Genomic DNA, 57,671 nt, shown 5'->3' with positions numbered 1-57,671 from the left:
AATCGACTGAAGCAATGATGCATTGTTCGGTCAAGAATGGATTCAGGTCAGGATCGTGTTCTTTAATAGATGCCGTACGGGTTAAATCAAACAAAGAGAATTGCAGATTGAAACGGCGACGCATTTCAATCATCCACTGATATTGCAGCGAATCAGGTACCAAAATCAGGATACGTTCCGCACGTCCTGTTTTGAGTTGCTGATGGATGATCAAACCTGCTTCAATGGTTTTACCTAAACCAACTTCATCTGCCAATAAGACACGTGGCGCAAAACGCTTACCGACTTCATGTGCAATATAAAGTTGATGTGGAATCAAACCTACACGCGAACCCACCAAGCCGCGCAGTGGGCTACTTTGCATATTGGCTTGCATCAACAAGGCTTCAATACGCAAGTCGTACCATTCTTTATAGTCAATTTGGCTAGCAAGCAAGCGGTCTAATGGTTTTGAAAGTTGGATACTTGCACCAATACGGGTTTCATTCAGTGATTTCTTTTCTTCACTCCCATCTTGCAAACGACGCACTACGTTATAACGCAATACGCCATGACGGTCTTCGACCGATTCAACCGTCCACACATTGCCTTCTTGGTCTTGAACTTCATCATTTACATTAAAAATGATACGCGATAAAGGTGCGTTATTGCGTGCATAGACACGGGTTTCATCACTTTTAGGGAATAAAATGCTGACCGATCGCTCATCTACATCAATCAGAACACCAAGTCCTAATTCCGTTTCTGTGTCTGATAACCAACGTTGACCAATAGCAAACTGCTGCAATTTTTCCACCTTTATTTAGAAGTTAGGACGTATAAATTTTTGCGCAAAACCAGCTGAGTATTTGAGCAAAAATTCAGGGCGTATAGCAATATATTTTGACATAAAGCGCACTAAAAAGAGAGCCTAAAGCACAGGCTTTGCGTAATCTTTTTCGCTTAAAATGGGACTGGGCAAGTAAACTGTACACGTTGCTCAGTTTGTGGATGCAGAAAACTTAATTCTGCTGCATGTAAACACAAACGAGGCATGAGTTGTTGCTGTTCGGGCGTGGCATACAAAGTATCACCAATAATTGGATGACCTAAATATTGCATGTGTACTCGCAGTTGATGCGAACGACCTGTAATCGGCGTCAGTTGCACACGAGTCACAATTTGCCCCTGCAATTCAAATTGCTCCAATGCACGCCAATGCGTTAACGCAGGTTTGTTATGGGTTGCATCGGCAATGTGTAATGGAGGATGTGCAGGATCATAGACCACAGGCACATCTACAGTGCCTTCACCTTGCAGTTGCCCTGCCACCAATGCCTGATAGGTTTTATCGGTTTGGCGTTCTTGAAACTGACGCGAAATTTGTTTTTGCGCCCATTTCGTGAGTGCAAATACCAAAATACCCGAAGTATCACGATCTAAGCGATGAATCAGCAAAGTGCGCGGCTCAATTTTAACTAGACGACTCATCACACAATCTTGCAAATCTGCTGTTTTACCTGGAACGGTGAGTATGCCAGCGGGTTTATGTATCACCATAAACTCATCGTCACGATGAATCAGGTGTTCGCTTAGAAAATTACTCAATTTCAATTCCGGGCCGATCGTGAAAACAAGGCGGCAATAATAAAAAGCCTGACACAGAATTACAATGCAAAATACATCAATTCCCGATGAATTTTCCGATTTACATTCCTGAATCAGACAATCTGCTGAATTTTAAATCAGCCTGCTTTTAGAAATGTGGGTTTTATAGCATGCAGGAGGCTTTGTTGCATAAATATTTTTTAAGATACTGTTTTAAAGGTTTTTAAAATTTGGATAGAAAAATACAATGAAATCATAGTGCAAGATAGTTGCACAACAAAGCCGTTCTGAAGCTATATCTTTGATGGCGGGAGCAAATGAAGTAATAGGATTCATATTTAGTTTGACCAGGCTATTTTAGTGTTTAACAAGACGCTGATCTAAGCCTTTGATATTAAATTGAAGAGTATGTCTTCAATTTAACCTAAAGCATAGATATTTTGGAGATATCTATGCCTTTTAGGACAGTGTTAAGCAGAGGTCAAATTACGCCTTCATTTCCGCAAATGTTTCTTTTGCAGCTTGAATGGTGTAGGCAATATCTTCATCACTATGCGCAGATGAAATAAAGCCTGCTTCAAAAGCAGATGGCGCCAAGTTCACACCACGTTGCAACATTCCGTGGAAGAATTTACGGAAAGCATCGACATCGCAATTCAGCATAGAATCAAAACTGGTGATGTCATCTTGGTCAGTAAAATACAAACCAAACATAGCACCGACTTGTTGCGTCTTGAACGGGATACCTGCTTCATCTGCCGCAGCTTGTAAGCCTGCCAACAATTTTTCCAGTTGCGCAGTTAAATTTTCATAAAAACCTTCGGCACGTAAATGTTTAAACATTTCAATGCCCGCACGCATCGCCAACGGGTTACCAGACAAAGTACCTGCTTGATACACCTTACCTAATGGCGCAATACATTCCATGATTTCGCGTTTACCACCAAATGCACCTACTGGTAAGCCAGCACCAATAATTTTACCGAGTGTGGTCAAGTCTGGTTTAACATTATAATGCGCCTGAGCACCGCCTAAGCCAACACGGAAACCTGTCATTACTTCATCAATAATAAAGACTGAGCCGCGTTCATCGCAGACATCACGAATTGCTTGCAGGAAACCATCAATTGGTTTAACCAAGTTCATGTTGCCCGCAACTGGCTCAACAATCACCCCTGCAATTTCAGCACCAAACTTTGTAAAACATTCTTTTAAGGTGGCGATATCGTTATACGGTAAAGTCAGCGTATGTTTAGCAAAATCGGCAGGAACACCCGCAGAAGTCGCTTCACCTTCACCACTGGTTAAAAGTCCAGAGCCTGCTTTGACCAACAGCGAATCTGAGTGTCCATGATAGCAACCTTCAAATTTGACGATTTTGTCACGACCTGTATAACCACGCGCCAAACGAATTGCGGTCATGGTGGCTTCTGTACCTGAGTTGGTCATGCGAACCAACTCAATTGAAGGCATAATTTCGCAAATAATATCGGCCAAAGTCGTTTCATGCACCGTTGGCGCACCAAAACTCAAACCATCTTCAGCTGCAGCTTGCACCGCCTGAATAATAGCAGGATGGGCATGACCTAAAATCATTGGTCCCCAAGAACCTACATAGTCGACATAGCGTTTGCCATCCACATCGTACAAATAAGCACCTTTGGCTTTTTCAATAAATACAGGGGTTCCGCCTACCCCGTTAAATGCGCGTACAGGTGAATTGACCCCACCTGGAATATGCTTATTGGCTTGTTTAAACAATTGTTCTTGCTTTGGAGATAAGCTCATGGAGGCACTCAACTCAAAAAATAAAATAAAAAATTAGCTGTCTGCTTTAAGTGTCTGCTTTGAAAAGTGCAGACCAATCATAAACACGCTGTGCAACAGTATGCATCGGACGTCTTAATATATCACTAATCACTGCACATAAATCGGCACCTGCTTCAATGACAGGCTGACTGTTTTCAACAGTTAAACCACCAATCGCGCAAATTGGCACATTGAGTTGTTGCTTCGCCAGTGTGAGCGTGTCTAATGTAAGTGTACTTGCCTCAGGTTTAGTTTCAGTTGCATAGACTGCACCAAAAGCCACGTAGTTTGCACCATCGGCAATGGCTTGCTCTGCCAATTCAATCGAGTTATTACAACTGCGACCAATCAATACATCTTGTGGTAAACGTGCAACCGCTTCAACAATAGAGCCATCTTCTTGACCCAAATGTACGCCAACACCATATTTCACTGCAGTTTCAAGATCATCATTAATCACAAATGGCACTTTGTATTGATCACACATCGATTTCATATATTCAATTTCGTATGCCTGCTGAGCTTGAGGCACATTTTTACGGCGATATTGCAACACCGCGACTTCATAAGTTGCCATCGCCCCTTCTAATTTTGCCAAAAGCAGTTCGATAGGATCATCATTGGTAATCAAATATAAACCGCGCATAATCTCAGCCACAAATAATACAAGGTCTGTATTATTACACATTCAGGCGGCATGCGTCAGAACCTCAGGCTCAACAAGTTTTTTTATATAGGCTCTATAAGCTTCTATTTTGTTTGGGTTTTATTGAGTCAAAAACTTAAAAATACCAAATTCTAGTGATAGCGCTAAAAGATAGATTTAGCTTTAATTGAACTGCGCAAAACAAGAACTGCAACCAGTTCAATAAGATATGGATTTTAAAATCCATACGGGTGACTACAGCGAATAACGACATATTTAGGTCGCCCATTTAGACACATGATCATTTGTGCCAGAGCGCATGTGGGGATGCGACAAATGATCATGTGTCTATATTTTTTCATGCCGCTCTATCAGTAACCTGCTTGCTCTATATCCTTGCTTAAAGATGAATGATTTCTGATTTAACACCATTCTGAATATAATTTTTCACATAAAAAAAGCCTAGAGAAAGGTCACTCTAGGCTTGGAAAGTCACAAACTTTTATCAATAAATTTGATGACACATTATTAGAATATTCACTCTATCATTTCAACAAAAAATTAATTTTATTTGTACATTTTTTATGAAAATAATCACATATCGTCTAGTTTTTGCCTAAACGGTATAACTAAGCGCTCAATTCAACTTGGAATTTTATCTTTAGCACGATCTTGCAAACTTAAATGACCACGCAAAACATCGGCAAACATCCGCCAGTCTGAAATAAAACTATACACAGGCTGTTTAAAACTGGCAGGTTTATTTTTTTCAAAAACAAAGTGCCCGACCCATGCACAAGCATAGCCTGCCAGCAAACCATAGAGTACATATTTGGCTTTTTTATGGCGTATGGCTTTACTCACACAATATAAACCGATACTACTGCCAACAACGTGCAAACGACGGCTCATAATGTTGCGGTGTTCAGTTAAATAAAAGCGATAAAATGTTGAATAATCCTGAATTGGCAATTCAAACTTGGGATCTGGTGTCGGCTCAAATTCGGGGTTTAATGCTGCGTTCATGTTCATCATCCTGATGTTTATAGGTTTGAATTATTTTTGCTACGCTCAACGACACTTTAAACTAAGCCAAAAAAAAACCAAACTCAAGGGTCTGTTGACACTTCGTCTATGTTTGCGACAACGCATATTTTTCAGCTGATATAAGGCATGAGACAGGAAATTTAGTCGTTCTAAATAACTGACTCATAACGCAATAGCAGCAAAAAATATGCTTGTCCTGAAAGGCTGTGGCTAAAACTTTCTCAGATTGCGTTATGAAACTTGGCAATAGTCTCGCTATACCCTACGTTTCATGCCTGATCTGCTCAGTTTTAGCCTACAGCGCAAGCCATTTAGGAAATGCCAACAGACCCTAAAAAAGCCAAGGTCAAGCCTTACTTCTTGGCATATTTTAGTTACAATCAAACGCACTTTTGCAAAACCTTAGTTCTGCAATTTTCACAAATTTATAATACCAATTTGTTTGCCGCTGCTTTGGCGCAACATGCTTTACGTTCAGGATATTTTTCATGGTCGAAGTTGAATTAAAATTTCAAATTCCAGTCGCACGTCGTACTGCACTACTCAAAACTTTAGACCCGAAAAAATCGACTCAAATTCCATTAAAAGCACGCTATTTTGATACATCTACGCACAGCTTGGCGCATCATGGCATGGCGTTAAGACTGCGTTTAGAAGGTGAGCAATGGGTACAAACTTTAAAAGCGGCAGGTCAAAGTCATTTTCATAGTTTTGAACATAACCATCCACTTGCGCCAACTGAAAATCCAGATACTCCACCACAACTTGATCTGCAAATTTATCAAAGTATTCCCGAAGCACAACAATTGCTAAATCAAGCTTTGGGACAAAATTGGGATCAGTTGCAACTACAATTTGAAACCGATATTCAACGTACCTCACGACTAATGACCGTTGAAGATACTGACATTGAAATCAGTTTAGATGTTGGTCACATTCGTTGTGCAGATGCTGAAGTTGAAGTACATGAAGTTGAGTTTGAACTGAAACAAGGTTCAATTCAGCAATTGCTGGCTTTTAGTTTTGAATGGGTGAAAAAATTTCATTTATGGCTGGATGTGCGCAATAAAGCAGAAATTGGACATTTGCTTTCTGTGCAGCAAAAAGTCAGCCCTGCGGCTCAGAGCAAAGAATTTCAATTCAGTAAAAAAGACCATGCCGACCAAAATTTACGCCTGTTAATTGCACAACAATTACAGCATTTATTGCCCAATATTGCCGCAATTTCTGCTCTAGTTGCCGAACAAAGTCATATTGATCAGGCGCAGTTCGCTTTGCAACATTTACAACTAACACTATCCTTATTTAAAGATTGGTCGAAGCATTTAGGCGATAAATGGGCAATGCAAATTGCAGCATTTAAACAACATTTTGATCACCTGCAGCATTTGGAACACATGCAAGCCACACTCGGCGCATTTTTACAGAACCCGACGACTGCAGAGAACCTAAAAAAAGATACCTTGTACGCCCAAGAAAAATTGGTCAATTTAGTCCGTTCAACGCAAAATGTGCATCACTATTTAGAATTATTGATGTTTAGTTTAGCCGCGAGCGATCACTCAGGTTTAGACTTAAAAACTGCCGCACAAAACACGTTGCAACAGCAATATAAGCAGTTGCATGAACAATTACAGCACAGTGATATTCACGATTTTGAAAGTTTAGATCAACTGGCTTTGCGTATTCAGGAACTAAAATTTAGCTTCCCCATTTTGACGCATATTTATGATGTCAAAAATTTGCAGAAATATAGTAAAGCTTTGAATGATGCACAGCTTGCAGCACAGGAATATCAAGTGTTGGCATCTTCTGCAGCATACATTCAACAAACTGAATTGGAAGCGAGCGACTGGTTTGTTTTAGGTTGGCTCACTGCAAAACAGGAAGTGTATGCACAGCGTTTATTGGAAGCGACAGAACAATTTATGGTGAGCCGTAAATTCTTAAAATAAGTATCCTTAACATCCTCAAAGCACACGCTAAAAATACTGCAATACAACGGCAGCCTTGTGAATATTCATTCGGCTGCTTTGTGTTAAAAACTGAATACAAATTATTTTATTTTTCAAGCTTTTGTTCACAGTTCTCCCCTTGTTCATTTATAGATTTACACTATAGTAAAGAGAACTTATCTTGTTTCATCAAGGGCATTCCCGATGTGTGAAATAGAATTAAAATTTCAAATTCCACACAACTATCGTGCGGCATTTGAAAAAGCATTTAAAAAGAACAAACTGGTTCAACAACAACGCTTATGGGCTAAATATTATGATAGTCCTGAACAGCACTTAGCCAAGCAACGCATTGCCCTGCGTCAGCGTTTAGAGGGCGATATTTGGAAACAAACTTTAAAAGCGCCTAGTCCACAACATTATGAACGCTTTGAGCTTGAACATGAATTAGGACATGATGCGCCTGAATTGTGTGATTTGGCATGTTATGAAAATCATAAACAAGCACGAAAGATTTTAAAAAAAGCCTTAGACGGTTCAGAGGTAGATTTAACCCTGCAGTTTGAAACCGATGTTTTACGCTACAGCCAATTGGCACATTATAAAAACAGCCAAATTGAAGTTGCTTTTGATTTAGGTGAAATCCGCCAAGGCAAAAATTCGGTTGAAATTTACGAAGTTGAGTTTGAACTGAAACAAGGTGAAATTGCAGACTTAATTGCCTATATTCAGCCGTGGATTAAAAAATATCATTTATGGCTCGACACACGCAGTAAATCGCAGCGTGGCAATATGCTGTATAACAATGAAACCATGATTCCTGTACAGCAGCAAAGTACCTTGCAATTGCAACACCCCGAAAATATGCATGAGTTGTTGGCGCAAATTACCCAGAATTGTTTGGCACACTTGCTGCCAAATGCAACTGCGATTGCCAGTCAAGATTATGCCAGTGGGCATGTGCATCAAGCGCGTGTTGCCATTCGACGTTTACGCAGTGCCTTAAAAATTTTTGCTGAATATGATGCGTTGGCAAATAACAATTGGGAAAGTCAATTGGCGACACTTTTTCAGCAGTTAGGTTCGACCCGCGATCAAGATGCTTTGCGCGAAAGTCTGATTCCGCAACTTGAAAATGCAGGCTCACCTATTACCGAACTACCACCTGCAGCATCTGAAAACATTGCGATTGATGCAATTTTCCGCTCACCGACCACAACCTTATTACTGTTACAACTTATGAGTTTTGCACATTCGGCTGCGATTGCAGATGCAGAATCAAAACCATTCAAAAAAGTATTACGTAAACGCTTGCAGAAAATGCATCAACAAATTTGTGATGATACAGGTCATTTCCAAACCTTGGATGTGGAATCTAAACACCGCACGCGTAAGCGTGTAAAACGTTTACGCTATACCGTGGAGTTTGTGAGTAGTTTATTTGCAGAAGATGACGTCAAAACGTATTTAAAAACCCTAAAACCATTACAGGAAACTTTAGGGCATTTTAATGATTTAATGGTGGCACAAGGTCTATATGAAAGCCATGCTCAAACTGAACCGAAAACATGGTTTGTATTGGGTTGGATTGCGTCGGAAGAACGTCATATTTCCATACAGATTGAACAGGATTTACAGCAGTTTGCTGAAAGTCAGCCTTTTTGGTCGTAGTTGAAGTTTGATCATCAATCAATGATCACATTTAAGCTCAACAGGGATTCATTTCATGTTGAGCTTATTTTTTATATCTTAGATTAGTATTTAATCTGCAAATTCCAAACTTTCTAAAAGATTAACGATATTTACCAAATACTTTCCATGTTTGGTTATCTGCCAAAGGGTCTTGATAACTGTCACTACGCTGCTTACGTGGCTTATCTCGGGCATCGACCAGTTCAAAATATGGTTCGACACTTAATACAATACCATTCACATAAAAACGGGTGCGCGTGTAGTCACTTTGCCCATGCTGAAACACATAAGTACGCAAATCAATAAACTCACGATGTGCCACCAGTGCTGCATTGTCATCACTGTCTAACCAACGCTGCATGAGCTGAATTTCCTGCGGTTCAAATTGCCCACATTTTTCGATCAGGCTGGCAATCCCCCGAAAAGTTTTCGATTCTTTGGCGCGGGTTTTATTCACTCGAATCCGATCGACATGAAAATAAAATAAGGGCAAGTTCAAATGACTGGGTAAATGCACCGCATCAATGACTGCATCTTGCATAAAAGGCTGAAATAAATCCTGTGCACGTTCAATCAACCCTGTCCATTGTTTATAGTATTCTGCTACTTCTGCGCGTGTTCCATAATAAATCGGCAAGCCTTCAACATGGGCAAGTTGCACGGGTGGCCAAATATTTTGACGTAATAAAGCAATGTCGCTTTTTAAACTTTGTACCGCAATCGCATCTTGCATCAACCACTCCAATTTTGCTTAGGCTATTTTTAGCTTAAGGCAAAGGTTTTGTTTCTGCAAGGCTTTGCCTATAATGAAACATTCAGATTTTTAGCTTAGGAAAAATTCATGGTTCAAAAGATTGAAGCAACCGATGTAACCGAAGAAGAAGCATTAAATGCGGCTTTTTTTGAACGTGCCGATGAATTTATTAAACAGGCCAATGGCTTCTGTCATTTTGAAAAAGGCTCGACAGTAAAACCTGCCGAAATTCGTGGTCAGGTGAGTGCTGCCATGTTATTTGCTACTGCGCGTTTTAATACTTGGGTGGCAGCCAATAATTTTAAAGATGGCAATGAAATGCGCGATGCCAAAGACCAAGTTATGTCATATATCTTGCAACAATTTCAAATGATGCTTGAAGATAACTATGACGAATATTGCGAACAGTTTGAAAACTATTTGCGCTTCCGCCACAACGAAGAATTTCATACCCATAAACATGATCACGACCACTCGCACGATCATTAATTTTGCATATAAACAAAGCCCTACGGGGCTTTTTTATTGCGGCTAATTTTCAAACTTGTAGATTTCGATAAATAACCCTTCCCTTTTGCAACATGATGGCTTTGAATAGTGAAAGACTAGCGTCATAAAAACAGGATGATTATGCAGAATCTAGGATTTGCACTCATTGATGCACATCTTCATCAGTGGGATCCGTACAACACGCCGCACAGCGCACGGCTTGCTGTTAAGCTTTTGGGCAAGCATCCCAATTTGCTGGATAAAACCATTCGCCTGATAAAACCAAAAACACTCATTGAAACTTTAGGACGCACCGAGCACGTCACATCGCGCTATTTACCTGAGCATTATGCCCGTGACTTAGGTTTTTATACGGCTGAAAAAGTCGTGCATATTGAAGCCAATTGGCACGACCATAAAGGCAAAGGTGTAGTTGGTGAAACCGAATTTATAGAAAGTCTGGATTTTAAAAATAATGGTTTGGCTTTGGGCGCGATTGTCGCCACTGCAGACCCGCGCGATTCTCATTTTAAGAAAATTCTCAAATTACATCACAAAGCCTCTCCACATTTTCGTGGAATTCGTAAAATGGCAGCCGTGCATGAAGATCACGGGATTTTTGCTTGGGCAGACGAACCACACTTATATCGGAACAAAAAGTTTCTAAAAGGTTTTGAAGCTTTGGCGCAATATAATTTAAGTTTTGATGCATGGACGTATTCGACCCAATTGGGTGATGTCTTGGCATTGGCCAAACAATTTCCAGAAACTTCTATTGTGCTTGACCATTTGGGCACACCAGCAGGACTGTTCGGGCAAGTTGGCACACATACAGGCGTGACCAAAACAGCACGAGAAAATATTCTATTTCGTTGGCAAGAAGATATTGCCGAGTTGGCACACTGCCCAAATGTTTACAGTAAAATTTCAGGGTTATTTATGCCTGTTTTAGGTCATCAATTTCACTTGCAAAAACGTGAAGCCTCAAAACAGGAAATTATAGATTTAACTGCACCACTGATTCAGCATGCCTTACAAAGCTTTGGAATATATCGGTTGATGTTTGCCTCAAATTTCCCAATGGATCGGGTGAGCACGTCTTTGGTCAATTTAATTGATGCAACCAGTGATATTGTTGCGGCTTATCATCCAAATGCTTTGCAGCAAGTGTTTCATCATAATGCCAAACAGTTTTATCGTTTATAAAGCTTTAGCCAATTGAGCATGTAGACAAAGCTTACATACAACAAAAACGAATCAAAATAGATGCGTTTTTCTATCTACTCAAAATTAAATTGAATCTTTATTTAGACTGCGGCTTTAACGGCAGCACCTCAACATTGGCTTGACCATATTGATCTGCTGCTACTTCAAGCAGATGCTCCAAACGTAAATATTTCTGAATCACAGCATCTACATCGGCTTTAGTGAGTTTTGCTAATGCTTGATCACGTCGTTCACGATAGCGTAAATCACGACCTTGTTCTAATTGTGGCACCAACATACGGTGGATACTGCGTTCATCTTCCAATGCAGTCACACGCTTTTTCAAAATATCGGCTTTTGCAGCTTCCACTTCTTGCAAACTAACACCATCACGGCGCAAATCCTGCAACACTTTATGCACTGCCTGTGACACTTGAGCCGACTTGCCTGCACTGTATTGCGCAGAAATACTGAGCGCACCCGATGGTTCAAATTCACTTAAACTCAAACCACTACTAAAACCATAAACCAATGCATTTTTTTCACGTAATTCTTGCGCCAAACGTGAAGACAACTGCGATTCGCCCAAAATATAACTCAGCACCATCATGGCAGGTGTGTCAGGATGATTTACGCCCAAAGGCAAGGTCAATAAACTTTGATAACTACCAAATTCGCGCTGTTCTGCTAATACATGCAACTTTTTCGCAGGATATGCCGTATAGGCTGAATCTAAGCGTTGATACACTTCCGTATTACGCGATTGTCCTAAACGCTGAACTAAAGTTTTTTTGATTTGTTTCGGATCAAACTCACCTGTAATGGCAATATGCGCATGATTCATAGCAAAAAATTGACGATATAACTGCTGCACCTGCGCTTGGGTTGCAGCTTGTAGTTGTTGCTTCGCAAATTCAGGCTCGAAGTGATAACGTAAATCGCCCTGCGGGTAAATTTCAATTAAACGCGCCATAGTCAAAGCTGCCACAGTTTCAGGCTCGGTATAAGGTCGCTCTAAACTGGATAAACTTTGAGAACGAATTAAATCAAACTGACTTTGCTCAAAACTTGGGTTTTGCATGACATCTAAAACAAAATTAAAAAATGCATTAAACTTTTCTTTTTTTGCCACAATTTGAATATGAATCGCATTAGCATCGGCTTGGGCAAACGCTGAACCGCCTGCAGCAATTGACTGATCGGCAATGTCTTGCAAGCTATGCTCTTGAGATGCACGCAGCAACAAATATGCGGTTAAATCTAAAATTTCGCCCTGCTTAAATAAAGATTGTGCCGTACCAAAATTTACCGAAATAGTGGCATAGGTTTTATCATCACGAGTTGCAGTTGGAAATAATGCATACTTGGCACCATTTTTTAAGCTGCCACGCTGAATCTTTTTTTCATTTTGAATCAAAGCTTGTTTAGATTTTTGCACATAGTCTGTCACTTCTTGCTGATAACTTTGCACATCTTTCAAAGGTGCAACAGGTGCATCTTGCTGATCTAAAGTTTTTGCTACATTTAGATTATTTTTTGCTGTGAGTGCCTGTTTTTGATCTTCAGGTGTGGGCTGAATATCGCCAATGACCCGATGCTGTGCAGTGAAGAACTGTTTTAAACGCTGATTTAGTTCATCTGCATTTAACTGTTGAATATTGTTTAAATCACGCCAATATTGTGTCCAATCACCCTGATAAGCCACAGCATAATCACTCAAGCGACCACCCAAAGCCACCGCATCATTCATTACACTGTCTGCCTGATTTTGAATCAAGTTTTTGACGCGTTGTAACTCGGCATCATTAAAATTCTTTGCCTGTTCGATGCTTTGGTTCAAGCCAGTTTGTACTTGCTTAGCGTCGTGATTGGGCGCATACAACGCCCCCATCAGCACCAAATTAAAATCTTGATCTAACCAAGTGCTGGACTGCACCATCGTACTTTTACCTGTTTCTACCAGTGCTTGATATAAATGCCCACTCGGTTGCAACGTATGTAAATAAGGTGAGAGCACCAAAGCGGTTTTGATCTTTTCGTCATTGCCATTTAAATACAGATTAAATTTGGCCAGTTGACTGCCCTTTTGTACCACGAAATTTCGTTGCTGAATTTTGTTGCTGTCTAATCGTGGCACTTGTACTTGTTTGGGAATTTGTCGTGCTGCAATTGGACTAAAATGTTGATCAATTTGTTTTAACACCGCTGCCTGATCAAACTTGCCTGTCATCACTAAAATGGCATTATTCGGCGCGTACCATGTGCGATAAAATTGATTTAACTCCTGCATTTTAATGGATTGCAGTTCATTTAAATCGCCAATAGGTAAGCGTCCGAAATACTGATTGCCATAGGCCGATTTCCACACCTGATCTAACAAGACTGAAAACGGTTGATCCATACGCACTTCGCGTTCACGCTTTACAATCGCAATTTCGGCAGGCACATATTTTTCCTGCATGACCAATTTATCCATGCGTTCCGCTTCAAGATAAATCATCTCATTGACGGCGCGAGTTTCAGGACGAATGATGTTGGTGTATTTAGTCGAATAATAGTCGGTGCTGGCATTGTGCATTAAACTATATTGATCTAAACGGCGCTGAAATTCCTCGGCAGGTACATTTTCTGTACCTTTAAATGCCAAATGTTCCAACAAATGTGCCAAACCACCTTTGCCTTGGGGATCATTCAATGAGCCCGTTAAATACACCATATTCATAAAGACTTTATTTTCTTTTTGATTGGGTGCCAAAATGACTTTTAAGCCATTATCAAGTTGATATTCTTGTATTTCTTGCTGAGATTTTACTAAAACTGGCTGGGCGAAAACCACGCCATTGAATGCCAGTACACATAAAGATAAAGTGAGGGTTTTAAAACGTAGCAACTTCTTTTTCCCGATTGATTTCATTCTATTTTTGATTTGCCATCGAAAATGGCAATTTTCAACTTGAGCTTAACAGCATACCAAGCTGCGATTAAATCAACCGTAAAAATTTGCAAAATATATGATTTAAACCAAGCAAAACTTGCAAACTACTCTCATCTCAGCTTTTTTCCAATAAAGAAAGATGAAAACTTAATATGACAAAAATAAAGCAATGATCAATCGTAAATTTGACTATGCATTTGATCATTTTTAAAGGATGAAAGAAATCTAATGCAGGACATAGTTTAAATCATGATTTCGCCCTGCAAATATAGCTGTGCATAACCTGAAATTTCGATACGACCATTAGGCAACATCTTGCAATACAGTATGCCACCTCGGGCTGAAGCCTGATAAGCCACAAGTTCAGTTTGCTGCAATTTTTCTGCCCAAAGTGGTGCAATTGCAGTATGAATTGAGCCTGTAACAGGGTCTTCTGCAATGCCCATAGCGGGTGCGAAATAACGCGACACACAGTCATACTGTGCATTTTTAGAAGCAGTAATCGCAACATCATCACTCGACTGTGCCGTAATGGCTGTGCGCAACTGTCCCAATTGTTTTAATAATTCAAGGTTAGGCTGTTCATCTAACACATCTTGTACCGATTCATATTCCACAATATAGGCTTGCGCATTGATATAGACGTTTTTAAATGGTTTAGTCAAAGCTTGGCGTAAAATATCGGGATAATCTTCAACTTGTTGGGCAGCACGAATTGGGAAATTCATGCAAATTTTGCCGTCTTGCTGTTGTTGAACTGTAAAAATCCCCAATTTTTTCACATGAAATTGAATTGTCTTTGTCTCGGTATAATCCTTAAATAAAACAAAGCCGCTGGCAAGTGTCGCATGTCCACAAAAATCGACTTCTGTTGTGGGTGTAAACCAGCGAATTTCAAAGTTTTCCGCATCTATCATTTTGACAAAAGCGGTTTCAGACAGATTATTTTCCAATGCGATATTTTGCATTAAATCATCGGCTAACCATGTTTTACTAACAAGTACGGCAGCAGGATTGCCTTTAAATAATTCATGGCTAAAAGCATCGACTTGGTAAATTTTCATTAATGAACTCATGATCCTAAAAATATATACACTTATTTCATCTTAAGTTCTTTTCACTATAAGTGCCTAGCCAATTTCTGTACTTTCAATCTGCCAAGCGGGTTGATTTTGGACTAATTCGGCATAAAGCGAGCAGTAGTATCAGGGAAGTATGTTATTGGCTGTGATGCCAAGTTTGTAAAAGCTGTCTTCTTTAGCCCAACATTGGGCTTTTATAGCGCTTAGCTTTCTAGTTTTTAATCGTTGTGATACTGCTGCTCATTTTGGCAAGCACACCAAAAAAATATTTATCAATAAGCAATACTTTCCCCCATTCTTATCGCATAATAGAGCCATCTCAAACGCACTGTATTTGCGATTTAATTGGAAATCGCCCGTTTTTCCTTTTAAATACTCTCAATTTTCCCAATTTATTGAATTTAAAGAAGCATTTCTTATGAAAATCGTCATCTTAAATAAACCATATGACGTTCTCTCTCAATTCCGTGAAGATGAAAAACATCTCACCATGTCGGCTTTTGTAGACGACCCTGACTTACGTTTAGCTGGTCGTTTAGATATGGATTCGGAAGGCTTGGTGTTCTTGACTGATCATGGCGGCTTGAATCAGTTTATTACCAATCCAGCCAATAAAAAATACAAAACCTATTTGGTTCAAGTCGATGGTGATGTCACTGAAGATGCCTTAGCACAATTGCGTAAAGGCGTAGAACTGAAAGATGGAATAACTTTGCCTGCGCAAGCGTATAAAGTTGATGAGCCTGAATGGTTGTGGGAGCGTGATCCTCCTGTACGTTTCCGTGCTTCAGTACCTACTTCGTGGATTGAAATTTCAATTTGTGAAGGTCGCAACCGCCAAGTGCGTCGTATGACGGCTGCGGTTGGTTTTCCAACTTTGCGTTTAATCCGCACCAAAATTGGTTCAATTGATTTGGTGCAGTTGGGTTTACAGCCTGGTGAAACCAAAGAAATTGAACCGTTGTTATATCCTGATTTTAAAGATGTGCCTGCCGCTGAACCGTATCGCTCACGTTCATATGTGAAAAAACCAGGTGGTACGGGTGGCAAGCCAACCCATCAAAAGAAAAATAAAGATGGTACGCCTAAGAAAAAATCAGGTACGCCACGTATTTGGCAAATGGAAGAAAGTGAAAAGCCACGTCGTAAGACCAATGGTACCACACGTCCTAATACCAAAAGCCGTGGACGTCGGGCGCGTTAAATAAAAAGGAATAAGCTCACTCATTATAGTGGGCTTATTCCATTATTTTAAAGGAGTTCAGACTCTAGTATTTGAATATACTTTGGTAAATCCTGCTCTATAAGTTCACGAAACTTTTCAGTCAGAATTTTTCTTAATTTTTCTGTATCCCCACTTTCTATAAAATCACCAATATCATTTTCAGACAAAATTAATTTCTGAAATGACTGATGCCATTTAGGCTGTAAATTCTTGTCAACACGATTAAAAAAACTTTTGTGTTTGCGGTATATTTCAAAAAGCCTTTCACGAACTTCTTGTTCACCTGCTCCAATTTTTAAATCAAAATTAACAACATGATTTCTTATATTGAACTCATACAAATAAATAGTATTATTTTCTAAATTTCCATCCTTTGGAAACAGACCTTTATCCTTTAATTTCTCAATATTTTTATGCAAAAATATTGGTTGAAAGCGGACATAAGTTTTATTACTGTTATAAGGTAACAATAACTTCTCTTGCTCGATAAGTTCACGTAAAATATTACCAATTTCACTTGTATCATTTGGCGTACTATATTTAAAAACTAAATCGAAAGCAGACTTATATCTCTTATAGAGTTTTTTTGCGATATCTTCAATTTCTTTATTTTCATTCAACATAGATTTTAACGTCTGTAAATATTGCTCAAGAACAAATTTGGTTTTTTCAGCCAAATTAGCTGATTGTTTTAGGATTTTTTGTTCAATCAGCTTACTAATATGACCATAATTTAACTGAACATAATGTTTTGAATCCTGATCATTAATATTTTGATCTTCCAAAGACAAATAAATATAAATCTTATGTTTATAATCAGGATAACTTGTTTCAATAATATTTCTATATTTTCTAAGCTGACCTTTTCCTTCTCCAGAGTATATTTTATTTTCAATCATCATACAAAATTCATTCTTTTTAGATAAAAACAATAAATCTATATTTTGCATTTCCCTATGAATTACGAGGTCATCAAAATCTAAGTGAACAAAATCAAAAACAGATAAACCTGACTTATTACCTAAATTTTGAAATTCATTTTCTTTAAAATATAATTTTATAAAATCTTTTAATACAAAATCTCCTAATTTATGAGTTTCTGCAGGATCAAACAGCCATGCTAAAAAATTTGAATGCTGTAATTCTCTGTGTGAAACTCTTAAAATTTCCATAAGATTGACTTCTTCATTTACTAAATTCTGCAAACTATTGAAGTCATCATCTAATATCAGCTCTTTTAACTGATATTCCACCTCATTTCTCATAACTTAAGCCTTGGTCCCTCTTAAGCATTACACTTAGTTACTTTCTTAATATTTTTATTAAAAGTAAACCGATGCAAAAGCATCGGTTTACATTTTTTATGATCAACCTTTTAACCACTGTTCTACTTTTGCCTGATCTGTAACGCTTAATGCCACTTCTGGCAATTCAATCTGCGCAGCATTCAGTTCAAAAGTCATCAACTCATCACGGCGGAATGCATGAACAGTATAAGCTGCATCCTGTTTGGCATATTGCTCAAGTGATTTTACAGATGCCTTTAAGCCATCAATCGCAACAATCACATCAAGCGCAGAAAGTCCTGCTTTTGCCGCAGCACCTTCACGATGGGCAGCTTGTACCAACACCCCTTCAGGTTTATCTGCCAATTTTAAACCAAACGGCAAAGACTTATCCTGTTTTAGCTGATAATCAACGCCAAATTCAGGCAATAACTGATCGAGCGGCAATTCATCAGTCGTGTTAATTAAATGATGGATTTGCTCCGACCAATCATCTCCTGTCAATTCTTTACATAATTCAAAGATAGTGCGCTCATGCACTTGAATGCCCTGTTGCGCATTAGCGTACAATTTCTGCATTAAGGCATCTAAGCTTGAACCACGCAAACGCAAGCCCAAATCTAAACATAAAGCCACCAAACAGCCTTTGTTATAGTAGCTGGTTCCTGCATTGTTCGAGTTTTCATCTTGACGATAGAACTTGACCCAAGCATCAAAACTAGATTCTGCTACCGTTTGAATCGCACGACCCGGATTTTGCAAATAACGATCAATTTGTGCTTTGAGCAACTCCAAATAAGCCGCCAGATCAATTACACCACTACGCAGCAATAACAAATCATCGTAATAAGACGTAAAGCCTTCAAAAATCCATAACAGCGATGTATAACCTTCCTGATTCAGATCATAATTCACAAAGCTTTCAGGACGAATGAATTTCACCAACCAACTATGAAAATACTCATGGCTGCACAGACCTAAAAAGCGCTGATAATCTTTAGAAGGTTGTTCAGGTTCGTTAGCTTTCGGCAAATCATCACGAGGTGTAATTAAACTGGTACTGTTTGGATGCTCTAAACCGCCATAGCTATTGCCTGTTGCCATGGTCATAAAGGTATAGTTTTCAAATGGCGCAGAACCAAACATGGTAATTTGTGTAGCACAAATTTTTTCAATATCTTGCTGCATACGCGCAGCGTTCATTGCATGTTTGCCCGAAACCACAAATTCGTGTGGAATATCTGCTGCGGTAAAACTAAAACGGGTTTGTTCTGCCAATTCAAACGGTGCATCAATCAGTTCGGCATAGTTTTTGGCTTTTAAGGTATAACGCCCTTTCACCAAACTTTTTGCTGCCAAACCTGTCGCAAGCTGAAAATGCTTCAGCTCGTCTGGTAAAAATAATTCAACTTCAATAGCTTTATCTTCTTGCCCATCTAAGCCCAAACAGGCACAGGCAGGATTGACGTATAAACGGGTTTGATCGACATAAGCGCCACGCACTGACAAATCATAAGCGTAGACATCATATTCCACCGTAATCAATTCATGATCGATATTAAATAAGCGCCATTTATTCTTTTCAAATTTCTGAATTTTAAGGATACGCCCCGCTTCATCATAAGCACGTACCGACTCAAGATGTTTGGAAAATTCACGAATTAAATAGCTGCCTGGAATCCAAGTGGGTAGAGATAAAACCTGAGTAGGATTAGCCAAAAAACGCACGGTGACATGAATAAGATGCTGACGATAATCGTCAAATTCGATTTGATAATGCAACATAATGGGCAATACAAAATGTATAAATAAGAACTTGGCAACAAGCTTAACATTTTTTTAGCAATTGATGCGTCAAGATGAGATTTGTCTGCATTTATGGGTAGCCATCTGAGCAAAAAAGGCATAGCATTCCCTAGTCAATTGTTATTGTTTTTGCTGCTTAAAACCATTGTGACACCAATGGATTGGTGTAAATAAGGAACTTCTTTGAAACGTGTTATCTATCTGATTGCGGCGCTCTGCTGGCTCTGCAGCGCAATCACGCATGCCGCATTATTGAATATTCAAGCTGAAAGTGTCGAAGCCGAAGCATGGGCAATTTTAGACCCACAATCTGGGCAAGTGATTGCAGAACACAATAGTCACGTACAACGTGCACCTGCTTCACTCACTAAAATGATGGTGGCCTATATTGTGCTGAAAGATATTCAGGCAGGTAAATTAGACCGACATGAAATTTTGACCGCAACACCTGTGGTAGAACAAGTGATGTGGGATGAATCACAAATGTATCTAAAAGCAGGTGAGCAGATTTCGGTAGATCAATTATTGGCAGGCTTAATTATTATGTCTGCTAACGATGCTGCACTCACTTTAGGTGAACGTGTTGCAGGTGGTGTGCCGCAGTTTATTGCCCGAATGAATCAGGAAGCGCAAGCTTTGGGCATGCAAGATACACATTTTCAGAATCCATCTGGTGTGACTATGCCTAATCATTATTCTTCTGCGGCAGATATGGCACGTTTAGCACAAGCGATAGTGATTGAGACACCCGATTATTTGGCTTATTCAAAACAAACTAGTTTTACCTACAATCAGCACTTTCACCGTGCGACCAATATATTATTAAAACAAGACCCAAGTGTAGATGGGTTAAAAACAGGCTTCACCAAAGCTGCAGGCTACAACCTTGCCTTAACTGCAAACCGCCCAACATTGGATAGTGCTGCACCTGAGCGTCGTTTAGTGGTGGTGGTGATGGGAACCAAGAGTGCGCAAAAACGTGCTGAAGTGGCACATCAATTATTAAATTTAGCTTATAGCTATACCCGTAATGAAGTCGCGATTAAACCCAAACAAATGATTGCAGAATTGCCTGTGGTGAAATCGACCTTACGCATGTTTAAGATTGAAAGCAGTCAGCCAAAGTTTGTGACGACATCATTGTATGAACAGCCATATGCAATTAACTTGTCGCAGTTTGATCAAAGTACTCAACGTCTACAACTTGTGAATGCACAGGGCGAATTAGAAACACTTGAACCTGCACAGCGTACACAAACGCATGTCAATATTGAATTGTCTGAAAAGTTACTGACTGCGCCATTGGCACAGGTTATGAAACTGGCAACCGTACACGTTTATCAAAATAATCAATTGATTAACAGCTTTGCAATTGAAGAACAGGTCAACATTGTTGAAGCCAATATTTTTGAAAGAATCATGATGTGGTTTGGCAGTTTGTTTAATTTCTTTAGCCATCAACCTGTAGAAGATGAGAAAACTTCACTCGGTTAGAAGCCGATGATCCTCAAGAATTAAATATCACCAAGATGGGCAATGTCCCATCTTTTTTATTGTCATCTACACATCATACAAAGGGCTTAAAATGAGCCTGCAATAAAATCTGCAAATTTATAGGTATGACGCACAAATTTGCATTGAAATTATAAAAATTGCCCCGATTAACTAAAAAATGTCATAAAAAACTCGGAAAAGTGAAGAATTTGCAGAAATGTCTATAACAAATTCCACGTTTCACTTTATGATGTACCCTTAAAAAATTGAATGGATCAATAACATGACTGCTATTGCAAATGACCTCGTGGTTTCTTTCCACTACACATTGACTAACGCAGAGGGTGAAACTCTCGACAAATCTCAAGGTGAACCACTTGCCTATTTGCATGGTGCAGGTAATATCATCCCTGGTTTAGAAAAAGCGTTAGAAGGTAAAACAGTAGGTGAAAAATTTACTGTAAACGTACCTGCAGCTGAAGGTTATGGCGAATACAACCCAGACTTAGTACAAGAAGTTCCTGCACAAATGTTCCAAGGTGTAGACAACATCCAAGCAGGCATGCAATTCCAAGCGCAAACTGATGATGGCGTTCAAATCGTAACTGTAAAAGCAGTTGAAGGCGACAACGTAATTGTTGATGCAAACTTCCCACTTGCTGGTCAAGATTTAACGTTTGAAGTTGAAATCATTGAAATCCGTGAAGCTTCTCAAGAAGAATTAGATCACGGTCACGTACACGGTGCGGGTGGTCATCACCACTAAGATCAGTATTGACCGAAGCAAAAGGCAAAGTATTTTTACTTTGCCTTTTTTGTTTGTCATTCTAAAATTCAGGATAAGCACATGACTGAAAGATCCTTTCAGGCAGACTATTGCGGAAAGATCATTACAGGAAAAATCAACACAGCACATTGTCGTTTTATTGGACAATTAAACCCTTCGCATTTAAGACAATTTTACCCAGTCATGCTTATAATGAAGTCACCTTTCTAGCGCTCACATCAAGCATTCTTCCCATGCAAAACTATAATTTAGTTTGGTTCCGACAAGATTTAAGAATTTCAGATCACACCGCACTTTGGCATGCTAGCCAAGCAGGAGCTTGTATTGGCGTGGTGATTCTTTCGCCTCAGCAATATCGTTTACATCACGATGCGCCCATTAAAATTGACTTTTACTTGCGTCAATTAAATGCACTAAAAGACGAACTCGCACAACTCAATATCCCACTGATTGTTCAAATTACACCATCTTGGACTGACATTGCACAAATGCTGCTCCAACTATGCCAAACATTAAAAGACTCACATCCGATTCAAAATATTTATGCCAATATTGAATTAGGAGTGAATGAACTAAAACGTGATCTTGAAGTTCAACAAACCTTAAACCAACACGGTCAGGACTTGATTTTGTACCATGACCGTACGCTTTTTCCTGTGGGTACGGTGCGCAATCAGAGCATGAAACCTTATCAGGTATTCAGTGCATTTAAAAAGTATGCCTATCAACAGTTGAGTGTCAGTATTCCGCGTTGCTTTCCTCCGCCACAAGCTCAAACGTCGATTCAACTTCCTGAACAATATCTCTCTACTGTACCAAGTTTAGAACACTTAGGTTTCGACCCACTTCCAACGGCACAACAAAATTTATGGGCAGTCACGGAACAACATGCACAGCAATTGTTGGATGATTTTACGCGTGAACAAATGCAAGATTATCAGCAACAGCGTGATTTTCCTGCGTTGTCTGGTACCAGCCAATTATCTGCGTATTTAAACTGTGGCATTCTCTCCATTCGGCAATGTCTGGCTGCGGTTTTTGCGCATTCACAAGGACATTTTCATCTTGAAAATACAGGGCAACAAACTTGGTTAGATGAATTACTGTGGCGTGAGTTTTATCAACATATTTTGTTTGATTATCCCAAAGTTTCAAAGCACCGCCCTTTTAAAGATCAGACCGCACAGGTGGCGTGGCGAAATGATCCTGCAGGTTTAGCAGCATGGCAACAAGGAAAAACAGGCATCCCCATTGTGGATGCAGGCATGCAACAACTTTTGCAAACGGGCTGGATGCATAATCGAGTCAGAATGATTTGCGCAATGTTTCTGTGCAAAAACCTGTTAATTGACTGGCGCTTGGGCGAACAGTGGTTTATGCAACATTTAATTGATGGTGATTTGGCTGCCAATAACGGTGGCTGGCAATGGTGTGCCTCGACTGGTACAGATGCAGTGCCCTATTTTAGGATTTTCAACCCTGTGAGCCAATCACAAAAGTTTGACCCCAATGGTGATTATATTCGCACATGGCTACCTGAACTGGCACATTTAGATGCCAAAAACATTCATGAACCGTATGTGAAAAATCCAAACCTAAAACTGGATTATCCTCATCCAATTGTAGATTTAAAACTTAGCCGATTACGTGCCATAGAAGCCTTTAAACAGCTTTAAGAGTACAAACAGGAGATTGGTCAGTCTCGCCCCCATCTGCCATAGGTTAGCATGATGGGAGATTCAACGATTAAACCGACAGTTAGGCGGCTTGCTCGTCACGTTTAAAGACCAATTCGCCTTTTAAAGAACTGTCTGCATCGAAATAATAACCTTCACTATTGAATGCTTTTAAGTCTTCTGCGCGTTCTAATTTATTCTCGATGATAAAACGTGCCATCAAACCACGGGCTTTTTTGGCATAAAAACTGATGACTTTATATTTACCATTTTTCTGATCTAAAAATACAGGTTTAATAATTTCAGCCTGAATTTTTGCTTCCTGCACCGACTTATAATATTCATCGGAAGCTAGATTAACTAATAATGCCGACTGGTTATGTTTTAAATCTTGGTTAATTAAATTGGTGATGATATCGCCCCAGAAACGATATAAATTTTCGCCACGCGCATTTTGCAATTTAGTGCCCATTTCCAAACGATACGGCATCATTAAATCCAATGGACGCAATAAGCCATATAAGCCAGAAAGCATGCGCAAGTGTTGTTGAGCAAACTCAATCTCTGCAGCAGATAAACTATAAGCATCTAAGCCTGTGTACACATCACCTTTAAAGGCAAACATGGCCTGACGTGCATTGGCAAGATCAAACTCTGCTTGCCAGTCACGAAAACGTTCGACATTCAAAGTGGCAATTTTTTCACTGACACTCATTAAACTGGCAATTTCTGTAGCAGAAAGTTTACGTGCTACATCAATTAACTCTTGTGAATGTTGAAGTAATCTAGGTTGAGTATATTCATCGCTTGGTAATGCAGTTTCATAATCTAAAGTCTTGGCTGGAGAAATTAAAGCGAGCATAAACCACCTAAATAAAAAATACTGCGCTCACTATAGCAGCAGCTTTCAACAAACTCCAATGCGCGTTTTTGTTTACCCTTATGGGAAAACACGTTCAGTACGTGTTTCCTTACGATGATCGATTAGATCAATCCAACGTGGAGGATGAGGTGCTTTTATTTTAGTGCATGCTTTTAAAAACATTGGTTCTCTCTAATCAGTTGAGGTTTTTTTCAGTACTTACAACTTTTCTCTAGGCAATAAAAAACCCACTTAACTCTCCCAAATTAAGCGGGTTAAATAAAAACTATTTTGTTGTATTGTTCTTGCTGCTTAATATACGGTTGTGATGTGTCATTTAGATGACACATCAATTAAAAAACGAATGATTTTGATTTAAAAATCAAGTATAAATTTTAAACATCCAACGTCTTTGCAGCTTGGTTTAACCTTTCCATTCAAACTCACTAAAAGATTGGTCTTCTTTCAGAGTATTTTCTACCGCTTGCGCCAATTGATTTAATAAACTTTGCTCGGTAATTCGTTCTAGCCAGTCTTGTTCTTCATTGGGGTATGAAGTAATTTCACAAACAAGATGTCCATCTTCACCACGGCTTTGACAGTTTACTGCCAAAGGCAGCGCATGTTGATCTACACTTACAGCGACTTGTGCACCACTCTGCGGCAACGTTTGAAAGCCATAATGAGATAAGTTTTGTGAAAGTAAATTCGCCACATAATTCTGTGCCAGAGTGCAATCTTGTAACTCTTGTTTATTTTCACAATTCGCCATAAATTTTAATTTGCGCATGCTCGAACCCAAAGGCTTTTTTCTTGTATGGGTTTAGCATAAGCAATAAAACGCAAACAGCCAAGCAAAAGCTTGGCTGTTTCAGCATAAAGTCTAGGCTTTGCGACTCTTCATCGCAGCCCCTATCGTTTTGGCTTATTCTGTCACTTGAATATTCAGACCTGCCACACCTGCAAGCTCAGTAAAGGTAGGGAAACTTGTTGCTACTGTTTCTGTACCTACAATTTTAATTTCACCAGAAGTACGCAAGCCTGCCATAGAGAAACTCATGGCGATACGATGGTCATGATGTGATTCAATCTCGCCGCCTGTAAATATCGCTGACCAGTCGCCTGCTTTGCCTTTACCCTGAATGATGATGCCATCGTCAGTTGGTGTGCAGTCAATGCCCATGGTTTTTAAACCATCTGCCATCACTTGAATACGGTCTGATTCTTTTACGCGCAATTCTGCAGCACCTGTCAGTACAGTTTGACCTTCAGCACAAGCTGCAGCAATGAACAATGCAGGAAATTCATCAATCGCCAATGGCACTTGATCTTCAGGAACATGAATCCCTTTTAAAGTACGTGAACCACGAATACGAATATCTGCAATTGGTTCACCGCCTGCAATACGTTCATTTTCCACGCTCAGGTCTGCACCCATTTGTTTCAGAATTTCAATCACACCTGTACGGGTTGGGTTAATGCCCACCGCTTCTAAGGTTACATCTGAATTTTCTGTAATGGCTGCACCCACCATGAAGAATGCCGCAGATGAAATATCAGAAGGTACTTGAATATCTGTACCCACCAATTTACCGCCGCCTTGCAATGAAATACGGTTACCTTCAGTTTTCACTTCATAACCAAATGCACGTAACATACGTTCGGTATGGTCACGCGTTGGTTCAGGCTCAGTCACTGAAGTTTCACCTTCTGCCCAAAGCCCTGCCAATAAAATACCTGATTTCACCTGTGCAGATGCCATTGGCAAATCATATTGAATACCTTTCAGCGCTTGCGCACCTGTAATCGATACTGGCGGTGTGCCACGTTCACCCGTCGTTTGAATTTGTGCACCCATTTCACGCAATGGTTTAGCAATACGTTCCATTGGACGCTTGGTCAATGACGCATCACCTGTCATAACAGAATCAAACTGCTGTGCAGATAACATGCCTGCCAACAAACGCATAGATGTGCCTGAGTTGCCCATATAAATTGCGCTTGCAGGTGCTTTTAAACCTTGCATGCCTACGCCATGAATGGTGACTTCACCATTTTTAGGGCCTTCAATGCTCACACCCATATCACGAAATGCTTGCAAAGTCGCCAATGCATCTTCACCTTCAAGGAAACCTGTCACATGCGTAGTGCCTTCGGCAATTGCACCAAACATAATGGAACGATGTGACACAGATTTGTCACCCGGTACGGTAAATTTACCTTGGAAAGTCTTAGCACCCGGCAAAATCGTAAATTGTTGTGTCACGTTATTGTTCTCCATAAAAGGTTTCTTGGCGAGCATATGATTAAAATGCTGTCGTGCCGCTTGTGCATGTCCAAGCAAGCCCATTAAAGCATGCGAGTCTTCTTGTTCAATCAGTTGGCGAATAATCGCGAGTTGACTTTCAAAGCCATCCACCGCTTTTAACAATGCAGTTTTATTGGCCAAGAAAATGTCATGCCACATTTGTGGATCGCTGGCAGCAATACGTGAGAAGTCACGAAAGCCACCTGCAGCATAGCGGAAAATGTCTAAATTATCTTCCCGATTTGCCAATTGTTCGACCAAATTAAAGGCCATTAAATGTGGAAGATGACTGGTATACGCCAATACCTCATCATGTTTTTCCACATCCATGCAAATTACTTCGGCTTTGGCGCTTTCCCACATTTGAATCAGTTTATTGACTGCCCACGGCGCACTGCTTGGCAATGGTGTCAAAATGACTTTGTGATTGGCAAATAAATCAACCTTGCCTGCATGCACGCCTGTATGCTCTGCCCCAGCAATTGGATGCCCGGGTACAAAACCTACAGGTAAATGTTCTCCAAAAACCGCTTTGGCTGCAGCCACGACACTGCCTTTGGTGCTGCCTACATCGGTCAGAATTACATTATCTGCCAAATGTGGCTGAATTAATCGCAAGACTTTTTCTGTGGCTTGCACAGGTAGCGCCAACACCACTAAATCTGCGCCTTGTACCGCATCTACAGGATTGTTAAAGCCTTGTTCAATTAATCCTAATTCCAAAGCATCTTGCAGCGTTTTTTCAGAACGGGTCGATGCCACAATATGCCGACTTAAGTTTTCTGCCAGCATTACACGTGCCAAACTCGAGCCTATTAGCCCGAGTCCGATAAATGCAACTTTTTCAAACAATGGTTGCGCCATGTTTTATGCCTTCGCTTCCTTGCCCAATACTTTGGCTAATGCACGCAGGAACTTGGCATTTTCTGCTTCTGTGCCAATTGAAACACGTAAATGGGTCGTAATACCCACAGGACGTACAATTACACCTTCTTTCAATAAGGCATTAAAAGTTTGACCCGGATCGGCTTCTACATCTACCAAAATAAAGTTAGCACGTGAAGGCACATAATTCAGACCCAATGCTTTAAAGCCTGCTTCCAATTGCGCCATGCCTGCTTTGTTGGCAATACGTGATTTTTCGATAAAATCTTCGTCTTTTAATGCCGCAACCGCAGCCACCATTGCCAAGTGATTGACGTTAAATGGTTGACGAATACGGTTTAAATAATCGGTCACTTCTGCAGAAGCTAAAGCAAAACCAACGCGCAGCGCCGCCAAACCATAGCACTTAGATAAAGTACGGCTCACGATTAAGTTTGGATATTGCTCAAGGAATTTAAGGCTGTTGAAGTTTTCTGGGAAATATTCCACATAGGCTTCATCTAATACCACAATCACCCGTGCAGGAACTTTTTGCATAAAGGCTTCAAATTCAGCCTCTTCAAACCATGTGCCTGTTGGGTTATTTGGGTTAGCAATAAAAATTAACTTGGTGTTGTCTTGAATTGCTGCTGCCATAGCATCCAAGTCATGTGAGAAGCCTTTGGCAGGCACTTCAATCGCTTGAGCATTAATCGCTTGCGTTACCAAAGCATATACTGCAAAGGCATGTTGGCTATACAACACTGAATCTTGATCTGAAACGAATGCGCGAGCAAACATTTCTAGCAAATCGTTTGAACCATTACCCAAAGTAATACGGTCATGCGCAAAGCCAAATTGTTTTTGAATTTGGTCTTTTAAAATAAAACCACCACCATCTGGATAGCGACCAATTTCAGCAATTTCTGCTGCAACGGCTTCTTTGACTTTGTCTGAACAGCCCAATGGGTTTTCATTTGAAGCAAGTTTGACGATATCTGTAATCCCCAACTCACGCTCAAGTTCACTGATTGGTTTACCTGGTTGATAAGGCTTTAACTTCGAGATGCCTTCATTGGCTGGGACAAACGACATTTTACACTTCCAGTTGACTAGGTGGTGAATGTGGCGCGCATGACAAACATGCACATCACTGAATTAAATACGATTACAACACGGCAGCAGGATAAGAACCCAAGACACGAATTTCTTTCACCAATGGACGGATTTCTTCAATCGCTGCACGGACATTGTCTTGCTCGACATGCCCTTCTAGGTCAATGAAGAATACATAGGCCCATTTTTCAGGCAAGGCAGGACGTGTTTCAATACTGGTCAAGCTAATATTGTGCTTCGCAAATGGTGCAAGAATCTCAAGCAATGCCCCTGCGCGGTCATGTGCAGACACCAACAATGAAGTTTTATCATTGCCACTTGGTGGAACTTTCTCACGACCAATCACCAAGAAACGTGTGGTATTTTCTGGGTTATCTTCAATATTGCTATGTAAAATTTCGAGTTCGTAAATATTGGCCGCAATTTCAGAAGCAATTGCAGCAGAATGCCATTCATTACGAATACGGCGCGCTGCTTCTGCATTGGAGCTGAGTGCCACACGTTCTACACCCGGATAATGTACATCTAACCATTTACGGCATTGTGCCAAAGTTTGCTGATGCGCATAAATTTGTTTAATGCTGTCTTTACGAGTGTTTTCTGACACAAGGAATTGGTGATGAATACGCAATTCTACTTCACCAATCACATTTAATGGCGATGATTTAAAGCAATCTAAAGTATGGTTCACCACACCTTCAGATGAGTTTTCGACAGGTACTAAACCATAGTGTGCACTGCCTGCTTCCACTTCACGGAAAACTTCATCAATAGTAGGCAAAGGACGCACAATCGCATCTTGACCAAAATGTTTAAGTACTGCGGAATGCGTATAAGTACCAATTGGCCCTAAAAACGCAATACTTTGTGGCGCTTCAAGTGCCAAACATGCCGACATAATTTCACGGAATAAACGTGCCATGGTCACATCAGACAACGGCCCTTCGTTGCGTTCCATAACATTACGTAAAACTTGCGCTTCACGTTCAGGACGGTAAAACAACGGGCTCTCTTCTGCTGCAAATTTTGCTTTCGCCACCGCTTCAGCAAGTCGTGCTCGACGGTTAATCAGCTGCTGAATCTGTTGATCTACAGAGTCAATATCTTCACGGATTTTAGCGAGATCAAGAGAAGTCGTTGTGTTCTGATCGTCTTGGATCATTGTTATGTCGCCCTTCATAAACATTTTGCAAATAGTATAACAATAGTTAGCTTTCAAATGTTGCGCAATACAACTTTCAGTGTTTCAGATTTAAAAACATACAGTTGATCAAAGCATCACCAATCTATACATTTAAGCCGCAACTTTGCACAACGTACCGCTTAAAACTGGGCAACTATGCTTTTCTTTTTTGCATCTCTAATTCTAAGCGGTGTAATTTTATTTTTAAGTGTAATTATCAATCAGCTCATTGCTTTTAAGTCTGATCAAATTCATAAAAAAAGAGCCAGCACTGGGCTGACTCTGGAGATGATCCTTGATCTTTATTCAATTGGACTTTTAGGCATTGTTTTAACGCCCCAATAAACCACGCGCGACAATTTCTTTCATAATTTCATTGGTTCCACCGTAAATTCGCTGGATTCGCGCATCGACAAAGAAACGAGAAATCGGGTATTCCGTCATATAGCCATAACCGCCAAACAGTTGCAGCAATTGATCGGCAATTTTCATTTGCATATCTGTCGCAAAGCTTTTTAAAGCGGCTGCAGTTTCGACGTCCAGTTTGCCCTGCATATACAATTCGACGTTTTGATTATAAAAAGCAGCAGTTGCCAATTCATCAATTTTAGCCTGTGCCAAAACAAAACGGGTATTCTGGAACTGACCAATGGCTTGTCCAAACGCCTGACGCTCTTGCACATATTGTGTGGTCACATCAATTGAACCTCGAATAGCACCCAATGCAGTAGCTGCAATCGCAGTACGTTCACGTGGCAATTCTTGCATTAAATAGGCAAAACCATGCCCTGCCTGTCCTAACAATTGATTTTTCGGCACTTTGACATTGTCAAAGAATAGCTCTGACGTGTCTTGTGAATGCAAACCAATTTTTTCCAAATTGGTGCCTTTTTTAAAGCCTTCTAAATGAGTATCGACCAACATGAGCGACACGCCTTTGGCACGTGCTTGCGGATCTGTTTTTACTGCCAAAACCACTAAGTCTGCATGCTGACCGTTAGAAATAAAGGTTTTAGAACCATTCAGTACATAATGATCATCTTGCAAAATGGCGTTGGTACGCATGGCTTGTAAGTCTGAACCCGCACCTGGCTCGGTCATGCCAATTGCACCAACCACTTCACCCGACACCATTTTAGGCAGCCAGTATTGTTTTTGTTCTTCTGTACCAATATGCAAAATGTACGGCGCAGCGATTTCAGAGTGACAGGAAATACCTGTAGAAAGTGCGCTATAACCTGCACGTGCCGATTCTTCGACCAACATTAGGGAATAATGCGTTGGAACACCATAGCCGCCATATTCTTCAGGCACATCAATACATAAAAAGCCATTTTCACCTAACAGATTCCACACGCTGCGCGGCATGATGCCCTCACGTTCCCACGCAGCATAATGCGGTGCAATATGCTCCTGCATAAAACGTCGAAAGTTATCTCTAAATAATTCTAAATCAGCATCATAAGCCAGCATATCCAATCCTTTATTTTTCAATTGTTGTTTTCAATAGTATCCATGCTATGCATTTTTATACAGGCTGTCATGTGTTATCCCTACAGATTGTCTTACTTTACAGTCAAACTTTAGTCGTCATTTCAGATATGCAATGAAACTTGTGGCAGCTCGTACAAGCTGAAGCTGTGAATAGTGCTGCAAACTGTTGCCGAAGTTTATACACTAGTATACTAACTAAAGATGTGTGTGAACTCGCTTATGCCAAATACAAACCCCAATAAAAGAAATATTTATAAAGATGCAGAACATCCATTCGCACAATTTATTCGAATTATTGGTAAAGGCAAAACAGGCGCACGTTCACTGACCTATGACGAGGCCTATCAAGCTTTTTCTATGATTTTGCGCAATGAAGTGTTGGATGTGCAATTGGGTGCTTTTTTAATGTTGCTGCGTGTGAAGGAAGAATCTGTAGAGGAGTTGGCAGGTTTTGTACAAGCTACCCGTGATCAACTGCAATTTAAACCGCTTCAGGTCGATTTAGACTGGTCATCTTATGCAGGTAAACGCAGACATTATCCGTGGTTTTTATTGGCAGCGCTGACTTTAGCAAAACATGGCTATAAAGTGGTGATGCATGGTGCTTCTGGGCATACCATCAACCGTTTATATACCGAACAAGCACTGCAATATTTAGATTATCCAATTTGCCAAAATGACCTAGACGTTGAGCAACAATTAGCGCAGCGTAATTTTGCTTATTTACCTTTAGATGTTATTTCACCGATTTTGAGTGAGTTGATTAATTTACGCAATGTGATGGGTTTACGTTCTCCTATTCATACCCTTGCCCGTTTAATCAATCCATTTAATGCCAAAGCCACCATGCAGGCGATCTTCCACCCCGCTTATCGCAGCTCGCATCAACAAGCCGCATTTCAGTTGGGTTATCAAAACAGTGCAGTAATTAAAGGCGAAGGCGGTGAATTTGAGCGCAACCCTGATGCCAAGACATTAATTTGTGGCATCAAAAATGGCGCTTTATATGAACACGAACTGCCTAAACTGACCGATAACCGTAGCCCTGTAGAAGAAGAATTGGATTTGGCAGTATTTAAAGCCGTCTGGCTAGGTCAGCAAGTCCATGAATATGGTGAAGTTGCCATTACCGAAACCATGGGTATCGCGTTATATACCATGGGCGTTTGTGATGATTATGCAGCAGCAATGCGAAACGCACAGCAGCTTTGGCAAAATCGTCACAACTAAAACTTTATTGAAGATACAAAAAAGACACCCATCTCAGGTGTCTTTTTCATCTTTCATTTTTTCTGAAAGCAGTTTTGCATCGTTTAAACAAAACGAATTGGTTTAAATTCTTCATGATTGTGATGATCATCATCACACTGCTCGCCTTCTTCTTTAGTGCCACGGTCAATATAACCACTACGCTCAGTTTCAGGCAGGTTTTTCATTTCCCACGCATATACTGCTTGCATACAAATTTGACGTTGCTCTTGGGTCAGCGCAACACCGTTTGGCCACTTGCCAATTTCAATTGCCGTTTTTAAACGTCCAACAATTTCAGGATCGAGTACGGCAAGCATTTGTTCAATATTCATCATTCATCCTGCTGTTGCATTGATTCAAAATCTTGATTCCACCCTAACTTAGTACGACAAGCCATATAGAAGTCATAACCTGGTGGATGTAATAAATTTAATTTATAAGGATGTTTGCGGATATGCAAACTATCTCCAACATTTAATGAAACACTATGTTGACCATCGGCACTGACCATCGGCAACACACGGTTTTCACGAATATTGATTTTAATTTCACTGTGTCCACCCACTACAATTGGGCGTGAAGACAAGGTATGAGGATGCATAGGCACCAATGCAATTGCATCCATGCTCGGATGCACAATTGGGCCACCGCCTGACAAGGCATAAGCCGTTGAACCTGTTGGGGTTGAAACGATTAAACCATCACTGTGCTGACGATAGACATATTGCCCATCAATATTCAGTTCAAAGTCAATCATGTGAACCGACTTACCCGAATGTAGCACCACATCATTTAAGGCAATCGCTTCATAAATGATTTCGCCTTTAGAGCGCACTTCCATTTCCAGTAAAAAACGACGGTCTGACTGGAAATGTCCTTGCAAAACCTGATCGAGTTTAAAGATTACTTCTGTCGGTTTAATATCGGTTAAAAAGCCTAAACGCCCGCGGTTCACACCAATTACAGGGGTATTGTATTTAACCAAAGCGCGCGCTGCATGCAGCAATGAACCATCACCACCAACTACAATCACCAAATCGACCACTTCACCTAATAAAGCACGGCTGACCGTTTGGGTATTGTTATAAGGTACAAGTTGAGCAGTTTCTGAATCAAAAACGGGATGCAAACCCAATCCTAAAATATGGTCGTGAATCAGACATAGTGTTTCTACGACAGAATATTTGTCTGGACGACCAATCAGTCCAATGTTCCGAAAGTTCTTATGTGAAATTTGCACCTGCGATATCGCTCCGCTACGATTCGACGCCTATCATAGCATTAACCTAGTTGATTTAAAAAAACTTTAAAACTACATTTCTGCTCAATTTTATGACGATATTTTCCCTTCAGTCACAGATTAATTATTGCAAATTCAGTAAAAGCTTCGCATGATTAGCAAAATTTATCAGGATCTTATCGCGATTTATGAAGTCTGAGCGTGGCATAGGCATAATTGCATTACTATTTTGCATCATCGTTATCGGTGGATTTATTGCATTTAGTATTTACTTGATTCGTCTGGATAATATTGTCAGAGACAAATTTGAAGGCCAGCGTTGGGATATTCCAGCCAAGGTTTTTGCACGCCCATTAGAAGTGTATAGCAATGCACCTGTCAGCCAGACCGACTTTACTCAAGAACTAAAACTGCTCGGCTATAAAAATACAGATAATTACGCCAAATCAGGCAGTTATGTTAGCGATGGCAATACTTTATTTGTACATACCCGTGGTTTTGACTTTGGCGACAGTGTCGAGCCTGAACAGGTTTTAAAAGTCAGCTTTGCCAATAATCAAATTAGTGAAGTGAGTGCCACCAAACCTTCTAATACAGGTATTGCACGTTTAGAACCGATGTTGATTGGCGGAATCTATCCGCAGCACAATGAAGATCGTGTGCTGATTAAACTGAATAAAGTACCTAAACCGCTCATTGAAGCACTTATTGCTACTGAAGATCGTAATTTCTATCAACACCACGGCGTTTCAATTCGTGGTACTGCGCGTGCTATTGTCAGCAACGTCACGGGTGGCAAACGTCAGGGCGGTTCTACCCTTACACAGCAATTGGTGAAAAACTTTTATTTAAGTCCTGAGCGCACTTTAAAACGTAAGGCCAATGAAGCACTCATGGCTATGCTGATTGAGTTGCATTACAGCAAAGATGAAATTTTAGAAGCCTATTTAAATGAAGTGAATTTAGGTCAAAACGGTAACTATTCTATTAATGGTTATGGTCTGGCTTCACAGTTTTATTTTGGTATGCCGTTGCGTGAGCTAAACATTTCACAGCAAGCCTTTTTGGTGGGTTTGGTACAAGGCCCATCATTATATAATCCTTGGCGTAACCCAGAAGCTGCCAAAAAGCGCCGTGACATTGTGCTAAACAATATGTTGGTGATGGGTTATTTAAACCAAGAACAATATGAAAAAGAAACTGCGCGTCCCTTAAATGTCATTACAAAACCGACCATTGGCCCTGCCCGTTTCCCTGACTTTTTAGATATTGTCCGCCGTCAATTACGTACTGAATATCAAGAAGGAGATTTGACCAATCAGGGTTTGCGTATCTTCACGACGCTTGATCCGATTGCACAAACCAACGTACAAAATGCTTTTAAAGCATCGGTTGAGCGTTTAAGTAAAGCCAATCCAAAGCGTTTAAAAGATTTACAAGGCGCGGTGCTGATTTCTCATCCTGAAAATGGCGAGTTAGTGGCAGCGGTAGGTTCTACGCAAGATTTTACGGGTTTTAACCGTGCCTTGGACGCCAAACGTCAAGTTGGCTCACTGCTCAAACCGATTATTTATTTAAGTGCAATTGAGTCTGGTCGTTATAATTGGGCAAGTCCTGTAGAAGACAGTCAGATCAGCATCCCAATTGATGGTAAATCTTGGACACCACGTAATTACAGTGGCAGCGACCATGGGATTGTGTCTATGTCACAAGCCTTATCGCAGTCTTATAACCTGTCTGCAGTTCGTTTGGGTCAGGAGTTTGGACTATCCACCTTCCGTAATCACCTCATTAAATTTGGTGTACCAAGTGATGCGATTCCGCAATATCCATCTATTTTCTTGGGTGCGGTAGATTTATCACCAATGCAAGTGATGGACATTTACGGTAACTTTGCCACAGGTGGTTTTAAATATCCGACCAAAGCGATTCGCACCGTAGTCGATGCCAATGGACGTTTACTGGATCGTTATGGTTTAACCGTACAACAAACCATTGATCCTTCTGCCGCCTATATTTTGAATTATGGCTTACAGCAAGTGATGAGTTCTGGTACAGGTCGTTCAGCTTACAATAGCTTATCGACAGATTTAAAATTGGCAGGTAAATCAGGTACAACCAATGATACTCGTGATTCATGGTTTGCGGGCTATTCAGGCAATTATTTAGCCGTTGTATGGCTTGGTTTGGATGATAACAAAGTCACAGGCTTAACAGGCTCGTCTGGTGCTTTGCCTGTCTGGAGTAATGTGATGCAGCAATTGCGTCAAAAACCTGTCAACTTACGTCAGACCGAACAAATTCAATGGCATTGGATTGACCGCAGTTCTGGGCATTTATCTGCACAAGGCTGTGAAGGTGCGATGTATATTCCAGTGAATCGTAATAATGTACCGCGTCAGGCAACCGCATGTGGTTTTTCACACTATCAAGTTGAACCCGTTTACCAACCCGATACTGAAACTCAGCAAACAGCTCCTGAAACCAGTGACAGTATCGAAAATTATATCCGTGAAACTGAACCCGTAACAGATGACAATACCGATGGTCGTGTCATCTCAAGTGGCAGTTATATCAATTAAACTTGAGGATATCGGTCAGTTACGCTTATGAAATTATCACGTTTAAGACAAGTTTTTTTCACCACATTCGCTATGGGTGCGATGGCAACGATTGTAGCTTGCCAGAGTTTACCTGAACCGCCTGCTCCTCAGCCTGTGCCTGAAAAACCTAAAACTGTGACGACACCAGAAGGTGTGGTGATTCGTCCTTATGAGCGTGAAGAAATTAAGCGTCAATCGTTGCAAGTGGTGGTGCCACAACAAACCGTGCAACAAAAATTAGAGGATGGTCGTAGTTTGCCTGCTTTTCAAAAGTTGATGCAGCAAACCCAGACCGCTTATAAACAAGGTCAATTCAATCAGGCCGAAACAGCAGCTTTGCAAGCGCAGCGACTTGCCCCGCAAGCGGCTGAAACCTATTTATATTTGGCTTTAATTGCCAACCAAAAGAAGCAACCCGCTAATGCAGAAGCCTTGGCACGTCGTGGTTTAAGCTATGCACAAAGCGATGCTATGAAACGTCAATTATGGCTAGTCATTCAAAAAGCAGCACAGCAACAAAATAATGCCAAAAGCCTTGCGCAAGCCCAACAAGCTTTGAAAGATTTGTAAGGACGATAATTTAATAAACTAAAAATCGCTGAGTGTGATTACATCAGCGATTTTTTTATTTGCGCAAACTAGAAAAAATCAAATAAAACGTACACCTGCAATGCCATAGGCATGATGCTGCTCTGCGGTAGTTAAATCATCTTGAGTTAAGCCACCCAAAGCAAAAACAGGAATATCGACAAATTCAGCGATCTGCTGGAATTTTTCCCATCCTAAAGGTGTGGCATCATGATGCGTGGTGGTTACTAAAACAGGACTGAGTAAAATTGCTTCACAACCAATTTGCTGTGCATGTTGTGCCGAAACAATATCATGACACGCTGCAATATAACGCTGCCCAACTTTTAAATCGCCCTTTTGTAATTGCATCAGTTGCGATTGTTTTAAATGAATTGCTGCAATGGCGTGTTGCTGAATCGTATTTAATTGCTTCCACAATTCCAAATTGACAATCACTTGCCCCAGTTGCTCAATGCAATATTCTGACAATTCGACCTTGCATGCAGCATTGGGTTCAACCCGCCAATACAGCAGTTTTTGCTTAGGCAAATTTGCTAAATGTTTTAAATCTTCACTGACTTTAATTGCCTGTTGCCACACTAGTCGTTGCACAATTGCACGATTGGCTTGTGGAAAATTCAGCTCTAAAAGTTGCGGACGGCTAAACCATGTCCAAGGCACTTGAATATCTTTTAATAAAGCTGCGGGTACAGCAGCCTGAAAAATATGCAGATTGACAATCACATCATCATATTCATGGCAAATAATATCAAAAGCATGCCAATGCTGTATGCCAACACCAACTTCTTCAAACACTTCACGGCGGCAAGCATCTACAGGAGTTTCGCCTGCTTCCACTTTCCCACCTGGAAATTCGTGTTTATTGCCCTGATGTTGTTTGGCTTCGCGCCAACCCACCAACACTTTGTTTTGATGAAATAACAGCGCAATTGCCACATGAATATTTGGCTTGGACATGAACCCGATTCCTTTTTTGCAATGTACGTTTTACTGCAAATTGTAGACTTTTATAAAATTAAAAATAATCCGTTGACAGGTTTACATGATAATGATTATCATTTAAAAAATTCTTACACACCACGGAGTAACTCAAAATGAACGCCCCATTTAATTTATTTTCACGTCATTCAGACACTCAGCATGCCCTACCTATGTTACATTCAAATAACTTGTTTGCGCTAGGACGCGAAATTCGTATTTTGCATGCAGGCGAAGAATATCGTTTACGCTTAACCCGTAACAATCGTCTTATTCTCACAAAATAATTAAAATAATCAACACAATAATAAACGTGGAAACAGCAGTATGAATCAGCGCATACTGCTTTTAAGTTCTGACTTGTCTAATTTTAACTTGCTTCCTAAAACCAATCATATTTACAACTGGGCTTTAGGCAACAAAATACGCACTTTTAAACCACCTTGTTCAGCACGTGAAAATTCAATTTTTCCTGCATGCAACTCTATAATTTTCTTACAAATCGACAGTCCTAAACCAGAACCTTGAGCTTTACTGCCTAAAGCACGGTAAAAGCGTTCGCCCAAACGTGCCAAAACGTCATCAGTCACTGCATGACCATTGTCGGCGATGCAAATTTCCTGCATCAATTCATGCGGTTTCGCTTCAATCCAAATACGTCCTTGAGGTGCTGCATAACGCACTGCGTTGTCAATCAAGTTGCGCAGGCAGCTAAATAGCAATTCAGGATTGCCTTGCACTTGTATCGGTTGAATATCTGACTGAATCTGAATGGCTTTTTCCTGAATAAACGGCGTCAGACTTTGTAAAACTTCCTGCACCAAGTCTGCTATAGATACCGCACTTTTATTTAACGATGCCGCATCTGTCGGGTCTAAACGTGCCAATAACAGCAAATTTTCCAATACTTGTGTACCACGACTGACATCACGCTGAATTTGCTCTAAATCTTGTGCCAACTCAGGTTGTTGTTGGTATTTACGTTTTAGCACCTGCAAACGCAATTGAATGGCAGATAAAGGAGAGCGTAATTCATGCGAAGCATCTGCTGTAAATCGCTGTTCTGTAATTAAAGACTGCTCTACTCGCCCCAACAATTTATTCAATTGCTGCAGCATGGGTTGCAGTTCTTTCAATTCAGGTTGTGTGGGGATAATTGGCGTCAAATCATGTTGATTTTTTTCTGCAATTTGTTGGGAGAGTTGCTGAATCCGCTTAAATTGACGACCAATCATAAAATGCACAATGGCCCATTGCAGCAACCACAACAGCAATAAAATAGCGGCATAACCTAAACTGGTTGCAGCAATTTCCTTGAAGCGATATTTAAGCGGCTGCGCGACAATCACATGCAAGCCATCTTCCTCTGCCACATAGCTGCGCCAAATTTGTCCATCTTGCCAGTGAAATGAAAAACCATGCTCAGATACCACGGCAAGCTGAGACAAGTGAAGCTGAGAAATGTCATGTTCATCTTCAGAGGTAGTCAAAATCAGATCATCTAATCCCAATTGATAGGCAATATGAAATTGCTCACTCAACTCATCGACCTGATTGCCTGCATGGTCACGCAAGTCTGCTCGCAGCAACATATCGGCTATTTCATCCATAATGTCATCATGCACGCGCATGGTCTGATAACTGGCAACCGCCAATAATAAAATCAGGGCGAGTCCACCCGCCAAGACCGAACTTAAAACGGAGCTTTTAACCAGTTTGGACTGTAAAGAAATGACCTGTTTAGACATGCGGAGATCAAACTGAATTAGTTATCTTGCTGCATACGATAGCCTAAACCTCGGATGGTTTTAATGCGGCTACTGCCAATTTTTTTGCGTAATTGATAAATAAATACTTCAATCGCATTACTTTCAATTTCATCGCCCCATGCATATAAAGACTCTTCGAGCTGTTCACGAGTCACCACATGCTGCGGGTTTTGCATCAGTTTATGTAAAATCTGGAATTCCTTGGCCGTTAAATTGACCTGTTGATCATCCACTTTCACTTGTTTGCTTTGCGTATCTAAAACCAAGTTGGCAAATTCAAGCTGCTGTGTCGGATGACTTTGCGCACTGCGTAACTGACTGCGTACCCGCGCCGATAGTTCTTCAAGGCTAAACGGTTTGACCAAATAATCATTGGCACCTAAATCAAGTCCCTGTACCCGATCTTGAATACTATCGCGCGCAGTAATAAAAATAACAGGTGTGTCCTGTTGCTGCTGTCGTAAAGCGTGCAGAATTTCATCACCGCTATTTTTAGGCAACCCACGGTCTAACAACACACAATCATAATGCTGCTGCTGAATCGCTAAAATGGCATGATCACCACGTTCAACCCAATCGACATTATAACCATCCATTTCCAGCCAAGTTTTTATACTTTCTGCTTGTGATACATCGTCTTCAGCCAAGAGTAAGCGCATATCTTCCTCTGTTATTTATGCTTCAAAATTTTATGATTTCAAAATACTTTACATGATAAAACCACATACACCTTACAGCGTATGTGGTTTTTGAGTGAAATCAGTTTTGTGTAGCAACTAATGCTGTTTTACACAGCGTAGATTTAGAAACGAACTTGATCCACATCTATTTCAATACGTTTTGTAGGCTTGTGATCAATATCCACTTCACCAATTAAGGTAACAGGCGTTTTGGCAGAAACTGCTTTGCCATTCCATAAGTCATCATCAATATCGACCGTAATAGTGCCTGTGTTATCATGGAACTGATATTTTTCATCACCAATAGATTTCACCACATAACCTTTTAACTGCACTTTGCTGTCATCTTTCAGGCTTAAAGCTTGTTTTACAGTTACATTTTGATGTAGTGCTTGGGTGTTAATGCTGTCGTTTGCCATGGTGATTGAAGCCATTGCCATTAAACCTGCCATCAACATTGCTTTCATTGTAAATTTCATTGCTTCACCTTTTTGTGTTGCTCATTTCGTTATGGTGATTAAAACAAAGCAAGATGAGCTGAATCTTAAGATTTCCATTTTTTAAAATTCATCGTAAAAAGTTTGAATCTGCTAATTTAATGGCACGACTCGCAACACTTCCTCTAAAGTGGTCATGCCTTCTAAAACTTTGCGTGCGCCTGCAATACGCAACGGTTCAATGCCCTCTTTTTTAGCTTGCTGACGTAATTCATTTAAATTGGCATTGGCACTGATGAGCTGTTTGGTGTCTAAACTTAAAGGCATAAACTCATAAATTCCGACCCGACCTTTATAGCCCGTTTGACGACATTCATCGCATCCGACAGGTTTAAACACTTGTGCAGGCATTTCCATAATGTAGTCAAAGGTCAAATGTTCCCAGTCTTTTTCATTTATTGAGCCTTCCTGCTTACAATGCGGACATAGCTTACGCACCAAACGCTGTGCCAAAACGCCTAAAATTGTGGCAGCAGTCAAAAATGGCTGCACGCCCAAATCATGCAAACGAGTCAAACTTGAAGGCGCATCATTGGTATGCAGTGTCGATAAAACCAAATGCCCCGTCAGTGCCGCTTGAATTGCCATATTTGCGGTATCCTGATCTCGAATTTCTCCGACCATAATAATGTCAGGGTCTTGACGCATTAAGGCACGCACACCATCGGCAAAACCTAAATCAATTGCAGTATTCACCTGCATTTGGTTAAAACTCGGTTCTAACATTTCAATCGGGTCTTCAATGGTGCAGACATTGACTTCATCGGTAGCCAATTGCTTTAGCGATGAATACAGCGTGGTGGTTTTACCCGAACCTGTAGGGCCTGTAACCAAAATAATGCCGTGACTATGTGCAGTCAGGGCATGCCATTCATTCAACAAACGACTATCAAAACCCAATTGCTGAAAACTGCGTACCAATACTTCTGGGTCAAAAATACGCATCACCAGTTTTTCGCCAAACGCCGTTGGTAAGGTCGATAAACGCAGTTCAGTTTCTTGTCCTTTTGGAGTTCGGGTTTTTAAACGTCCATCTTGCGGTTTACGTTTTTCGGCTACATTCATACGCCCTAAAATTTTAATCCGTGAGATGACTGCGGTAAGCGTATTGGCAGGCATGTTATAGATGGTGTGCAACACGCCATCAATACGAAAACGTACTTTGCCTGTGTCTTTACGTGGTTCGAGGTGAATATCGCTTGCGCCTTGTTCAAAGGCAAATTGCAGCACCCAATCGACCAACTTCACAATATGTTGATCATTGGCATCTGGGTTTTGGGTATCGCCCAATTGCAATAAAGCCTCGACCCCTTTATTTTCACGGTCGTGTGCAGAAGATTTTTGTGATGAATGTACTGCACGACTCACTTGGTAATATTCAATCAAATAGCGCTGTAATTGATCTGGGCTGAGTAAAACCCGCTGAATTTTTTTGGGCAATAAACTATGTTCTAAGTTGGCAACCCATTCTTTTTTATAAGGTTGATCTGTCGCAATTAATACCGCATCTGCAGTCACTTCCACCGCTAAAATACGGTTACGCAGCGCAAATTCCTGCGACATCACAGCAGTTAAAGCGGCAACATCGGCTTTTAACGGATCAATAATATAGAATGGCAAGCCTGATTTATCAGCCAGCCATTGGCATAAACGGTTTAAAGTTAAAGTGGTTTGGGGATGACTTTGATCGACCAAATTAAAGTTGGCAATCCATTGTAACGGATGCCATTTTAATTGATCACGTTGACGATGCGTGGTTTGTACCAAAGCCTGATCACGTTCGGTAATTTTGCCATCTTTGACTAATTGTTCTAAGCACCAAGTACTGTCTATTTCAAAATTAAAATTCATTGTTATATGCCCCAAAATCTGGGTTTACTATAGCAGAGTTTGCTTTCAGGGCTGAATGACTTCTTTAATACAGTAATCTTGTATGGTTCGATTAAGCCATAATTTTAGAGTGAAAATAGATTCATAAATGGCGATAAACACAATTCAAATATATGATGTTTAAAATAACACCTTGTATTTGGAATGTTGCTGTGGATTTTCTGACTCCTCCATCTTTGGTTACAACCAATTTTCCCGAACTGCTCACCATGTTTGCAGCAGCACTTGGCTGTGGCTTACTGATTGGATTAGAGCGTGAACGCAGTAAAAAAAATGGACAACATCACCGTTTTGCAGGCGTACGTACCTTTGGAATTTGCGCATTATTAGGTGCCATTTGCTTCTTATTGGGCACGAGCATTGCCATTGTGGGTGCGTTGATTGTTGGGGGAATTGGCTTATATTCCCTCAAAAATCAAACGGAAGATGACCCCGGCGCTACCACCGAACTTGCCTTCGTGATGACCTATTTTATTGGTGCATTGTGTTTATGGAATATTCCATTGGCAGCAGGTTTATCGGTTATTTTGACAGGTTTACTCATGACCAAGCACACCATGCATGGCATTGTCAGTCAGTGGATTACCGAAGCTGAACTACGTGATGGCTTGTTTTTACTGGCTTTGGTGTTAATTGCCTTGCCACTGACGCCTAATACTGCACTATGGGGCAATGTGCTTAATCCTTATGTGATTTTAAAATTATTGATTTTAATTCTAAGTGTGCAGGCTTTGGCGCATATCGCCAAGCGTTTACTCTCAAGCAGCAACGCCCTCATATTATCTGCAATTGCTTCAGGTTTTGTATCAAGCACCGCAACCATTGCCAGTTTAGGCATGGAAGTACGCGCAGGTCGTGGCGACGCACGTGCCAATGCAGGTGCAGCGCTGATGTCTTGCGTGGCAACTTTAGCGCAAATGTTGATTATTGTGGCGGGTGTCAATCTGGCGTGGTTTAAGCTGTTAATTATGCCCAGTCTGGCAGGCATTGGCATTTTAATTTTGGTCGGCGTATGCTTGCTTAAAAAACATAAAAGTACGGCAACGGCAAAGCCAGAAACCGATACCCGTATGTTTAGCCTTAAAGAAGCCGCAATTATTATGGCGACATTGACCGCAATTCAAGCGATGGTATACGGCTTGGAACAAACCCTTGGGGATGCAGGTTTAATCATTGGTACCCTGCTCGCCTCGTTATTTGAGGTTCATGCCGCAATTGCAACCGTGGTGATGCAAGGTCCACCGAGCCAGCAGGTACTTTTGTATGCCTTAATTTTAGGTGTGGTGGCACATGCGATTGCCAAATGCGTCAATGCCGCGCTCATTGGTGGTTTGCGCTTTGCACTGTATTTCGCCCCTGCCCAAATTCTGCACATGCTGGCGTTGGTGGCTATTTTATATATGCTGGTTTAATCGACAGCGATTAAAACAATTTTTAGGATATATACTGCGTGCTGATCAACACGGAAACTGACATCAAAATCTGCAAAATTCATGGTGTAAATTCGTTCAGCATCATCCTGATATGCAGGTCGTGGATCTAAAGACAAGACCTGTTCCAATTCCTGCGCAATCTGTGGCTGTAATACGCCAGATTCGAGCAACTGATTTTTTTGCGCTTCGGCTGTGTCCATCCATAGCACTGTTTTTCTTATGGGTTCATCTTGCGCATAACCACTTTGTGCATCAGGCACAGCATCTGAATATTGAATATAAGGTTTAATATCCAAAATAGGCGTGCCATGCAACAAATCTGCTCCTGTCACATAAACTCGCAGTGACTTACCCACTTTTTTGACCTGTTTAAATTGCACTACAGATAAACCAATGGGTGCAGGTCGATACATGCTGCGCGTCGCAAACACACCTATTTTTTGATTACCACCCAAACGTGGCGGACGCACTTGTGCACGAAAACAGGGGTTTTGCTGTTTCTGTACGGTTGGATGAGCATCGGTTTGGTTTTTATTGTCGTGAAATTGCCAGATTAACCATAAGTGACTAAACGCTTCGATCCCTTGAAATGCCAACACATCGTTATAAGGCGCTTGCATTTCAATATACGATTCGACCTGTACCAGATTTGGTTGACGAGGAATACCAAATTTTTCTCGGTAGGGAGAGTGCATAAATCCGATTATTGGCATTTTTAGATCAGTCTTCATCACTTTTTCTGATAAGCTCAATTAAATATATTCAGTTTATAGAGAATGATTTTAGATTAGAATAGCAAGCTGTTCTAATTTGATAATTTATTGAGACCTTTAATGGCTGCTTTCAACGTCGAAAAGATTACTCACGTACACCACTGGAATGACACTTTATTCAGTTTTAAAACGACTCGCGATACCGCACTACGTTTTAAAAACGGTCAATTTGTGATGATTGGTCTGGAAGTAAATGGCAAGCCTTTAATGCGCGCTTACTCGATTGCCAGTGCTAACTATGAAGAAGAGCTAGAATTCTTCTCAATTAAAGTACCTGATGGCCCTTTAACGTCTATTTTACAAAAAGTAAAAGTGGGCGATGAATTGCTGGTTTCTAAAAAACCTACAGGCACTTTGGTACTGGATGATTTAAATCCTGGTAAAAACCTATACTTACTTTCTTCAGGTACAGGTCTAGCTCCATTTTTGGCAACCATCCGCGACCCTGAAACTTATGAACGCTTTGAAAAAGTGATTGTGGTTCACGGTACACGTTTCATTTCTGAATTGGCTTATCAAGATTTAATTCTAAATGAATTACCAAATCACGAGTTTTTCCAAGAACTTGGTATTCGTGAAAAACTGGTATATTACCCAACCGTTACACGTGAAGAATATCCAAACCAAGGACGTGTGACCACGGCAATTGAATCGGGTGAAATCTTTGAAAAAATTGGTTTACCACGTTTTAACCCTGAAACTGACCGTGCCATGTTATGTGGTAGCCCTGCATTCTTAAAAGATGTTGCAGCATTACTTGACCAACATGGTTTAAAAGAATCACCACGTATGGGTGAATTGGGCGATTACGTGATTGAACGTGCTTTCGTTGAAAAATAAAAGCTGTTGAATCTAAAAAAACCGAGCTAAATAGCTCGGTTTTTTGTCATTAGCATCAATTAACGTACACTGCGACCTTCTTGGTTAGCACGTCCTTCACAGTGTGCACCACCACCAATTACAAACCCACGCTCTGCCTGACATGAACCAATCATACGACCACTCGAATCATAAGTTGTCACTTTTGAAGCACAACCTGTCATCAAAATAGCCGCTGTTAATGCGATTAAACTAGAAATTTTCATTGTATTACCCCTCTAAAAAATTAGTCTTGTTGCAGTGAAATCTGCGAATTATTTGGTATGGTTGGCAATAAACCCGTGCGCTCATCTACTTTAGAATAGTTAATGCCTTGTATGTTGGCACCACCATAACACACAGCTTTAGCCCCCAAAATAAAGCCCTGTGTAGCGACACATGAACCAATCACTTGCCCTGCAGTATCATAAGTCACTACTTTAGAACTACAGCCAGCCAAAGCAATCAGGCTTGCTATAGAAAATAATTTAATTAGTTTCATTTAACCCTCAATTTAAAAAAAATTAAATATTATTCATCGTGTAAATTATTTTTAAATACATCAATTTATTTTTAATTTTAGTTATATATTATTTTTTGTAAATAGCAATTTGGAATAACTTATCGTTATTTTTACTTCAAATTTTAAAATTATTGCGACTACAAAAAATTAAAAGCACTCCATCTAAATCACTCAAATCAGATGGAGTGCTTTTTACGTTTATTCTTTATTCTGGTACATTTATTCTTCGTTCAGCCAAAGCTTGCTGAATCACATGATACCCCGCTGTTAAGCCCAAACTCGCCATAATCACGGCTACCACAAGATCTGGAATCAAACTACCCGTACCAAATACACCCACTGCCGCCAAAATAACTGCGAAATTACCAATCGCATCATTACGGCTACATAACCACACCGATTTCATATTCGAATCACCATCTCGAAATGCATATAAAATCAATGCAGTAACCACATTGGCTAATAAGGCGATGATCCCAATAATACCCATGGTTATGGCTTCAGGTGGAATACCCTGTATATAGGCATAGATAACCTTGCCCATCACCACCACACCAAACAAGGCCATCGTGATGCCTTTGACCAAAGCCACAGTAGCACGCCAATACAAACTTGCACTTAACACCGCAAGTGAAATCCCGTAATTGACAGCATCTCCAAAGAAATCCAGTGAATCTGCCCATAGGGATGATGAATGGGCATAGGCACCACCTATCAACTCGATAAAAAACATGCTGAGATTGATCACCAATGCAATCCATAACGCGGTTCTAAATTTACTATTCGGTTTGATTGGCGCAGGTTCATGACTACACGTACATGCCATAGACACACCTTCTTTCAAAATGAAACTGTTTCGATTATGCTCATTTAAAACTATAGACTTAGTCCAAGGTCAAGTATGGCACAATATTTAATTCATGAATTAGCTAAAAAAGTTGGAGTCAGCACAGATACAATTCGTTTTTATGAAAAGAAACACTTACTCACCCCAAGCTTTCGTGCCGAAAATAATTATCGCTATTACAACGATGAGGCACTCAAGCGTTTGATTTTTATTAAGCGTTGCCGTGCTTTAGATATGAACTTAAAAGAAATTGAAGCCTTAATTGAATTAGAAAAACAGCCGAAACAAAACTGCTGCGCTGTGAATGAATTGATTGATGAACATTTAAGGCATGTAGAAGATAAAATTGCCGAGTTGCAGCATTTTCAGCTACAACTTCAGCAACTTAGACAAGCCTGCACCACGCAAACAACCATTGATGATTGTCAGATTTTAAAACGGCTCGAAGCCGAATAATCACTCTCTCAGCCTTTTCTCATGCGGTTTTGCTTATCTAAAATTGAATTATCAAGACTTCTGATTAACACGTTGCGACAACTGCTCGGCAGTTTCCACACGTTCAGAATAACGATCTACCAAATATGCTGCTTGCCCGCGAGTCAGCAAAGTAAATTTATATAACTCTTCCATCACATCGACAATACGGTCGTAATAGCTAGACGCTTTCATGCGGCCATCTTCCTCAAACTCTAAAAAGGCTTTAGGAATAGAAGACTGATTGGGGATGGTGATCATCCGCATCCAACGTCCTAAAATACGTAATTGATTGACGCTGTTAAATGACTGCGACCCGCCACACACCTGCATTAAAGCAAGCGTTTTACCTTGTGTGGCACGAATTGCACCCGCGGCAAGTGGAATCCAGTCAATTTGTGCTTTAAAAATTGAGCTCATCGAACCATGACGTTCTGGGCTACACCAAACCATACCTTCTGCCCACGCCAGCAATTCATGTAACTCTTGGACTTTGGGATGTGAAGCATCGCCATCTTCTGGTAAAGGCAAACCTTTAGGATGGAAAATTTTTACCTCAGCACCAAAGTGCTCCAAAATTCTGCCTGCTTCTTGTACCGCCAAACGACTATAAGAACGCTCACGGTTTGAACCGTACATCAATAAAATACGTGGCGGATGGTTCAACGGCTTTGCCTGCACCTGTTCAAAACTTGGTGTAGGCAATAAATCTAAATCAATATTGGGTAATACCATGCTGCATACTCTTAAAACTAAAATGGGCAACGCATGCCCATGTTTTTATCTTAAACCTCAAAATGAAGAAAATTACTTTGAACTGACAATCGACTCATTTTGATAAAACTTTTTACGCAGCCATAAAGACACACTCACCAAAGCAATCAACACAGGCACTTCAACCAAAGGGCCAATAATCGTGGTAAATGCAACGGGAGAAGCCAAGCCAAACGTTGCAATGGCAACAGCAAGTGCTAATTCAAAATTATTCCCTGCTGCGGTAAAGGAAATGGCGGTCGTCCGTGGATAATCATTGCCCATCCATTTGCTCATAAAGAAGCTAATAAAGAACATGGCAACGAAGTAAATAATCAATGGAATGGAAATGCGTAAAACATCCATCGGCAAGCTCAGTACTTCTGCGCCTTTTAGTGCGAACATCGCCACAATGGTAAATAGCAATGCCAACAGACTAAATGGGCTAATTTTGGGTAAAAAAGACGTTTGATACCAATCTAAGCCTTTGCTTTTCACTAAAATCAAGCGTGTTAAAAAGCCCATCAAAAAAGGAATACCCAAATAGATTAAAACAGCTTGGGTGATTGTCCAAAAACCAACATCAATCACTTGTCCTGCCACGCCAAAATACGGCGGCAAGAAACTCAGAAACAGCCATGCATAAGTACTAAAGAATACAATCTGAAAAATACTGTTAAACGCAACTAATGCAGCCACGTATTGGTTATCACCACAAGCCAAGTTGTTCCAGACCAAGACCATCGCGATACAGCGTGCCAGACCAATTAAAATCAAACCTGTCATATATTCAGGATAGTTTTGCAAGAAAATAATCGCCAAAGCGAACATCAAACACGGAGCAATCAACCAGTTTTGTACCAAAGACAACAACAAGGTTCGGCGGTCTTTAAACACTTCTGGCAAAGCTGCGTAATCGACTTTTGCCAATGGTGGATACATCATCAAAATCAAACCAATCGCAATGGGAAGATTGACTGTTCCCACACTCATTTGATCTAAGCTTGCCGATACTGCAGGAAATACCACGCCAATCGCAACACCTAGCCCCATGGCAATAAAAATCCATAAGGTCAGATTACGATCTAAAAAAGAAAGTTTGGACTGTGCCATGTGCTTACTCGCAATGTGTTGCAATTGTAGGGTTGATGTGCGTCATCGGGCTGACATCTTGCTGCGCGATAATATTTAAAACAGCAAACGCCCATTCGGGTAAATCTGGGTTCAAACGGTAATACACCCACTGCCCCTGACGTTGATCTAGCAAAATAGATAAATTCCGTAACAACGCCAAATGACGTGATATTTTCGGTTGATTTAACTGCAATTGTTCTGTCAATTCGCATACACAAATATTGTGTTGAGCCATCACCAATTTCAGAATGTCCAGTCGGGTTGGGTCTGACAAACATTTAAAAAAATCAGTTTGATTCATTTTTTATCTGCACTTCAATATTAACTATTGCGAATATACGCATATCCATATATAAATGCAATATTGAAATTTTATCGACCTAAAACGAGTCACTACGCATGAGCAACACCATCAAAATTTTTCATAACCCTGCCTGTGGAACGTCACGCAATACTTTAGAATTAATTCGTAATACAGGACAAGAACCTGAAATTATTGAATATTTAAAAACCCCACCTACACAAGCTGAACTTACTAGCATGATTCAACAAGCAGGTTTAAGCGTGCGCGATGCAATCCGCAAAAATGTAGAACCATACGAACAGTTGCAACTTGAAGGTAGCTCACACAGCGATGCGGAATTAATTGCATTGATGGTCGAGCATCCGATTTTAATTAATCGTCCATTTGTCGTGACCGAGTTAGGTGTGAAACTGTGCCGCCCTTCTGAACTGGTCTTAGACTTGCTCACTCAACCACAATTAAAAAGCTTCAGCAAAGAAGATGGTGAAGTGGTGATTGATAAACATGGGCAACGTGTACGTTAACACGCTTTCATCCATCAGAAATTGATTATAAGCAATCTGTCAAATTGGTATTGAAAGTCCCTTCTCGTGCGTTTTGTATAGCTCAGGATGAGGAATTTTCTATATCAAGATTAGCCCCAGCGTTTCAGCACAAGTTTTCTTCTGAATCCCGAGCTATTTACTAGGTTGAATCCTAAATTTAGATTCATACAATAAAGCCATATTTCTGCTATTGCTTTTTGATCATGACCATTTCCCACGTCACCGAACTTCTCTCTCCTGCTGGTTCTTTAAAAAACATGCGCTATGCCTTTGCTTATGGTGCAGATGCAGTCTATGCAGGTCAGCCGCGTTACAGTTTGCGCGTGCGTAATAACGAATTTGATCATGAAAACTTAGCAATTGGTATTCAAGAAGCACATAAATTAGGCAAAAAGTTTTATGTGGTGGTGAACATCCAACCGCATAACAGCAAACTCAAAAACTTTATTCGTGACCTAGAACCTGTGGTTGCCATGCAACCCGATGCGCTGATCATGTCTGACCCAGGTCTGATTATGATGGTGCGTGAAAATTTCCCCGACATGCCTGTACATTTATCGGTACAAGCCAATGCGGTGAACTGGGCAACGGTGAAATTCTGGCAAAATATGGGTTTAACCCGTGTCATTCTTTCGCGTGAATTGTCGATTGATGAAATTGAAGAAATTAAAAACAACGTGCCTGGCATGGAAATTGAAGTATTTGTGCATGGTGCGCTGTGCATGGCCTATTCAGGTCGTTGCATGCTTTCAGGCTATATGAATAAACGTGATGCCAACCAAGGCGCATGTACCAATGCCTGCCGTTGGGAATATAAAATTCACGATGCAAAAGAAGATGAAACAGGTGACGTAATTCCTGTCAAAAATCTTTCTGAAACTGCCGATGCAGATGAACAACACATGCAGGCACAGCATCAATTTAACGAGCCTGTGTTATTACAACGTAATGACGAAGATATGTTTGCTGCCGAAGAAGATGAACACGGCACTTACTTTATGAATTCTAAAGATTTACGTGCAGTGCAGCACGTTGACCGTTTAACTAAAATGGGCATCCATTCACTAAAAATTGAAGGTCGCACCAAATCTTATTTCTACTGCGCACGTACTGCACAAATTTACCGTAAAGCCATTGATGATGCACTTGCAGGCAAACCATTTGACCCTGCATTAATGACTCAATTAGAAGGCCTAGCTAACCGTGGTTATACCGAAGGTTTCTTGCGTCGTCATGTGCACAGCGAATACCAAAACTACGAAACAGGTTCATCAAGTTTTGATCATCAGCAATTTTGTGGTGAAGTCTTAGAACGCAATGGTGACTACATTAAAATTGATGTAAAAAACCGTTTTGTAGTGGGCGATTCTTTAGAATTGATGACGCCACAAGGCAATATCTATTTCACTTTAACTGAAATTAAAGATAAAAAAGGCAATCTGATTGAAGATGCCAAAGGTTCAGGGCATATTGTAGAAATCCCTATACCTGCAGATGTCGATATGCGTTATGCCCTGCTGATTCGCAACTTACCAAATTCGACTGCAGATATTTCTGCCTCATCGTTGGCTTATCAAGCCAACTAAGTGGCAATAAACTAAGCGAGTATTGCGATGGCACTCCTGATTACCGACCAATGCATCAATTGCGATATGTGCTTACCCGAATGCCCGAATGAAGCAATTTATGAGGGTGAAAAGGTGTATGAAATTGATGTGGCGCGTTGCACAGAATGTGTTGGGTTTTATGACTATCAAACCTGCGTTTCAGTCTGCCCAATTGAATGTATTATTCCGCATCCTGAGCATGTCGAAACCAAAGAGCAGCTACAGGAAAAGTTTAATCAGTTGAATTTATTTGGACAAAATAATAAGGCTAATTAGACTGAAATGAATCTAACTGCTGTAAATCAAACTGGATGTTAAAAATAAAAAAAGAACTGAGTTGTTAGCCGACTCAGTTCTTAAAACCAAAAATAGAATAAATAAACTTTTAATACTGTGCGATAACGCACTTTACTGAACATAGCGCCTGAGTATTGGGGAACTCAGGCGCTATCTTTTTAGCGAATACAATTTAAGGATGGTTAATCCGCGTATTCAGATGTATTCGTTCAGACTTATTGACCTGAACGGATGATGTAATCAAATGCTGAAAGTGATGCTTTCGCGCCTTCACCTGTTGCAATGATGATTTGCTTGTACGGTACAGTTGTACAGTCACCTGCCGCAAATACACCTTTTACATTGGTTTCATTGCGCTCATTTATCACAATCTCACCACGATTCGTCAGCTCTACTTTTGACTCTTTTAAGAAGTCCGTATTTGGTAATAAACCAATTTGTACGAAAATTCCTGCAAGTTCAACAGTATGCTCAACATCTGTCGCACGGTCTTTATATTTCAATGCAGTCACTTGTGCGCCATCACCAATCACCTCAGTCGATAATGCATTGGTAATTACAGTAGTATTTGGCAAGCTGTTCAATTTGTTTTGCAAGACTTGGTCTGCACGTAATTTAGTATCAAACTCTACCAAAGTCACATGCTCTACAATCCCTGCAAGGTCAATCGCTGCTTCTACACCTGAGTTACCACCACCAATCACTGCAACACGTTTGCCTTTAAACAACGGGCCATCACAGTGTGGGCAGTATGCCACGCCGCGGGTACGGTATTCTGCTTCACCAGGTACATTCATCTCTCTCCAACGTGCACCTGTAGACAAGATCACCGTTTTCGATTCAAGTGTTGCGCCATTTTCCAAAGTCACTTCGACCAAACCATTGGCAGTTTCATCAGCACCTTTAATGGCAGATACTTTTTGTAGATTCATAATATCGACATCGTATTCACGCACATGCGCTTCCATTTCTGCCGCAAACTTTGGACCTTGTGTTTTTTGGATAGAAGTGAAGTTTTCAATATCCATGGTATCCATCACCTGACCGCCCATCCGCTCAGCCACAATACCTGTACGAATACCTTTACGTGCTGCATAGATTGCAGATGTATTCCCTGCAGGGCCGCCACCAATTACCAAGACATCAAACGCCTCTTTGGCATTCAGTTTCGCTGCATCTTTGCTCGCAGAATCTGTATCTAATTTAGCTACAATTTCTTCCAAAGTCATACGACCTTGACCAATGTGGTTGCCATCTTGGAATACCATCGGCACAGCCATAATTTTGCGCTGCTCAACTTCTTCTTGGAAGAATGCACCATCAATCATGGTTGCTGTTGTGCCAGGGTTGTAAATCGCAATGAGGTTCAAAGCTTGTACTACATCTGGACAGTTGTGGCAGCTCAACGATACAAACACATCAAAGTGAGATGAAAGATTCAATTCTTTGATTTGCGTTAATACTTCATCCGATACTTTTGGTGCATAACCAGAAGTTTGCAATAAAGCCAAAATTAATGAAGTGAACTCGTGCCCCATTGGTAAACCTGCGAAGAATACGCGCGGTTGCTCACCTACTTTTGCAATCCCAAAACTTGGTGCACGTGCGTTGTTACCGTCAAAACGTGCAGTAACTTGTGGCGAAAGTGCTGCAATTTCTTCAACCAATTCTTTAATTTTGGCAGATTTATCAGAACCATCTAAAGTCGCGACAAGCTCGATTGGGCTTTCAAGACGTTCTAATAAAGTTTTAAGTTGTGTAGAAGTATTTTGGTCTAACATGGCTAACGTCTCCAAGGGAGTAAATTTATTTGTTGATGTCATCTTACGAAAAATAGTTACATAGGGGAAACGGTTTATTTTTATATTTATGATCGTTTTTTTAAATGATAGTGAGTTTCAAGCTTACTATTTCATTTAAAATACCTAAAGCTATTCAATTTAGACATTAACATAAAAACTGAATGTCTGCCTTAAGCAATTGAGCCTAATCATTTTTTATTCAAGTTGTTGTTGAATCCGCAGAATACGCTGCTGTAAATGTCGCGATAAAAACCAGAGTACCGCAGACAGTATTAACATAAGCGCCATAACCGCGAGATTCATATAATAAACCAGCGTATTTAATTGCTGTGCTTGCTGCACTTGCTTATGTACGCTTTGCGCCATAGGCGTTAAAGCTTTGCCATAAACTTGCTGCTGCATCGTCCATAATTGTTCAGGTTTAAATCCATAATGTAAAAATTGCGGATCTTGCTGCTCTGCTTTGACCAAGGTCAACACTTGCGGAATGGCTGCATCTTTATCTGCGGGATGATGCATCAATGCCGTTTGCGCCAACAAATAGGCTTTAACAGGCGCTGCCATTTCTGCATTTTGTAAATAACGCGCCAATTCACTTTCTTGAATGTGCTTTTCATAATGCACAATTTTGGCATATACCTGCTGCGTATCATCTTGTCGGTCATGCTGAACATAACTCAATGCCGACCAAAGTAAAATAAAACTCAGCAACCAAGCTACAAATTTCAAGACAAAGGACTGAAAGCGAATATAAAAAAAACGAATTTTCTTGAGTAGATGAACTAGAACGAATGCACCAATAAATGACACCGACAGTTTTAAAATCAACCAACCCAACCAGTTCAACAAACTGAAAAAATAATCAGGTTGCTGCCCTAAATTTGCCAAAGTCGCATCGACACTTGCAGGCATGTGTAATTGCTGAACTTCAGTGCTTAAACCAAAGAAGCTATAAATCACATCTTGCTGAATAAAAAAGCCAATTGCCGATATAAGCACCACCGTCATAGACAGCACAGCCAAAAAACTGAGCTTTTTTTGACGCTGCTGTAATGCCACAACACCTGTTTTTAGCTGCTGTGGCTGAATGGCATATTCATCAAGTGGGGGCAAATCCGACTCCTTATCAGGTAAATTTCAGATTAAATGAAGTCATTGTCAAAATGCATTTATTGACCAGACTGTTGACTTGAACCAATCACCAATTGATTCAGATTCTCCTGTAAGGCTCGCAAACGCGTAGTCGCTTCTGCACGTTTTTGCATGCCTTCTTTTTGTACCTGGATCACATCGTTCACTGTTTTAATGAGGGTATTTTGTACGTGTTCAAGGGTTTCAATATCAATCACCGAACGCTGATTGGCTTTGGCAGTATCAACCGAGTTTTGATGCAATAAATCTGCATTACGGCGCAGCAATTCATTGGTGGCATCATCAATACTGTTGGCCAGTTGCACACTGTTTTTCTGCTCATTTAAAGAAATCGCCAAACTAATCTGGTTTTTCCACGCAGGTAAGGTAATGTTTTTAATCGCATAAAATTTATCGACCAACATTAAATTATTGGACTGGATAATCCGAATCATCGGCAAAGTTTGCATGGCAGATTGTTGCAACACCTGCAAATCACTCACCCGCTTTTCTAAATTATTAGCAAGATGATTGAGATCATAAATTTTTTGAGTCGTGGTCTGATCCTGCGGCTGCGCGGAAAATTCAGAAATTTGCTGCTGAATTTCCTGCTGTTTTAACTTACCTGCTGCAATATAAATCCCCAATTGTTTATATTCATCTTGCACACCATGAAACATTTTATCCAGTGTATCTACACGGTTTTTTAAACCATTTTGTGAGCTTTCAATTTCTGTGACCAGACTATCAATTTGCGCTTTGGTGCTGTTAAAGTTTTGATCAAAACTTTGTTTAGCGCCTTTTAACTTATTGAATAAACCACCCAAAAAGCCACTGCTTTTGTTTGGATTTAAAATACTGTTGGTATTTAACTGCTGTGCAACCTGCACCACCTGATTCAGCTTTTGCCCTGTGACATCCAAATCCTTATTTTGCACCAAACCTAAAAGCTCATCGGTATAACTTGACGTTTTAGTGGCGATATTTTTGCCATATTCTGCAACCGAATGATGGCTAAGATCGCTTAATTCTTTACGCGCAGCCAGCACCTCCTGAAAGTCATCAGGCTGTAAGCCAATTTCCTGCAAATTGAGTTGCTGAAATTGTTGCTGAGTCTGTTCATCACTCACTTGCACAGCGACGTTGCGTTGTTCAGAAGTTGTCATATTTCGCCTCTATCTAATCAAAACCATGCCTTATGATTGCGCAGGTTTTTCTAAGGATTTTCTTAATGTCTTAATTAAATGCTCACGACTTTGATCCAGCTTTTCTAGCTGACTGTGTGAGCCACTTTGCTGACTTTGTTTGACATGATATTGCCATGCAGGAATGAGTACCTGCTGCGCTTCTTTAAAGCGATCTAACAAACTAAAAGAGAGTTGCTGTGAAAGTTGCATTTGAGTAATCGCAATATCATTACTACTTTGCAAAGTCTTTAAACTATAAATTTTCTTGGCCAGTCGTTCGCTAAAATTATCCAAAGGATGCTGATTGCGCACAAATCGTGGATATTCCACTAAAAACTCATCGGCAGCTTGAATGTATTTCGCCATTTGCTCACGCAAACCAACCAACTGCTGAAAACGTGATTGTGATTTCTGAATTTCGATTTGCAGCTTTTGGCTTAAACGATCTGCTTGTCCTAATAAATGATCTAGGTTTTTATAATATTGCACTTGCCCCGCGCCATATTCCAAATCTATGCCTAGCCACTTTTGTAGTGCATTAAACTTACGTTGCTTTAACACTTTTTTAGATTTGCCAAGCGCCTGAATCAACTGCTCAATGGTCACACTCAATTGCTGAGTTAAATGTGGATCCACCCCATCCAATAAAACTGACTGCGCTTGAATCACCTGATCTGCATAATGATTTAGACGATATTGATCATTCAACAACGGAACTAAATCATTGCGTTGAATCGCCAAAAGCTCTGCACGATCCACCGTAATCTCTTGCAAAGGCAGTAACACTTCAAACTGAGCCATAGACCATCACAACCCTCTTTACATGATTTTATAGTACGTGTTTTTCGGCTAAGGTCATGTAATATTTTGCAATTTTTTATTTCGATCTGCTTAAATGCTTTTTTATAGATTCGCATAACATCAGTCACAAGATGCCTGATTCAAAACACCAGTGCTTGACATCCTCACCCCCTTAAAAGAGGGTGATTCCTACAGCTAGACGCTTATGCCCAAGCGCAAGAATGTTTAGAGCTGAGTTTATATCTCGATCATGAGCTGTACCACAGCTCATGTACTCCCATTCTCTTATTCCAAGATCTGTCCTACCTTTGGGACTACTTGAGGTGATCTCACCGCAGCACGAACAGATTTGGGTGGTATAGGCTTCTTGGACTTCTTCAAACAATACGCCTGCGTTCTC

The 57,671-nt window shown here is 40.5% G+C and carries 53 protein-coding genes (1 of these 53 running past the window's edge); 18 read left to right on the top strand and 35 right to left on the bottom strand.

Going from position 1 to position 57,671, the window contains the following annotated elements; translation table 11 throughout:
* The 5 genes from rapA to FTU39_RS05490 form a co-directional block, all read right to left on the bottom strand.
* A protein-coding gene (rapA, locus tag FTU39_RS05510; RefSeq protein WP_180051843.1) for an RNA polymerase-associated protein RapA crosses the window boundary here: on the bottom strand, positions 1 to 796 show its start. It extends 2,042 nt beyond the left edge of the window; 796 of the gene's 2,838 nt are visible here — the first part of the coding sequence; it begins with the start codon at positions 794 to 796; its stop codon lies off the left edge, out of view.
* A 146-nt stretch (positions 797 to 942) separates the two neighbouring features.
* Positions 943 to 1,587 (bottom strand): RluA family pseudouridine synthase, encoded by a 645-nt coding sequence (locus FTU39_RS05505; RefSeq protein ID WP_004973024.1) that lies wholly within the window; start codon positions 1,585 to 1,587, stop codon positions 943 to 945.
* A gap of 486 nt (positions 1,588 to 2,073) precedes the next feature.
* Entirely contained in the window at positions 2,074 to 3,375 is a 1,302-nt protein-coding gene (gene hemL / locus FTU39_RS05500; protein WP_104852178.1) for a glutamate-1-semialdehyde 2,1-aminomutase, read from the bottom strand.
* A gap of 46 nt (positions 3,376 to 3,421) precedes the next feature.
* A complete protein-coding gene (gene thiE / locus FTU39_RS05495; protein WP_096900945.1) occupies positions 3,422 to 4,042 on the bottom strand; it encodes a thiamine phosphate synthase in 621 nt (206 codons plus the stop codon).
* A gap of 642 nt (positions 4,043 to 4,684) precedes the next feature.
* The gene (locus tag FTU39_RS05490; protein ID WP_373682974.1) at positions 4,685 to 5,074 is read right to left on the bottom strand and encodes an Mpo1-like protein; all 390 of its coding nucleotides are present in this window, start codon (positions 5,072 to 5,074) and stop codon (positions 4,685 to 4,687) included.
* Between the two features lie 503 nt (positions 5,075 to 5,577).
* Between FTU39_RS05490 and FTU39_RS05485 the strand changes: the two genes are divergently transcribed.
* Together FTU39_RS05485 and FTU39_RS05480 are read left to right on the top strand one after the other, a co-directional pair.
* A complete protein-coding gene (locus FTU39_RS05485; protein WP_180051842.1) occupies positions 5,578 to 7,044 on the top strand; it encodes a CYTH domain-containing protein in 1,467 nt (488 codons plus the stop codon).
* Positions 7,045 to 7,248: 204 nt separating this feature from the next.
* Positions 7,249 to 8,715 (top strand): CHAD domain-containing protein, encoded by a 1,467-nt coding sequence (locus tag FTU39_RS05480; protein ID WP_167846096.1) that lies wholly within the window; start codon positions 7,249 to 7,251, stop codon positions 8,713 to 8,715.
* Positions 8,716 to 8,836: 121 nt separating this feature from the next.
* Here the strand turns inward: FTU39_RS05480 and FTU39_RS05475 are convergent, their stop codons facing one another.
* Complete coding sequence (locus FTU39_RS05475) at positions 8,837 to 9,469, bottom strand: hypothetical protein (RefSeq protein ID WP_167846097.1); 633 nt, start codon at positions 9,467 to 9,469, stop codon at positions 8,837 to 8,839.
* A gap of 108 nt (positions 9,470 to 9,577) precedes the next feature.
* Between FTU39_RS05475 and FTU39_RS05470 the strand changes: the two genes are divergently transcribed.
* Both FTU39_RS05470 and FTU39_RS05465 read left to right on the top strand, forming a co-directional pair.
* A complete protein-coding gene (locus FTU39_RS05470; RefSeq protein WP_004973007.1) occupies positions 9,578 to 9,979 on the top strand; it encodes a DUF3144 domain-containing protein in 402 nt (133 codons plus the stop codon).
* A 141-nt stretch (positions 9,980 to 10,120) separates the two neighbouring features.
* Positions 10,121 to 11,185: an amidohydrolase gene (locus tag FTU39_RS05465; RefSeq protein WP_180051841.1), complete on the top strand. Its 1,065-nt coding sequence runs from the start codon at positions 10,121 to 10,123 to the stop codon at positions 11,183 to 11,185.
* A 97-nt stretch (positions 11,186 to 11,282) separates the two neighbouring features.
* Here the strand turns inward: FTU39_RS05465 and FTU39_RS05460 are convergent, their stop codons facing one another.
* Positions 11,283 to 14,099: a pitrilysin family protein gene (locus FTU39_RS05460; RefSeq protein WP_180051840.1), complete on the bottom strand. Its 2,817-nt coding sequence runs from the start codon at positions 14,097 to 14,099 to the stop codon at positions 11,283 to 11,285.
* A gap of 263 nt (positions 14,100 to 14,362) precedes the next feature.
* A complete protein-coding gene (locus FTU39_RS05455) occupies positions 14,363 to 15,184 on the bottom strand; it encodes a PhzF family phenazine biosynthesis protein (protein ID WP_180051839.1) in 822 nt (273 codons plus the stop codon).
* Positions 15,185 to 15,620: 436 nt separating this feature from the next.
* On the opposite strand from FTU39_RS05455, the gene FTU39_RS05450 reads away from it, so the two are divergent.
* Positions 15,621 to 16,406: an rRNA large subunit pseudouridine synthase E gene (locus FTU39_RS05450; protein ID WP_180051838.1), complete on the top strand. Its 786-nt coding sequence runs from the start codon at positions 15,621 to 15,623 to the stop codon at positions 16,404 to 16,406.
* A gap of 47 nt (positions 16,407 to 16,453) precedes the next feature.
* On the opposite strand, the gene FTU39_RS05445 is transcribed toward FTU39_RS05450, so the two are convergent.
* Both FTU39_RS05445 and FTU39_RS05440 read right to left on the bottom strand, forming a co-directional pair.
* Entirely contained in the window at positions 16,454 to 17,680 is a 1,227-nt protein-coding gene (locus FTU39_RS05445; protein WP_373686608.1) for a PD-(D/E)XK nuclease family protein, read from the bottom strand.
* Between the two features lie 114 nt (positions 17,681 to 17,794).
* Positions 17,795 to 19,498: a M61 family metallopeptidase gene (locus tag FTU39_RS05440; RefSeq protein ID WP_004972995.1), complete on the bottom strand. Its 1,704-nt coding sequence runs from the start codon at positions 19,496 to 19,498 to the stop codon at positions 17,795 to 17,797.
* 204 nt (positions 19,499 to 19,702) lie between these two features.
* Here FTU39_RS05440 and FTU39_RS05435 point away from each other — a divergent pair, with 204 nt between their 5' ends.
* From FTU39_RS05435 to FTU39_RS05425, 3 genes are all read left to right on the top strand, one after another.
* Complete coding sequence (locus tag FTU39_RS05435; protein ID WP_180051836.1) at positions 19,703 to 21,013, top strand: D-alanyl-D-alanine carboxypeptidase family protein; 1,311 nt, start codon at positions 19,703 to 19,705, stop codon at positions 21,011 to 21,013.
* A gap of 283 nt (positions 21,014 to 21,296) precedes the next feature.
* The gene (gene slyD / locus FTU39_RS05430) at positions 21,297 to 21,779 is read left to right on the top strand and encodes a peptidylprolyl isomerase (RefSeq protein ID WP_096901865.1); all 483 of its coding nucleotides are present in this window, start codon (positions 21,297 to 21,299) and stop codon (positions 21,777 to 21,779) included.
* A gap of 254 nt (positions 21,780 to 22,033) precedes the next feature.
* A complete protein-coding gene (locus tag FTU39_RS05425) occupies positions 22,034 to 23,476 on the top strand; it encodes a deoxyribodipyrimidine photo-lyase (protein WP_180051835.1) in 1,443 nt (480 codons plus the stop codon).
* A gap of 82 nt (positions 23,477 to 23,558) precedes the next feature.
* Here the strand turns inward: FTU39_RS05425 and yaaA are convergent, their stop codons facing one another.
* The 6 genes from yaaA to FTU39_RS05395 all read right to left on the bottom strand — a co-directional run bounded on the left by yaaA (position 23,559) and on the right by FTU39_RS05395 (position 31,282).
* On the bottom strand, positions 23,559 to 24,338 hold the full coding sequence (yaaA, locus tag FTU39_RS05420) for a peroxide stress protein YaaA (protein WP_131261773.1): 780 nt from the start codon (positions 24,336 to 24,338) through the stop codon (positions 23,559 to 23,561).
* Positions 24,339 to 24,762: 424 nt separating this feature from the next.
* A complete protein-coding gene (locus FTU39_RS05415) occupies positions 24,763 to 25,128 on the bottom strand; it encodes a hypothetical protein (RefSeq protein WP_004972981.1) in 366 nt (121 codons plus the stop codon).
* A gap of 135 nt (positions 25,129 to 25,263) precedes the next feature.
* On the bottom strand, positions 25,264 to 27,510 hold the full coding sequence (locus tag FTU39_RS05410; protein ID WP_180051834.1) for a bifunctional prephenate dehydrogenase/3-phosphoshikimate 1-carboxyvinyltransferase: 2,247 nt from the start codon (positions 27,508 to 27,510) through the stop codon (positions 25,264 to 25,266).
* A gap of 3 nt (positions 27,511 to 27,513) precedes the next feature.
* Positions 27,514 to 28,605, bottom strand: coding sequence for a histidinol-phosphate transaminase (gene hisC / locus FTU39_RS05405; RefSeq protein ID WP_004972978.1), 1,092 nt, complete (start codon positions 28,603 to 28,605; stop codon positions 27,514 to 27,516).
* 73 nt (positions 28,606 to 28,678) lie between these two features.
* Complete coding sequence (gene pheA, locus FTU39_RS05400; protein ID WP_004972976.1) at positions 28,679 to 29,788, bottom strand: prephenate dehydratase; 1,110 nt, start codon at positions 29,786 to 29,788, stop codon at positions 28,679 to 28,681.
* Between the two features lie 351 nt (positions 29,789 to 30,139).
* Positions 30,140 to 31,282 (bottom strand): acyl-CoA dehydrogenase family protein, encoded by a 1,143-nt coding sequence (locus FTU39_RS05395; protein WP_096901859.1) that lies wholly within the window; start codon positions 31,280 to 31,282, stop codon positions 30,140 to 30,142.
* 240 nt (positions 31,283 to 31,522) lie between these two features.
* Between FTU39_RS05395 and FTU39_RS05390 the strand changes: the two genes are divergently transcribed.
* A complete protein-coding gene (locus FTU39_RS05390) occupies positions 31,523 to 32,533 on the top strand; it encodes a glycosyl transferase family protein (protein WP_154320589.1) in 1,011 nt (336 codons plus the stop codon).
* Positions 32,534 to 32,616: 83 nt separating this feature from the next.
* Here FTU39_RS05390 and FTU39_RS05385 read toward each other — a convergent pair whose 3' ends face one another.
* Together FTU39_RS05385 and FTU39_RS05380 are read right to left on the bottom strand one after the other, a co-directional pair.
* Positions 32,617 to 32,886, bottom strand: a complete 270-nt coding sequence (locus tag FTU39_RS05385) for a YeaC family protein (protein WP_131261778.1) — start codon at positions 32,884 to 32,886, stop codon at positions 32,617 to 32,619.
* Complete coding sequence (locus tag FTU39_RS05380) at positions 32,886 to 33,803, bottom strand: NAD(+) kinase (RefSeq protein WP_208012375.1); 918 nt, start codon at positions 33,801 to 33,803, stop codon at positions 32,886 to 32,888. Before FTU39_RS05380 ends, FTU39_RS05385 begins: the two co-directional genes overlap by 1 nt.
* Before the next feature lie 179 nt (positions 33,804 to 33,982).
* Here FTU39_RS05380 and mrcB point away from each other — a divergent pair, with 179 nt between their 5' ends.
* Together mrcB and FTU39_RS05370 are read left to right on the top strand one after the other, a co-directional pair.
* Positions 33,983 to 36,376, top strand: a complete 2,394-nt coding sequence (mrcB, locus tag FTU39_RS05375; protein WP_131261780.1) for a penicillin-binding protein 1B — start codon at positions 33,983 to 33,985, stop codon at positions 36,374 to 36,376.
* A gap of 72 nt (positions 36,377 to 36,448) precedes the next feature.
* A complete protein-coding gene (locus FTU39_RS05370) occupies positions 36,449 to 36,967 on the top strand; it encodes a hypothetical protein (RefSeq protein ID WP_096901888.1) in 519 nt (172 codons plus the stop codon).
* Positions 36,968 to 37,045: 78 nt separating this feature from the next.
* Here the strand turns inward: FTU39_RS05370 and FTU39_RS05365 are convergent, their stop codons facing one another.
* On the bottom strand, positions 37,046 to 37,945 hold the full coding sequence (locus FTU39_RS05365; protein WP_096901851.1) for an NUDIX domain-containing protein: 900 nt from the start codon (positions 37,943 to 37,945) through the stop codon (positions 37,046 to 37,048).
* A gap of 137 nt (positions 37,946 to 38,082) precedes the next feature.
* Here FTU39_RS05365 and hemP point away from each other — a divergent pair, with 137 nt between their 5' ends.
* Positions 38,083 to 38,253, top strand: a complete 171-nt coding sequence (gene hemP / locus FTU39_RS05360; protein WP_004972965.1) for a hemin uptake protein HemP — start codon at positions 38,083 to 38,085, stop codon at positions 38,251 to 38,253.
* Positions 38,254 to 38,364: 111 nt separating this feature from the next.
* On the opposite strand, the gene FTU39_RS05355 is transcribed toward hemP, so the two are convergent.
* The 4 genes from FTU39_RS05355 to FTU39_RS05340 form a co-directional block, all read right to left on the bottom strand.
* A complete protein-coding gene (locus FTU39_RS05355) occupies positions 38,365 to 39,714 on the bottom strand; it encodes a HAMP domain-containing sensor histidine kinase (RefSeq protein ID WP_180051833.1) in 1,350 nt (449 codons plus the stop codon).
* Positions 39,715 to 39,731: 17 nt separating this feature from the next.
* The gene (locus tag FTU39_RS05350) at positions 39,732 to 40,394 is read right to left on the bottom strand and encodes a response regulator transcription factor (protein WP_180051832.1); all 663 of its coding nucleotides are present in this window, start codon (positions 40,392 to 40,394) and stop codon (positions 39,732 to 39,734) included.
* A gap of 143 nt (positions 40,395 to 40,537) precedes the next feature.
* Positions 40,538 to 40,894 (bottom strand): NirD/YgiW/YdeI family stress tolerance protein, encoded by a 357-nt coding sequence (locus FTU39_RS05345; protein ID WP_180051831.1) that lies wholly within the window; start codon positions 40,892 to 40,894, stop codon positions 40,538 to 40,540.
* Between the two features lie 111 nt (positions 40,895 to 41,005).
* Complete coding sequence (locus FTU39_RS05340; RefSeq protein WP_004972956.1) at positions 41,006 to 42,763, bottom strand: GspE/PulE family protein; 1,758 nt, start codon at positions 42,761 to 42,763, stop codon at positions 41,006 to 41,008.
* Positions 42,764 to 43,011: 248 nt separating this feature from the next.
* Between FTU39_RS05340 and FTU39_RS05335 the strand changes: the two genes are divergently transcribed.
* Positions 43,012 to 44,214, top strand: coding sequence for a DUF4010 domain-containing protein (locus tag FTU39_RS05335; RefSeq protein WP_180051482.1), 1,203 nt, complete (start codon positions 43,012 to 43,014; stop codon positions 44,212 to 44,214).
* Here FTU39_RS05335 and tsaA read toward each other — a convergent pair.
* Positions 44,211 to 44,948, bottom strand: a complete 738-nt coding sequence (gene tsaA / locus FTU39_RS05330) for a tRNA (N6-threonylcarbamoyladenosine(37)-N6)-methyltransferase TrmO (protein ID WP_218945036.1) — start codon at positions 44,946 to 44,948, stop codon at positions 44,211 to 44,213. The two genes, FTU39_RS05335 and tsaA, sit on opposite strands and share 4 nt — an antisense overlap.
* A 120-nt stretch (positions 44,949 to 45,068) precedes the next feature.
* Here tsaA and FTU39_RS05325 point away from each other — a divergent pair, with 120 nt between their 5' ends.
* The gene (locus FTU39_RS05325; protein ID WP_004972950.1) at positions 45,069 to 45,848 is read left to right on the top strand and encodes a ferredoxin--NADP reductase; all 780 of its coding nucleotides are present in this window, start codon (positions 45,069 to 45,071) and stop codon (positions 45,846 to 45,848) included.
* A gap of 59 nt (positions 45,849 to 45,907) precedes the next feature.
* Here the strand turns inward: FTU39_RS05325 and FTU39_RS05320 are convergent, their stop codons facing one another.
* The 3 genes from FTU39_RS05320 to FTU39_RS05310 all read right to left on the bottom strand — a co-directional run bounded on the left by FTU39_RS05320 (position 45,908) and on the right by FTU39_RS05310 (position 47,215).
* Positions 45,908 to 46,093, bottom strand: a complete 186-nt coding sequence (locus tag FTU39_RS05320; protein ID WP_004972947.1) for a hypothetical protein — start codon at positions 46,091 to 46,093, stop codon at positions 45,908 to 45,910.
* 20 nt (positions 46,094 to 46,113) lie between these two features.
* Positions 46,114 to 46,368 carry a hypothetical protein gene (locus FTU39_RS05315; RefSeq protein WP_004972946.1) on the bottom strand — a complete coding sequence of 85 codons (255 nt, stop codon included), beginning with the start codon at positions 46,366 to 46,368 and terminating at the stop codon, positions 46,114 to 46,116.
* A gap of 226 nt (positions 46,369 to 46,594) precedes the next feature.
* Positions 46,595 to 47,215 (bottom strand): cation transporter, encoded by a 621-nt coding sequence (locus FTU39_RS05310; RefSeq protein WP_178318927.1) that lies wholly within the window; start codon positions 47,213 to 47,215, stop codon positions 46,595 to 46,597.
* Between the two features lie 75 nt (positions 47,216 to 47,290).
* Between FTU39_RS05310 and cadR the strand changes: the two genes are divergently transcribed.
* Complete coding sequence (gene cadR / locus FTU39_RS05305) at positions 47,291 to 47,692, top strand: Cd(II)/Pb(II)-responsive transcriptional regulator (protein WP_004972941.1); 402 nt, start codon at positions 47,291 to 47,293, stop codon at positions 47,690 to 47,692.
* Positions 47,693 to 47,743: 51 nt separating this feature from the next.
* Here cadR and arsH read toward each other — a convergent pair whose 3' ends face one another.
* The 3 genes from arsH to FTU39_RS05290 all read right to left on the bottom strand — a co-directional run bounded on the left by arsH (position 47,744) and on the right by FTU39_RS05290 (position 49,898).
* The gene (gene arsH, locus FTU39_RS05300; protein WP_178865848.1) at positions 47,744 to 48,445 is read right to left on the bottom strand and encodes an arsenical resistance protein ArsH; all 702 of its coding nucleotides are present in this window, start codon (positions 48,443 to 48,445) and stop codon (positions 47,744 to 47,746) included.
* A 72-nt stretch (positions 48,446 to 48,517) separates the two neighbouring features.
* Positions 48,518 to 49,576 (bottom strand): ACR3 family arsenite efflux transporter, encoded by a 1,059-nt coding sequence (gene arsB / locus FTU39_RS05295; protein WP_004972938.1) that lies wholly within the window; start codon positions 49,574 to 49,576, stop codon positions 48,518 to 48,520.
* A 4-nt stretch (positions 49,577 to 49,580) separates the two neighbouring features.
* A complete protein-coding gene (locus FTU39_RS05290) occupies positions 49,581 to 49,898 on the bottom strand; it encodes a metalloregulator ArsR/SmtB family transcription factor (protein ID WP_004972936.1) in 318 nt (105 codons plus the stop codon).
* Between the two features lie 98 nt (positions 49,899 to 49,996).
* Between FTU39_RS05290 and arsC the strand changes: the two genes are divergently transcribed.
* The 3 genes from arsC (at position 49,997) to FTU39_RS05275 (ending at position 52,329) form a co-directional block, all read left to right on the top strand.
* Positions 49,997 to 50,425: an arsenate reductase (glutaredoxin) gene (arsC, locus tag FTU39_RS05285; protein ID WP_004972934.1), complete on the top strand. Its 429-nt coding sequence runs from the start codon at positions 49,997 to 49,999 to the stop codon at positions 50,423 to 50,425.
* A gap of 224 nt (positions 50,426 to 50,649) precedes the next feature.
* A complete protein-coding gene (gene yegQ, locus FTU39_RS05280) occupies positions 50,650 to 52,032 on the top strand; it encodes a tRNA 5-hydroxyuridine modification protein YegQ (RefSeq protein WP_004972932.1) in 1,383 nt (460 codons plus the stop codon).
* Positions 52,033 to 52,059: 27 nt separating this feature from the next.
* Entirely contained in the window at positions 52,060 to 52,329 is a 270-nt protein-coding gene (locus tag FTU39_RS05275) for a YfhL family 4Fe-4S dicluster ferredoxin (protein ID WP_004972931.1), read from the top strand.
* A gap of 236 nt (positions 52,330 to 52,565) precedes the next feature.
* Here FTU39_RS05275 and ahpF read toward each other — a convergent pair whose 3' ends face one another.
* The 5 genes from ahpF to FTU39_RS05250 all read right to left on the bottom strand — a co-directional run.
* The gene (gene ahpF / locus FTU39_RS05270; RefSeq protein WP_096901839.1) at positions 52,566 to 54,131 is read right to left on the bottom strand and encodes an alkyl hydroperoxide reductase subunit F; all 1,566 of its coding nucleotides are present in this window, start codon (positions 54,129 to 54,131) and stop codon (positions 52,566 to 52,568) included.
* Between the two features lie 216 nt (positions 54,132 to 54,347).
* Positions 54,348 to 55,265 (bottom strand): hypothetical protein, encoded by a 918-nt coding sequence (locus FTU39_RS05265; RefSeq protein WP_131261786.1) that lies wholly within the window; start codon positions 55,263 to 55,265, stop codon positions 54,348 to 54,350.
* A 56-nt stretch (positions 55,266 to 55,321) separates the two neighbouring features.
* The gene (locus FTU39_RS05260) at positions 55,322 to 56,449 is read right to left on the bottom strand and encodes a toxic anion resistance protein (protein ID WP_104852204.1); all 1,128 of its coding nucleotides are present in this window, start codon (positions 56,447 to 56,449) and stop codon (positions 55,322 to 55,324) included.
* A 30-nt stretch (positions 56,450 to 56,479) separates the two neighbouring features.
* Complete coding sequence (locus FTU39_RS05255) at positions 56,480 to 57,271, bottom strand: hypothetical protein (RefSeq protein ID WP_004972923.1); 792 nt, start codon at positions 57,269 to 57,271, stop codon at positions 56,480 to 56,482.
* Positions 57,272 to 57,443: 172 nt separating this feature from the next.
* The coding region (locus FTU39_RS05250; protein ID WP_180051830.1) for a zinc ribbon domain-containing protein at positions 57,444 to 57,671 on the bottom strand (228 nt) is incomplete at its 5' end.

It is taken from the genome of Acinetobacter sp. YH12099 (assembly GCF_013419195.1).
In the GTDB taxonomy this organism is placed as follows: domain Bacteria; phylum Pseudomonadota; class Gammaproteobacteria; order Pseudomonadales; family Moraxellaceae; genus Acinetobacter; species Acinetobacter towneri.
Note: the sequence above shows the minus strand (reverse complement) of the source record. Positions and strands in the feature narration are given on the sequence as shown.

Coding starts and splice junctions, on each gene's coding strand:
- FTU39_RS05395 (WP_096901859.1), bottom strand. CDS start 31,282: ATGCTGGCTTATGATGCTGATTTAGAATTATTTAGAGATAACTTTCGA.
- arsB (WP_004972938.1), bottom strand. CDS start 49,576: ATGGCACAGTCCAAACTTTCTTTTTTAGATCGTAATCTGACCTTATGG.
- FTU39_RS05440 (WP_004972995.1), bottom strand. CDS start 19,498: ATGTTGCATTATCAAATCGAATTTGACGATTATCGTCAGCATCTTATT.
- pheA (WP_004972976.1), bottom strand. CDS start 29,788: ATGATCCAAGACGATCAGAACACAACGACTTCTCTTGATCTCGCTAAA.
- yaaA (WP_131261773.1), bottom strand. CDS start 24,338: ATGCTCGCTTTAATTTCTCCAGCCAAGACTTTAGATTATGAAACTGCA.
- ahpF (WP_096901839.1), bottom strand. CDS start 54,131: ATGTTAGACCAAAATACTTCTACACAACTTAAAACTTTATTAGAACGT.
- FTU39_RS05260 (WP_104852204.1), bottom strand. CDS start 56,449: ATGACAACTTCTGAACAACGCAACGTCGCTGTGCAAGTGAGTGATGAA.
- yegQ (WP_004972932.1), top strand. CDS start 50,650: ATGACCATTTCCCACGTCACCGAACTTCTCTCTCCTGCTGGTTCTTTA.
- FTU39_RS05320 (WP_004972947.1), bottom strand. CDS start 46,093: ATGAAAATTTCTAGTTTAATCGCATTAACAGCGGCTATTTTGATGACA.
- FTU39_RS05425 (WP_180051835.1), top strand. CDS start 22,034: ATGCAAAACTATAATTTAGTTTGGTTCCGACAAGATTTAAGAATTTCA.
- hemL (WP_104852178.1), bottom strand. CDS start 3,375: ATGAGCTTATCTCCAAAGCAAGAACAATTGTTTAAACAAGCCAATAAG.
- FTU39_RS05365 (WP_096901851.1), bottom strand. CDS start 37,945: ATGTCCAAGCCAAATATTCATGTGGCAATTGCGCTGTTATTTCATCAA.
- hemP (WP_004972965.1), top strand. CDS start 38,083: ATGAACGCCCCATTTAATTTATTTTCACGTCATTCAGACACTCAGCAT.
- arsC (WP_004972934.1), top strand. CDS start 49,997: ATGAGCAACACCATCAAAATTTTTCATAACCCTGCCTGTGGAACGTCA.
- FTU39_RS05465 (WP_180051841.1), top strand. CDS start 10,121: ATGCAGAATCTAGGATTTGCACTCATTGATGCACATCTTCATCAGTGG.
- FTU39_RS05470 (WP_004973007.1), top strand. CDS start 9,578: ATGGTTCAAAAGATTGAAGCAACCGATGTAACCGAAGAAGAAGCATTA.
- FTU39_RS05355 (WP_180051833.1), bottom strand. CDS start 39,714: ATGTCTAAACAGGTCATTTCTTTACAGTCCAAACTGGTTAAAAGCTCC.
- FTU39_RS05325 (WP_004972950.1), top strand. CDS start 45,069: ATGGCTGCTTTCAACGTCGAAAAGATTACTCACGTACACCACTGGAAT.
- FTU39_RS05290 (WP_004972936.1), bottom strand. CDS start 49,898: ATGAATCAAACTGATTTTTTTAAATGTTTGTCAGACCCAACCCGACTG.
- FTU39_RS05345 (WP_180051831.1), bottom strand. CDS start 40,894: ATGAAATTTACAATGAAAGCAATGTTGATGGCAGGTTTAATGGCAATG.
- FTU39_RS05275 (WP_004972931.1), top strand. CDS start 52,060: ATGGCACTCCTGATTACCGACCAATGCATCAATTGCGATATGTGCTTA.
- tsaA (WP_218945036.1), bottom strand. CDS start 44,948: ATGCCAATAATCGGATTTATGCACTCTCCCTACCGAGAAAAATTTGGT.
- mrcB (WP_131261780.1), top strand. CDS start 33,983: ATGAAGTCTGAGCGTGGCATAGGCATAATTGCATTACTATTTTGCATC.
- slyD (WP_096901865.1), top strand. CDS start 21,297: ATGACTGCTATTGCAAATGACCTCGTGGTTTCTTTCCACTACACATTG.
- FTU39_RS05370 (WP_096901888.1), top strand. CDS start 36,449: ATGGGTGCGATGGCAACGATTGTAGCTTGCCAGAGTTTACCTGAACCG.
- FTU39_RS05450 (WP_180051838.1), top strand. CDS start 15,621: ATGAAAATCGTCATCTTAAATAAACCATATGACGTTCTCTCTCAATTC.
- FTU39_RS05485 (WP_180051842.1), top strand. CDS start 5,578: ATGGTCGAAGTTGAATTAAAATTTCAAATTCCAGTCGCACGTCGTACT.
- FTU39_RS05480 (WP_167846096.1), top strand. CDS start 7,249: ATGTGTGAAATAGAATTAAAATTTCAAATTCCACACAACTATCGTGCG.
- FTU39_RS05350 (WP_180051832.1), bottom strand. CDS start 40,394: ATGCGCTTACTCTTGGCTGAAGACGATGTATCACAAGCAGAAAGTATA.
- FTU39_RS05315 (WP_004972946.1), bottom strand. CDS start 46,368: ATGAAACTAATTAAATTATTTTCTATAGCAAGCCTGATTGCTTTGGCT.
- FTU39_RS05460 (WP_180051840.1), bottom strand. CDS start 14,099: ATGAAATCAATCGGGAAAAAGAAGTTGCTACGTTTTAAAACCCTCACT.
- FTU39_RS05490 (WP_373682974.1), bottom strand. CDS start 5,074: ATGAACATGAACGCAGCATTAAACCCCGAATTTGAGCCGACACCAGAT.
- FTU39_RS05410 (WP_180051834.1), bottom strand. CDS start 27,510: ATGGCGCAACCATTGTTTGAAAAAGTTGCATTTATCGGACTCGGGCTA.
- FTU39_RS05310 (WP_178318927.1), bottom strand. CDS start 47,215: ATGGCATGTACGTGTAGTCATGAACCTGCGCCAATCAAACCGAATAGT.
- FTU39_RS05335 (WP_180051482.1), top strand. CDS start 43,012: ATGTTTGCAGCAGCACTTGGCTGTGGCTTACTGATTGGATTAGAGCGT.
- hisC (WP_004972978.1), bottom strand. CDS start 28,605: ATGTCGTTTGTCCCAGCCAATGAAGGCATCTCGAAGTTAAAGCCTTAT.
- FTU39_RS05455 (WP_180051839.1), bottom strand. CDS start 15,184: ATGAAAATTTACCAAGTCGATGCTTTTAGCCATGAATTATTTAAAGGC.
- arsH (WP_178865848.1), bottom strand. CDS start 48,445: ATGGTATTACCCAATATTGATTTAGATTTATTGCCTACACCAAGTTTT.
- thiE (WP_096900945.1), bottom strand. CDS start 4,042: ATGCGCGGTTTATATTTGATTACCAATGATGATCCTATCGAACTGCTT.
- FTU39_RS05475 (WP_167846097.1), bottom strand. CDS start 9,469: ATGCAAGATGCGATTGCGGTACAAAGTTTAAAAAGCGACATTGCTTTA.
- FTU39_RS05415 (WP_004972981.1), bottom strand. CDS start 25,128: ATGCGCAAATTAAAATTTATGGCGAATTGTGAAAATAAACAAGAGTTA.
- FTU39_RS05340 (WP_004972956.1), bottom strand. CDS start 42,763: ATGAATTTTAATTTTGAAATAGACAGTACTTGGTGCTTAGAACAATTA.
- cadR (WP_004972941.1), top strand. CDS start 47,291: ATGGCACAATATTTAATTCATGAATTAGCTAAAAAAGTTGGAGTCAGC.
- FTU39_RS05385 (WP_131261778.1), bottom strand. CDS start 32,886: ATGAATATTGAACAAATGCTTGCCGTACTCGATCCTGAAATTGTTGGA.
- FTU39_RS05255 (WP_004972923.1), bottom strand. CDS start 57,271: ATGGCTCAGTTTGAAGTGTTACTGCCTTTGCAAGAGATTACGGTGGAT.
- FTU39_RS05390 (WP_154320589.1), top strand. CDS start 31,523: ATGCCAAATACAAACCCCAATAAAAGAAATATTTATAAAGATGCAGAA.